General features: G+C 71.7%; 50 protein-coding genes and 1 pseudogene. 20 read left to right on the top strand and 31 right to left on the bottom strand.

What is annotated here, in order from left to right; genetic code table 11:
* Positions 1-275: 275 nt before the first annotated feature.
* Complete coding sequence (locus FH608_RS49085) at positions 276-713, bottom strand: iron chaperone (protein ID WP_139638101.1); 438 nt, start codon at positions 711-713, stop codon at positions 276-278.
* 102 nt (positions 714-815) lie between these two features.
* The gene (locus FH608_RS49080) at positions 816-1,382 is read right to left on the bottom strand and encodes a CGNR zinc finger domain-containing protein (RefSeq protein WP_139638100.1); all 567 of its coding nucleotides are present in this window, start codon (positions 1,380-1,382) and stop codon (positions 816-818) included.
* 85 nt (positions 1,383-1,467) lie between these two features.
* Between FH608_RS49080 and FH608_RS49075 the strand changes: the two genes are divergently transcribed.
* Positions 1,468-2,340 (top strand): alpha/beta fold hydrolase, encoded by an 873-nt coding sequence (locus FH608_RS49075; protein WP_139638099.1) that lies wholly within the window; start codon positions 1,468-1,470, stop codon positions 2,338-2,340.
* Position 2,341: 1 nt separating this feature from the next.
* Here FH608_RS49075 and FH608_RS49070 read toward each other — a convergent pair whose 3' ends face one another.
* Positions 2,342-3,013, bottom strand: a complete 672-nt coding sequence (locus FH608_RS49070; RefSeq protein ID WP_139638098.1) for a metal-dependent transcriptional regulator — start codon at positions 3,011-3,013, stop codon at positions 2,342-2,344.
* Positions 3,014-3,213: 200 nt separating this feature from the next.
* Between FH608_RS49070 and FH608_RS49065 the strand changes: the two genes are divergently transcribed.
* Positions 3,214-3,429, top strand: a complete 216-nt coding sequence (locus FH608_RS49065) for a helix-turn-helix domain-containing protein (RefSeq protein ID WP_139638097.1) — start codon at positions 3,214-3,216, stop codon at positions 3,427-3,429.
* Positions 3,430-3,433: 4 nt separating this feature from the next.
* Complete coding sequence (locus FH608_RS49060; protein ID WP_139638096.1) at positions 3,434-3,967, top strand: Clp protease N-terminal domain-containing protein; 534 nt, start codon at positions 3,434-3,436, stop codon at positions 3,965-3,967.
* A gap of 29 nt (positions 3,968-3,996) precedes the next feature.
* On the opposite strand, the gene FH608_RS49055 is transcribed toward FH608_RS49060, so the two are convergent.
* The 8 genes from FH608_RS49055 to thrC form a co-directional block, all read right to left on the bottom strand.
* Positions 3,997-4,611 carry an SRPBCC family protein gene (locus FH608_RS49055; protein ID WP_226900588.1) on the bottom strand — a complete coding sequence of 205 codons (615 nt, stop codon included), beginning with the start codon at positions 4,609-4,611 and terminating at the stop codon, positions 3,997-3,999.
* On the bottom strand, positions 4,611-4,955 hold the full coding sequence (locus FH608_RS49050) for an ArsR/SmtB family transcription factor (protein ID WP_139638095.1): 345 nt from the start codon (positions 4,953-4,955) through the stop codon (positions 4,611-4,613). The genes FH608_RS49055 and FH608_RS49050 overlap by 1 nt, the downstream gene beginning before the upstream one ends.
* 53 nt (positions 4,956-5,008) lie before the next feature.
* Complete coding sequence (locus tag FH608_RS49045) at positions 5,009-5,623, bottom strand: energy-coupling factor transporter transmembrane component T family protein (RefSeq protein WP_226900587.1); 615 nt, start codon at positions 5,621-5,623, stop codon at positions 5,009-5,011.
* Positions 5,620-6,294 carry an energy-coupling factor ABC transporter ATP-binding protein gene (locus tag FH608_RS49040; protein WP_139638094.1) on the bottom strand — a complete coding sequence of 225 codons (675 nt, stop codon included), beginning with the start codon at positions 6,292-6,294 and terminating at the stop codon, positions 5,620-5,622. Before FH608_RS49040 ends, FH608_RS49045 begins: the two co-directional genes overlap by 4 nt.
* Positions 6,291-7,448 (bottom strand): thiolase family protein, encoded by a 1,158-nt coding sequence (locus FH608_RS49035; RefSeq protein ID WP_139638093.1) that lies wholly within the window; start codon positions 7,446-7,448, stop codon positions 6,291-6,293. Before FH608_RS49035 ends, FH608_RS49040 begins: the two co-directional genes overlap by 4 nt.
* Before the next feature lies 1 nt (position 7,449).
* On the bottom strand, positions 7,450-8,904 hold the full coding sequence (locus tag FH608_RS49030; RefSeq protein WP_139638092.1) for an AMP-binding protein: 1,455 nt from the start codon (positions 8,902-8,904) through the stop codon (positions 7,450-7,452).
* A gap of 7 nt (positions 8,905-8,911) precedes the next feature.
* Positions 8,912-9,520 carry a biotin transporter BioY gene (locus FH608_RS49025; RefSeq protein WP_226900586.1) on the bottom strand — a complete coding sequence of 203 codons (609 nt, stop codon included), beginning with the start codon at positions 9,518-9,520 and terminating at the stop codon, positions 8,912-8,914.
* Between the two features lie 95 nt (positions 9,521-9,615).
* The gene (gene thrC / locus FH608_RS49020) at positions 9,616-10,680 is read right to left on the bottom strand and encodes a threonine synthase (RefSeq protein ID WP_139638090.1); all 1,065 of its coding nucleotides are present in this window, start codon (positions 10,678-10,680) and stop codon (positions 9,616-9,618) included.
* 64 nt (positions 10,681-10,744) lie between these two features.
* Here thrC and FH608_RS49015 point away from each other — a divergent pair, with 64 nt between their 5' ends.
* Entirely contained in the window at positions 10,745-11,674 is a 930-nt protein-coding gene (locus FH608_RS49015; RefSeq protein ID WP_139638089.1) for a MurR/RpiR family transcriptional regulator, read from the top strand.
* Between the two features lie 480 nt (positions 11,675-12,154).
* Complete coding sequence (locus tag FH608_RS49010; RefSeq protein ID WP_193319068.1) at positions 12,155-12,931, top strand: neutral zinc metallopeptidase; 777 nt, start codon at positions 12,155-12,157, stop codon at positions 12,929-12,931.
* 270 nt (positions 12,932-13,201) lie between these two features.
* On the opposite strand, the gene FH608_RS49005 is transcribed toward FH608_RS49010, so the two are convergent.
* From FH608_RS49005 to FH608_RS48985, 5 genes are all read right to left on the bottom strand, one after another.
* Complete coding sequence (locus FH608_RS49005) at positions 13,202-13,354, bottom strand: hypothetical protein (RefSeq protein ID WP_193319067.1); 153 nt, start codon at positions 13,352-13,354, stop codon at positions 13,202-13,204.
* An 88-nt stretch (positions 13,355-13,442) separates the two neighbouring features.
* Positions 13,443-13,973, bottom strand: a complete 531-nt coding sequence (locus FH608_RS49000; RefSeq protein WP_139638087.1) for a GNAT family N-acetyltransferase — start codon at positions 13,971-13,973, stop codon at positions 13,443-13,445.
* Complete coding sequence (locus FH608_RS48995) at positions 13,970-14,539, bottom strand: helix-turn-helix domain-containing protein (RefSeq protein ID WP_226900585.1); 570 nt, start codon at positions 14,537-14,539, stop codon at positions 13,970-13,972. The genes FH608_RS49000 and FH608_RS48995 overlap by 4 nt, the downstream gene beginning before the upstream one ends.
* A 27-nt stretch (positions 14,540-14,566) precedes the next feature.
* Positions 14,567-14,857: a DUF6204 family protein gene (locus FH608_RS48990; protein ID WP_226900583.1), complete on the bottom strand. Its 291-nt coding sequence runs from the start codon at positions 14,855-14,857 to the stop codon at positions 14,567-14,569.
* 1 nt (position 14,858) lies between these two features.
* A complete protein-coding gene (locus tag FH608_RS48985; RefSeq protein ID WP_139638085.1) occupies positions 14,859-15,497 on the bottom strand; it encodes a TetR/AcrR family transcriptional regulator in 639 nt (212 codons plus the stop codon).
* 153 nt (positions 15,498-15,650) lie between these two features.
* Here FH608_RS48985 and fdhA point away from each other — a divergent pair, with 153 nt between their 5' ends.
* Complete coding sequence (gene fdhA, locus FH608_RS48980; RefSeq protein WP_139638084.1) at positions 15,651-16,874, top strand: formaldehyde dehydrogenase, glutathione-independent; 1,224 nt, start codon at positions 15,651-15,653, stop codon at positions 16,872-16,874.
* 110 nt (positions 16,875-16,984) lie between these two features.
* Here fdhA and FH608_RS52285 read toward each other — a convergent pair whose 3' ends face one another.
* Entirely contained in the window at positions 16,985-17,125 is a 141-nt protein-coding gene (locus FH608_RS52285; RefSeq protein ID WP_193319066.1) for a hypothetical protein, read from the bottom strand.
* A gap of 249 nt (positions 17,126-17,374) precedes the next feature.
* Between FH608_RS52285 and FH608_RS48970 the strand changes: the two genes are divergently transcribed.
* A complete protein-coding gene (locus FH608_RS48970) occupies positions 17,375-18,910 on the top strand; it encodes an OmpA family protein (RefSeq protein ID WP_139638083.1) in 1,536 nt (511 codons plus the stop codon).
* Between the two features lie 76 nt (positions 18,911-18,986).
* On the opposite strand, the gene FH608_RS48965 is transcribed toward FH608_RS48970, so the two are convergent.
* From FH608_RS48965 to FH608_RS48955, 3 genes are all read right to left on the bottom strand, one after another.
* Positions 18,987-20,183, bottom strand: coding sequence for an MFS transporter (locus FH608_RS48965; protein WP_139638082.1), 1,197 nt, complete (start codon positions 20,181-20,183; stop codon positions 18,987-18,989).
* A 54-nt stretch (positions 20,184-20,237) separates the two neighbouring features.
* Positions 20,238-20,831 carry a TetR/AcrR family transcriptional regulator gene (locus FH608_RS48960; RefSeq protein WP_139638081.1) on the bottom strand — a complete coding sequence of 198 codons (594 nt, stop codon included), beginning with the start codon at positions 20,829-20,831 and terminating at the stop codon, positions 20,238-20,240.
* A 240-nt stretch (positions 20,832-21,071) separates the two neighbouring features.
* Positions 21,072-21,434 (bottom strand): YybH family protein, encoded by a 363-nt coding sequence (locus FH608_RS48955; protein ID WP_139638080.1) that lies wholly within the window; start codon positions 21,432-21,434, stop codon positions 21,072-21,074.
* A gap of 93 nt (positions 21,435-21,527) precedes the next feature.
* Here FH608_RS48955 and FH608_RS48950 point away from each other — a divergent pair, with 93 nt between their 5' ends.
* On the top strand, positions 21,528-22,409 hold the full coding sequence (locus FH608_RS48950) for a LysR family transcriptional regulator (RefSeq protein ID WP_139638079.1): 882 nt from the start codon (positions 21,528-21,530) through the stop codon (positions 22,407-22,409).
* A gap of 283 nt (positions 22,410-22,692) precedes the next feature.
* On the opposite strand, the gene FH608_RS48940 is transcribed toward FH608_RS48950, so the two are convergent.
* The 5 genes from FH608_RS48940 to FH608_RS48920 form a co-directional block, all read right to left on the bottom strand.
* Positions 22,693-23,985 carry a glycosyltransferase gene (locus FH608_RS48940; RefSeq protein WP_139638078.1) on the bottom strand — a complete coding sequence of 431 codons (1,293 nt, stop codon included), beginning with the start codon at positions 23,983-23,985 and terminating at the stop codon, positions 22,693-22,695.
* Complete coding sequence (locus tag FH608_RS48935) at positions 23,978-24,529, bottom strand: TetR/AcrR family transcriptional regulator (RefSeq protein ID WP_193319065.1); 552 nt, start codon at positions 24,527-24,529, stop codon at positions 23,978-23,980. Before FH608_RS48935 ends, FH608_RS48940 begins: the two co-directional genes overlap by 8 nt.
* A gap of 144 nt (positions 24,530-24,673) precedes the next feature.
* Positions 24,674-25,435 carry a hypothetical protein gene (locus FH608_RS48930; protein WP_139638076.1) on the bottom strand — a complete coding sequence of 254 codons (762 nt, stop codon included), beginning with the start codon at positions 25,433-25,435 and terminating at the stop codon, positions 24,674-24,676.
* A 3-nt stretch (positions 25,436-25,438) separates the two neighbouring features.
* The gene (locus FH608_RS48925) at positions 25,439-26,710 is read right to left on the bottom strand and encodes a hypothetical protein (protein WP_139638075.1); all 1,272 of its coding nucleotides are present in this window, start codon (positions 26,708-26,710) and stop codon (positions 25,439-25,441) included.
* Positions 26,711-26,713: 3 nt separating this feature from the next.
* Positions 26,714-26,992 (bottom strand): hypothetical protein, encoded by a 279-nt coding sequence (locus tag FH608_RS48920; RefSeq protein WP_139638074.1) that lies wholly within the window; start codon positions 26,990-26,992, stop codon positions 26,714-26,716.
* 130 nt (positions 26,993-27,122) lie between these two features.
* Here FH608_RS48920 and FH608_RS48915 point away from each other — a divergent pair, with 130 nt between their 5' ends.
* The gene (locus FH608_RS48915) at positions 27,123-31,535 is read left to right on the top strand and encodes an FtsK/SpoIIIE domain-containing protein (RefSeq protein ID WP_139638073.1); all 4,413 of its coding nucleotides are present in this window, start codon (positions 27,123-27,125) and stop codon (positions 31,533-31,535) included.
* A 53-nt stretch (positions 31,536-31,588) separates the two neighbouring features.
* On the opposite strand, the gene FH608_RS48910 is transcribed toward FH608_RS48915, so the two are convergent.
* Complete coding sequence (locus FH608_RS48910) at positions 31,589-31,867, bottom strand: WXG100 family type VII secretion target (protein ID WP_139638072.1); 279 nt, start codon at positions 31,865-31,867, stop codon at positions 31,589-31,591.
* A gap of 140 nt (positions 31,868-32,007) precedes the next feature.
* Here FH608_RS48910 and FH608_RS48905 point away from each other — a divergent pair, with 140 nt between their 5' ends.
* A complete protein-coding gene (locus tag FH608_RS48905; RefSeq protein ID WP_139638071.1) occupies positions 32,008-33,558 on the top strand; it encodes a ricin-type beta-trefoil lectin domain protein in 1,551 nt (516 codons plus the stop codon).
* Between the two features lie 176 nt (positions 33,559-33,734).
* Here the strand turns inward: FH608_RS48905 and FH608_RS48900 are convergent, their stop codons facing one another.
* Complete coding sequence (locus FH608_RS48900) at positions 33,735-35,204, bottom strand: ketol-acid reductoisomerase (RefSeq protein ID WP_139638070.1); 1,470 nt, start codon at positions 35,202-35,204, stop codon at positions 33,735-33,737.
* Between the two features lie 87 nt (positions 35,205-35,291).
* On the opposite strand from FH608_RS48900, the gene ilvY reads away from it, so the two are divergent.
* Positions 35,292-36,167: an HTH-type transcriptional activator IlvY gene (ilvY, locus tag FH608_RS48895; RefSeq protein ID WP_139638069.1), complete on the top strand. Its 876-nt coding sequence runs from the start codon at positions 35,292-35,294 to the stop codon at positions 36,165-36,167.
* Between the two features lie 142 nt (positions 36,168-36,309).
* Here ilvY and FH608_RS48890 read toward each other — a convergent pair whose 3' ends face one another.
* From FH608_RS48890 to FH608_RS48880, 3 genes are read right to left on the bottom strand one after another with little or no spacing between them, the layout of a single operon-like run.
* Entirely contained in the window at positions 36,310-37,410 is a 1,101-nt protein-coding gene (locus tag FH608_RS48890) for a LacI family DNA-binding transcriptional regulator (RefSeq protein WP_139638068.1), read from the bottom strand.
* A 47-nt stretch (positions 37,411-37,457) separates the two neighbouring features.
* Positions 37,458-37,793, bottom strand: coding sequence for a hypothetical protein (locus tag FH608_RS48885; protein ID WP_139638067.1), 336 nt, complete (start codon positions 37,791-37,793; stop codon positions 37,458-37,460).
* Between the two features lie 4 nt (positions 37,794-37,797).
* On the bottom strand, positions 37,798-38,760 hold the full coding sequence (locus FH608_RS48880; protein ID WP_226900581.1) for a DUF6772 family protein: 963 nt from the start codon (positions 38,758-38,760) through the stop codon (positions 37,798-37,800).
* Between the two features lie 526 nt (positions 38,761-39,286).
* On the opposite strand from FH608_RS48880, the gene nikB reads away from it, so the two are divergent.
* Genes nikB through FH608_RS48840 form a run of 8 tightly spaced genes read left to right on the top strand, consistent with a single transcriptional unit; the run spans position 39,287 to position 47,436 of the window.
* The gene (gene nikB / locus FH608_RS48875; protein WP_139638066.1) at positions 39,287-40,210 is read left to right on the top strand and encodes a nickel ABC transporter permease; all 924 of its coding nucleotides are present in this window, start codon (positions 39,287-39,289) and stop codon (positions 40,208-40,210) included.
* A gap of 2 nt (positions 40,211-40,212) precedes the next feature.
* Entirely contained in the window at positions 40,213-41,169 is a 957-nt protein-coding gene (locus tag FH608_RS48870; protein WP_139638065.1) for an ABC transporter permease, read from the top strand.
* Complete coding sequence (locus FH608_RS48865) at positions 41,169-42,173, top strand: ABC transporter ATP-binding protein (protein ID WP_139638064.1); 1,005 nt, start codon at positions 41,169-41,171, stop codon at positions 42,171-42,173. The genes FH608_RS48870 and FH608_RS48865 overlap by 1 nt, the downstream gene beginning before the upstream one ends.
* On the top strand, positions 42,157-43,158 hold the full coding sequence (locus FH608_RS48860) for an ABC transporter ATP-binding protein (RefSeq protein ID WP_139638063.1): 1,002 nt from the start codon (positions 42,157-42,159) through the stop codon (positions 43,156-43,158). The genes FH608_RS48865 and FH608_RS48860 overlap by 17 nt, the downstream gene beginning before the upstream one ends.
* A complete protein-coding gene (locus FH608_RS48855) occupies positions 43,155-43,817 on the top strand; it encodes a histidine phosphatase family protein (protein WP_139638062.1) in 663 nt (220 codons plus the stop codon). The genes FH608_RS48860 and FH608_RS48855 overlap by 4 nt, the downstream gene beginning before the upstream one ends.
* Before the next feature lie 15 nt (positions 43,818-43,832).
* Positions 43,833-44,627, top strand: a complete 795-nt coding sequence (locus FH608_RS48850; protein ID WP_139638061.1) for an exonuclease/endonuclease/phosphatase family protein — start codon at positions 43,833-43,835, stop codon at positions 44,625-44,627.
* 41 nt (positions 44,628-44,668) lie between these two features.
* Positions 44,669-46,180, top strand: a complete 1,512-nt coding sequence (locus FH608_RS48845; RefSeq protein ID WP_139638060.1) for an ABC transporter substrate-binding protein — start codon at positions 44,669-44,671, stop codon at positions 46,178-46,180.
* A gap of 44 nt (positions 46,181-46,224) precedes the next feature.
* Positions 46,225-47,436 carry a phospholipase D-like domain-containing protein gene (locus tag FH608_RS48840; RefSeq protein WP_139638059.1) on the top strand — a complete coding sequence of 404 codons (1,212 nt, stop codon included), beginning with the start codon at positions 46,225-46,227 and terminating at the stop codon, positions 47,434-47,436.
* Positions 47,437-47,587: 151 nt separating this feature from the next.
* On the opposite strand, the gene FH608_RS48835 is transcribed toward FH608_RS48840, so the two are convergent.
* Complete coding sequence (locus FH608_RS48835; protein WP_139638058.1) at positions 47,588-48,022, bottom strand: helix-turn-helix domain-containing protein; 435 nt, start codon at positions 48,020-48,022, stop codon at positions 47,588-47,590.
* 127 nt (positions 48,023-48,149) lie between these two features.
* Between FH608_RS48835 and FH608_RS48830 the strand changes: the two are divergent.
* Positions 48,150-48,482, top strand: a pseudogene (locus FH608_RS48830) (STAS domain-containing protein); the annotation flags it as partial.
* Between the last annotated feature and the right edge of the window lie 298 nt (positions 48,483-48,780).

The raw sequence follows: 48,780 nt of genomic DNA, 5'->3' as shown, positions 1-48,780 counted from the left end.
CGACGGATACACCGATCTCCTCGCCGTCGACGCCAACGGCACCATGAAGCTCTACAGCAACAACATCGTCCGCGACAACGGCCAGCCCTACACCGGCAGCGACCCCCGCGAAGTCGGCCACGGCTGGTCCGGCTACCCCCGCATCCTGGCCTGACCCCGTCCCCGCCGGTGTCGGCCGCCTGCGGTGGTGGGCGGCCGACACCGGCGTTTCCGCACATCGCTGCCCCGCGCCGCATCCCAGGTGCCGGCCCGCAGCAGGGCCGGCACGGGACGGGTCAGCTCAGCGCCTGCTTGACCAGCGCGCTGATCTGCGCCTCCACCTCCGGCGTCACCTCGGTCAGGGCGTAGGCGGCCGGCCACATCGTGCCCTCGTCCAGGTTCGCCCGGTCGCTGAACCCGAGGGTGGCGTAGCGGGTCTTGAACTTGGCGGCGCTCTGGAAGTGGCAGACGATCTTGCCGTCGAGCGCGTAGGCGGGCATCCCGTACCAGAGCCTGGGCGCGAGGGCCGGGGCACCGGCGGTGACGATGGCGTGGACGCGCTCGGCCAGGACGCGGTCCTTGTCCTGCATCTCGGCGATCTTGGCGAGCACGTCCCGCTCCGCCTCCGCCGCCTTGTCCGCCGGGTTGTGGCGGGCCGACTTCTTCAGCTCCTTGGCGTGGTCCTTCATCGCGGCCCGCTCCTCGGCCGTGAACCCCTCATATGTGCTGGTCATCGCGTTTCTCCTTCATCGCTTCGGTATGGGACGAGCGTATTCAGCAGGATTGATACGTCCGCTATGCGATGACAATGCGAGGGGATCCTCGGCGCATGGGGCTCAGGCGGGTTTGTGGCGCTGGTAGTGGCGGGCGACGCGGACGCGATTGCCGCAGCGAGCGGCCGAGCACCAGCGGCGGCGCGGATGGGCGGGCAGGAACAGCAGCACGCAGTCGTCGGCCTCGCACTGCCGGATCCTGGTCACCGCCGGGTCGGCCAGCAGCTCGGCCGCCGCCTCCGCGAGCCACGCCGCCAGCCGCGCTCCGGGAGGGCCGGTGCGCCGGCGGGTGGTGGTCACCGCCGCGCCGTCCCAGGCCAGCTCGGCGACGGCGGGTGCGGCCCGCTGGGCCTGGTTGAGGGCGTCGAGGTCGTCGGCCTGGGGCCGGCGGCCGTGGCGGGCGTGGTCGAGGGCGCGGGCGGTGCGGTCGCGTACGGCGTGCACGGCGGCCAGGTCGGCGGCGCCCAGTTCGGCGGCGGCGAGGTCCCGCGCCTCGGGGAAGCGCTCGGCCTGAAGCTCCAGCCAGGCCCGCAGGTCGTGGGCGGTGGCCAGCAGGTCGCCGGCGGCCGGGCGGGTGTTGAGGAGGTCCAGCGCCAGGGGCTCCCCGGTCAGCGCAACGAGGTCGCTCATGCTCCTAATGGTACATCTAGCGATTGACACATTAGGCAGGCTCTCGTTATATCTAATGCCTCTTCTCCAGTGAAAGGCGTTAGACATGCCGGTTCCTCGCGTCGCCCACCGTCACCTCGACGTCGAAGGCGTCCGCGTCTTCTACCGCGAGTCGCTGCCCGAGCGGCAGGACGCGGCGGTGCTGCTCCTCCTGCACGGCTTTCCCTCGGCCTCGCACCAGTTCCGCCGCCTCATCGACGCGCTCGGCTCGCGCTACCGGCTGATCGCCCCCGACTACCCCGGCTTCGGCCACACCGAGGCCCCGCCCGGCTTCACCTACTCCTTCGACCGGCTCGCCGACGTCACCGAGGGGTTCGTGCGGGAGCTCGGCCTGACCGGGTTCGTCATGTACGTGTTCGACTTCGGCGCGCCGGTCGGCTTCCGCCTCGCCGAGCGGCACCCGGAGTGGATCGCGGGCCTGATCGTCCAGAACGGCAACGCCTACACCGAAGGGCTGTCGGACGCCGCCCGCGACTTCGTCGCCCTGCGCCCCGGCCGGCCCGGCGCCGAGGAGACGATCCGCGACCTGCTCACCCTGGCGGGCACGCGCGGCCAGTACGAGAGCGGCGTCGCCGACCCCGCCCTGATCGCCCCGGACGGCTGGACGCTCGACCAGCACTTCCTCGACCTGCCCGGCCGCAAGGAGGCCCAGGTGGCGCTGGCCTTCGACTACCGCTCCAACGTCGAGCGCTACGGCCGGTGGCAGGCCTGGCTGCGCGAGCACACCCCGCCCGCCCTCATCATCTGGGGCGGCAACGACCCGTTCTTCCCCGAACCCGGCGCCCGCGCCTTCCTGCGCGACCTGCCGGACGCGGAGCTGCACCTGTTCGACACCGGCCACTTCGCGCTGGAGGAGCACCTGCCGGAGATGGCCCCGCTCATCGCCGGCTTCCTGGACCGGCTCGGGGACCCCCGGTAGGTCAGAGGGTGGGCGGTGTCAGGAAGATGTGGTCGCTGATGGCGTACGGGAACGTCGCGTCCTCCTCGCCCGTCACCCGGACGCCGCCGTCGGCCGCCGCGACCGTGACCTCGCGGGCGGGCCGGATCCCGGCGCGTTTGAGGCGCAGCAGGACCGCAGGGTCGTTCTGCACCTGCTCGCCGATCCTCACGACCAGGACCGTGCTCTCCCCGACACCGGCGGCGTCCGTCATCGTCAGCACCGGCTCGGGGGCGGCGCCGTCCTGCTCCAGTGACGGGATGGGACCGCCGTGCGGGCACGTGGCGGGGTGGCCGAGGACCTCCACCAGCCGGCTCTCCACCGCGTCCGACATCACGTGCTGCCAGCGGGAGGCCTCGACGTGGACCTCCTCCCACCGAAGGCCGACCACCTCCGCCAGGAAGCACTCGGCCAGGCGATGCTTGCGCATCACCCGTACGGCCCAGCGGCGGCCGGGCTCGGTCATCTCCAGGCGCCGGTCATCGCCCACCCGCACCAGGCCGTCGCGCTGCATCCGGGCCACGGTCTGCGAGACGGTCGGCCCGCTCTGCCGGAGCCGTTCGACGATCCGCGCCCGCAGGGGCACGATCCCCTCCTCCTCCAGCTCGAACAGGGTCCGGAGATACATCTCCGTCGGATGGACCAACCCGTGCATCGCCCACGTCCTTCCTCGCGTTCCCCGCCGGGCCTCCACCGCTGCCCCCGCCCCGCCATCGTCGTCCAGCCGACGCCCAGGCGGCGTCCCTCGGGCGGAGTGATCTGCCGCTACCACCCCGGGACCAAGGGCAGGTCGTACTACGACGCCAGGAGTAGTCCCCGTTGCACGGCCACGAGTGTCAGCATATGCTGACAGCCATGGAAGCTACCGAGCTCGCCGAGGCGGCCGCCGACCGCGATCCCGGCGCGGGTCTCGCGGCGGTGGCCGCGCTTCGGGCCCTGCTGGAGGAGCTGGAGGCCATGCACGTCTCGAACGCCCGCTCCCAGGGCTGGTCCTGGGAGCGCATCGCCGACGCGCTGGGCGTCCGGCGCCAGACAGTCCACCGCAAGCACGCCCGCCGGACGAAGGGATAGCCGCGTGTTCGCCAGGTTCACCGAAGAAGCCCGCAAGGCCGTGATCAGGGCCGGAATCCTCGCGCTCGACGCCGGACGGCCGACGCTGGAGACCGACCTCATGCTGCTCGCACTGGCCGAGACCCGGCCGTTCACGCTGCGGTCGTTCACCGCGACCGCCGCCGCCGTGCGCGAGCGCGTGGGCGCCGGTGACACCGGCGCGCTGCTCTCCACGCTCGGCATCGACGTCGACGTCGTCCGCCGCCGCACCCGCGCCGGCGCCGACGATCCGGCGGCCTGGCGGCTGCGCCGCTCCCGGGTGCGCCCGCTCCGCGTCATGCTGTACGGGCCGCTCGGCCAGCTCCCCCTGGCCATGCACGCCCGCAAGGTCGTCGAGGTGGCCCTGTGGCGGCCCGGCCCGGTCACCGGCGAGCACCTGATGTGGGGCCTGCTGGCCGACGGTGCCAACGGCACCGCCCGTGTCCTCTCCGACCTCGGCGTCGACCTGCGCGATCTGGTGCAGGAGCTGGGGATGCCCGTGGCTCGCCGGTCCGCGTAGCCTCCAGCCGGGTCAGCTCTCCGGCCGGGTCAGCTCTCCGGCTCGGGGGCGTAGAAGGCGGTGGTGGCGGCGACGGCGGCGGCGACCTGGTCGGCCGGGGCGCCCGCGGCCAGGTGGGCCTCGCCCCAGGCCCGGCTGCTGGTCGTGATGACGCGGCGGCCCTCGGCGGTCAGGTGGAAGGTCTCCTCGTCGACCTTCTCGCCGCCCGCCAGGTGCAGGCCGAGCCCGAGCAGCGCCAGGTCCCAGCCCACGCCGGTCGCGCCGGGGCCGTAGCCCGACCACATCTCGGGCGGCACCACGGCGCTGTGCCGCAGCTCGAACAGGGTGCCGCCGTCCTTGGCCGACAGGCGCACCTCGACCTCAGAGAAGCCGGGGTTCTCGCCGAACAGCCAGCTGACCTTCAGCAGGCGGGGCGGCTCGCACTGCAGGATCTCGCCGCCCGCGTTGCCCTGCAGCTGGTACGTCCCCCCGACCCGCAGGTCCCCGCTCACCGGCAGGAACCAGCGCGCGAGCCGGTCGGCGTCGGTGCAGGCCTGCCACACGTCCTCGATCTCGGCGTCGTAGTGGCGGCGCAGCTCCAGCGTCTTGATCTCGCCGTCCTTCAGCTCGCGCTGAGCTCGCAGGAGCTCCTCGACCATGTCCATCAGGTGTCCTTCTCGTTCATGCGGCGCTCGCGTTTGCCGCGGGCCAGCTCCGTCGCCAGCGCGTCCAGCCGTTGGGTCCAGAAGCCGCGAAAGCGTTCCAGCCAGAGATCGACCTCCTTCAGCGGCCCGGGCTCGACGGCGTACAGCCGCCGCGTGCCCTGGGCGCGTACGCTGGCGAAGCCGTTGTCGCGCAGCACCCGCAGGTGCTGGGAGACGGCGGGCTGGGAGATGCCGAACTCGCGCTGGATGACGGCGGTGAGCTCGCCCGAGCTCTGCTCGCCGCCTGCCAGCAGCTCCAGGATGCGCCTTCGGACCGGATCGCCGAGGACGTCGAATGCGTGCACCACCAGAGTATTTCAGGATAGACTTATATAAGTCAACGCTGAGGATAGCGGGGTCAGTCGTCCAGGCCGCGGGCGCTCAGCGCCTCGCCGAGCGCGTCGGCGTGCCGCAGCGAGCTGACGACCAGCGGCACCGCGAAGGCCCGCAGGCTGCGCTCGACGCCCCTGGCCCGCTGCGCCTCGCGTACGCGGGTGGCCAGCGCCGCCACCACCGGCACGCTGCGTATCGTCAGCGACAGCAGCAGCGACAGCCGGAACGGGTCCAGCCCCACGAACCTGGCCGGTGACAGCAGGCGCTCCAGCGCCGCCATCATGTCCGAGGTGCGGGTGGTCAGCGTGACCAGCCCGGCGAGCGCCACCGCCAGCACCACCCGCAAGGTGGTGGAAACCGCGCCCTCCAGGCCGACGAAGGCCCACTGCATGGCGAACAGCGCCACCGCGAACCACCGCACCGGCCTGATCTGCGCCCACGCCGCCGCCACCCCTACCCTCGACACCGCGTACAGGCCCGCCACCACGACCGCCGCCCCGGCCAGCGCCAGCGGCGAGCCCAGCAGCACCAGCCCCGTGCAGGCCAGCGCCAGCAGGCCCAGCTTGGCCGCGGGCGGCAGCCGGTGCAGCGGCGAGGAGCCGTGGACGTAGGCGCCGGTCAGGATGTCCATGCCGGTCATGCCATCATCTTGCGGTAGTGGCCGATCGCCTCATCCGGGCCGCCGTCGGCGACGATCCGCCCCTGGTCGATCACCAGCACCCGGTCGAAGTCCGTCAGCAGCGGAAGGTCATGGCTGACCACCAGCACCTGCTGCGGCATGCCGCGCAGCAGCTCGGCCACCTGCCGGGAGTGGCGCAGGTCGAGCAGCGTGGTCGGCTCGTCCATGACCAGGATGTCCGGCTCCAGCACCATCACCGAGCACAGGGCCAGCAGCTGCTTCTGGCCGCCCGACAGGTGGTGGGCGGGGTGGTCGGCGTGCCCGGTCAGGCCGTACCTGTCGAGCACCTCGCGCACCCGCCGCTCGACCTCCTCGCGCGCCAGCCCCTTGCGGCGCAGCGAGAAGGCGACGTCCTCGGCCACCGTGGGCATCACGATCTGCGCGTCCGGGTCGGTGAACAGGAACCCGACCCCGCGCCGGATCTTCGCCCCCTGGCGGCGGGTGTCGAGGCCGAGCACCGTGACGGTGCCCGAGGTCGGCAGGGCCAGGCCGTTGACCAGGCGGGCGAGCGTGCTCTTGCCCGAGCCGTTGGCGCCGATCACGCCGACGCGGTGCTCGGACAGCGTGGCCGTGACGCCGCGCAGCACTTCGCGCTCGCCGAAGCTGACGTGCACGTCGGCGAACTCGATCACGATCCACCGCCGGGAGCGACCACCTCGAACAGCGCGGCCACGCCGAGCCCGCCGCCGACCGCGGCCGCGGCCAGGCCCAGCGTCCCCGGCGGGGCGTCCGCGCGTACCAGCCGGCTGAACAGCCGCGTCACCACGACCGCGCCGCTCGCCCCCCACGGATGCCCCAGAGCCAGCGCGCCGCCGTCGGCGCACACGCGCCCGTCGAGCGCGTCGAGCCCGAGCGCGTCGGTGACGGCCAGCACCTGTGCCGCGAACGCCTCCACGATCTCCACCGCCGCCACCCGTTCCAACTCCACCCCCGCACGCGCCAGCACCCGCCGCACCGCCGGCACGGGGCCCCAGCCGGGCAGCTCGGGATCGCACCCGACGACCGCCCCGGACACCAACCGCATCCCCGGCAGCCCGGCACGCAGCCGCTCGGGCACCAGGGCCACCGCCGCCGCACCGTCGCTGACCGGGGAGGAATTACCGGCCGTCACTGTACCGCCCGGCACGAACGCCGCCGGCAGCCGGGCCAGCGACGCGGCCCGCAGCGGCCTGGGCCGCTGGTCGTCGCGGCGCCCGCCGATCGGGACGATCTCCTGCTCGAACCGGCCCGCCTCACGGGCGGCCAGCGCCCTGGCGTGGCTGAGGCGGGCGTAGTCGTCCTGGCGCTCGCGGCCGATGCCGCGCGCCGCCGCCAGCGCCTCGGCCGCCGGCCCCATGTCGGGATCGGGCCGCCCGCCGGGGGTGAACGGCGCTCTGGGGTACGGCTGGTCAGCTCCGGGGTGGGTACGCAGCGGCGCGGTCGAGGCGCTCTCCGCCCCTCCGGCGATCACCAGGTCCATCTCCCCCGCGCGTACGGCCTGGGCGGCGACCAGGATCGCGGCCAGCCCGCTGCCGCACTGCCGGTCCACCGTCAGGCCGGGCACCTCCTCGGGCAGGCCCGCCGCCAGCGCCGACACCCTGGCCACGTTGCCGCCCGGCCCCATGCAGTTGCCGAGCACCACGTCGTCGACCCGCCGGCCCGCCAGCTCGCCCGCCACCGCCGCGATCACCGGCGCGGCGAGGCGGTCGACGGTCAGGTCCTTGTACGCGTGCCCGGCGGTGCCGATGGGCGTGCGCCGCGCCGCCACGACGACCGGCTCGTCCGGCCGCGATGTGAATTCGCCCATGTCAGGCCAGCCGCCTGATGAGCGGGTCGCCGTCCGCCAGGCGGGCCGCGATCAGCGCGCGGGCCGGTTTGCCCGCCGGGGTGCGCGGCATGCTCGGCACCGCGTGCCAGCGGCGCGGGCGCTGCGCCGCGTCCAGCCCGTCCCTGGCCGCCGCCTCCAGCAGCGCGCGCGGCGGCGGCGCGGCCTGCTCCGCTTCGACGACCGCCGTCACCACCGCGCCCAGCGACGGGTGCGGCGTGCCGACCACCACGACGTCCGCCACGCCGGGCACCTTCCTGAGCACCTCCTCGACGTCCTCGGGCACGACGGTGGCGCCGCCGGTCTGGATCGCGCCGTCGCCGCGGCCGCGCACCCGCAGCGCCCCTCCGCTCCGGTACGGCTCCGCCACGTCACCCACGCTCACCCAGCCGTCGCCGTCGCGGCGCAGCGGCCCGGCCGCGTCGCCCAGGTAGCCCTCGGCCAGCCACGGCGAGCGCACCCACACCTCGCCGAGCGGCGCCCGCCGCTCCTCCGCGCCCGGGAGACGCACCTCGATCTCGACACCCGGAAAAGGGCGCAGCCCGCCCCCGTCGATGTCCGCGGCCACGAACGACAGCTCCGTCGCCCCGTAGTACGACATGACGCGCACCCCGGCGCGGGCGGCCTGCTCGCGCGGGCCGGGGCCGAGCGCCGCGCCGCCCACCACGGCCGCGCGCAGACTGCCCGCGCGCGCCAGCAGGTCGGGCAGCAGGTGCGGCACCAGGTGCACGACGGTGGCGCCGGCCGCCTGCGCGGTGGAGGGGCGGCGGCCGGGCAGCAGCGCCGTCGCGCCGGTGGCCAGGGCGTGCACGGCGGCGAAGGCGTACAGGCTGGACACCAGCGGGCCGGGCACCAGGACGACGTCGTCGCGGCCGATCCCGGCCAGCTCGCTCAGGTGCTCGAACGAGTCCGTCCAGGAGGCCCGGCTGCGGACGATGGCGCGCGGCCGGCCCGTGCTGCCGGAGGTGACGCACGCCCACGCCAGGTCCTGCGGTTTCGGCTCGTGCCACACCGGGGGGCCGGACGCGTACGGCAGCGGCACGTCCACGACGAGGCCCGCCGCGAACGGCGCCGGCACGTCGAGCACGGTGTCCGTAGCGGGCGGCGGCGCGCTCACGTCGGCGGCCGGCGTTTCCGCGTCCGCGGTCTCGGGGGTGAGCAGGCGCGACCACCGCGCGCGGCTCCAGGAGGGGTCGCCCACCAGCGGCGTCGCGCCCGCCAGGTCCGCCGCCAGCGCGGCGGTCAGCAGCGCCACCGGGTCGCGCAGCCCGATCGCGACCAGCGTGCCAGGCCCGGCCCCGCGCCCGAGCAGGTGGCGGGCGGCGCCCTGGACGCGGTCGGCGAGCTCGGCGTAGGTGAGCCGGGCCTTCGGGCCGCACACCGCCAGGCGCGAGGGGCGCTCGGCGGCGTGCCGCATCACGTGTTCGGCTGTCGGCATCGGAAGGTCAACGCCCCCAACCCGCGCGCAGCCGTTCCCGGTGCACGGCCGGGACCGCGTCCGGGTAGGCCCGCTGCGTGCCCCGGGCCACGACGGACGCCAGCACCGCCTTGATCACGTCACCGGGCAGGAACGTGGCGGTCAGCAGCGCCACCGGGCCCAGGCCCACGCCCGTGATGGCCGCCTGGACGGGCATGCCGACCAGGTAGACCACGCCGATGCCGCCCACCGAGCACGCCACGATCAGGCGTACGAGACTCGGATCTCGGCCCGCCCGCTCCACCAGCCAGCCCGTCACCGCCGCCCCGGGCAGCCACCCGATCAGGAACCCCGCCGACTGCTGGGCGAACACGGCCATCCCGCCACGCCCGCCCGCCAGCAGCGGCAACCCCGCGGCGACCAGGACGAGCACCACCGCGACGGCCAGCGCGGCCCGCCACGTGCCGAGGAGCGCTCCCGCCAGCATCACCCCGAGCGTCTGGAACGTGATGGGGACCGCGTTGCCGAAGACGTTCAGCGAGCCGGGCGCGCCGAGCACCGCGATGAGCGCCGCGAACACGGCCACCCGCGCCACGTCGCCCATGGGGAACCGCCCCTGCTTCCCTACGAACTTCATGGACTCGATCCCACACCAGAACGCCATGGTTCGGTCATGGAGGTATCCCACAACTTTCCGGTCGATGGTCTGCCAGCGTCCGATACACCGCCCGCTCAGGCGGCCAGGCGCAGGGCGCGCGCCACGTCGGCGGTGGCCGACGACGTCTCGGTGGAGGTGTAGCCGTCGCGCAGGGAGGCGTCCAGGTCCTTCAGCCCGTTGCCGCTCAGCGTGATGATGATCCGCAGGTCCGGCTCCAGAGCGCCCCGCGCGTGCCGGTCGAGCAGGCCCGCGACCCCGGCCGCCGAGGCGGGCTCGGCGAAGACGCCGTCGCGGCGGGCCAGCATCCGGTACGCGGCGAAGATCTGCTCGTCGCTCACCGCCTCGATCAGCCCGCCGGACTCGTCGCGGGCGGCGACGGCGCCGTCCCAGGTGGCCGGGTTGCCGACGCTGATCGCGGTGGCCGCCGTACGGGGCTCGGCGACGGGCGCGCCGTGGACCAGCGGGGCCGACCCGGCCGCCTGGAAGCCCCACATGCGCGGCAGCCGCCCGGCCAGGCCGGCGCCGTGGTAGGTGCGGTAGCCGCCCCAGGTGGCGGTGATGTTGCCGCCGTTGCCCACCGGCAGGCAGTGCACGTCGGGCGCCTCGCCGAGGGCGTCCACGATCTCGTAGGCGACCGTGCGCTGCCCGGCCAGGCGCAGCTCGTTGCCGACCGAGTTGACCAGCGCGATCGGGTGGTGCGCGGCCAGCTCGCGGGCCACGCGCAGGCAGTCGTCGAAGGTGCCGCCGACCTCGACGATCTCGGCGCCGTACCGTACGGCCTGGGCCAGCTTGCCGAGCGCGATCCGCCCCTTGGGCACCAGCACGGCGGCGGTCAGGCCGGCGCGGGCGGCGTAGGCGGCGGCCGAGGCGCTGGTGTTGCCGGTGGACGCGCAGATGACGGCCCGCGCGCCGGCCTCGGCGGCGCGGCTGAGCGCCACCGTCATGCCGCGGTCCTTGAACGAGCCCGTCGGGTTGGCGCCCTCCACCTTCAGCCAGACCTCGCAGCCGGTCAGCTCCGACAGGTGCGCCGAGCGCAGCAGCGGCGTGTTGCCCTCGTTGAGCGAGACGGACGGGGTGGCGTCGGTGACCGGCAGCCAGCGCCGGTAGCCGCTGTCGATCAGGCCATGCCAGGTTCTCATGCCCAGACCGTAACATCTGTTTCTCCCAAGCGGTCAAGCCAGGCTTGATGTAACATTCGTCATCATGGAGAACGACCCGGTGGCCGACCGTCTCAGCGCCGTCTATCCCGAGCTGCCGCCCGGCGAGCGGGCGATCGTGCGGGTGCTGCTCGACGACTATCCATTCGCGGCGCTCGGCTCGCTGCGCGCGCTGGCCGAGCGGGCCGGGGTCAGCCCGCCCACGGCCTCGCGGCTGTTCGACCGGCTCGGGTACGCCGGGTTCGCCGACTTCCAGGCCGCCGTGCGCGACGGGGCCCGGGACCGGTCGCGGCTGCTGGAGTTCGTCACCGGGGCGCCCGGCAGGGGCGCCCCGGATGCGAGTTCCCCGGGCCCGCCGGGCGCGAGTTCCCCGGGCGCGAGTTCCCCGGCCGCGAGTTCCCCGGGCGGGGATGGCGCGGGCGCCCCGGAGCCGTCCGGGTTGCGGCGGGCCGCCGAGGACCTGCGCGCCGGCCTGGACGGCACGCTCGCCTCCGTCACCGACCCGCTGCTCGAAGCCTCGGCCGCCCTGCTCGCCGGGGCGGACACCGTGTGGGCGCTCGGCGGGCCGCTCAGCGAGCTGGCCGCCGAATACCTGATCCGCCAGCTCGCCAGCCTGCGCCCCGGCGCGCACCGGGTGCCCGGCTCGGCCCAGGCGCGCGCCCGTACCCTGCTCGACCTGGGCGGCGGCGACGTGGTGGTGGCCTACGACTTCCGCCGCTACTCCCCCGACACCGCCCGCTTCGTGGAGGCCGCGCGCGCCCGCGGCGCACGCCTGCTGCTCGTCACCGACGCGTGGGAGTCGCCGTTGTCGGCCGCCGCCCAGGTGCTGATCAGGCTGCCGCGCGAGGCCGCCGGCCCCATCGCGCCGCTCGCCCACGAGATCGCCGTCACCGAGCTACTGCTCGTCGCCACCGCCGCCCGCCTGGCGCCCGCCGCCCGCCTGGCCGACCTGGAGGCGCTCACCCAGTCGCTGTGAGCCGCTTGTGAACTCCTCTCCGGCCTGAGGGCCGGAGGTTCTCCTGTCGCGTCGCGGTCAAGCGGCACGCGGTGGTTGACGCTTCACGGACCGGCCAGTGCCGAGGTCTCCGTCCGGCTCCGCACCAAGGTCACCAAGGGCCCGGCTCGCGGGCCGCCGGTCTGGCCATGGACTTCAAGCTCATCGAGTCCGCCAGAGCCGCTGGCGCGCTGTCTACGCACCTCCGCCATCCGGCGCCAGGTCAGAGCGCGAACTGGTCACCGATGCCGATCGGGGCTGCGCGTCCGCCCACCATCCCGGCCGAGCCCTCCTCCATCACGTCCCGTCGCCCCGGGGCTTCACCGACGGTGACTTCATAGCCCTCGATCACTGGCGACGAGCAGTCTGATCCGCCAAAGATCCACAGCTTTTGACGAGTGCTCGCGCTCGCGCCTGCCCACCGGTGTCCCCGTTGACGCGCCCAACTCTAGGATGCCGATCATGCGTCTCTTCGCCTTATGCGCCACGGTCACCGTCGGTCTGCTCTCAGCGAGCACCAGCGCCCACGCCGCCACGTACCCCATCCGCGACCACGTCTTGACCGCGAACGAGCTCTACAGCAGCGGCATATTCCACACCAGCCGATGTCCCGAGCGTAAGATCCCGCCGAACAACATCACCCTGGCCAAGCGCTATATGACCTCTGTGCTCGGCTGCCTGAACGCGTCCTGGGGCGCCCACATCAAGCGTGCCGGCCTGCCGTTCACCCCGGCGAAGATCGGATTCATCACCAAGCCGCACAAGTACTGCGGACTTCCTTGGGGTCAAATTGTGGCCAGGTACTGCGCTGCCGAGGGACGCGTGCTCGTGCTGCTGAAGGATTCCCTCCTTGGTGATCCCTCTGACCTGTTCCTGTTCCAGTTGACCGCGCACGAGTATGGCCACCACGTACAGAAAATCACTGGCATCCGAGACGCCTACGATCACCACCCGTACCGGAACAAGAGCGAACTTCAAGAGCAGAGCCGCCGCAAGGAGTTGCAAGCCGAGTGCCTGAGCGGGCTGTTCGTCGGCAGCGTATGGGCTTCCCTGGACGAACGAGGCGAAGAAGACTGGAAAGCTCTGCTGAAGGTCGCACGAAACAGCGGAGACGAGGGTTACAAGGTCCGATCCCACGGCAAGGGCCGCAATATCGCCGCCTGGCTCGACAAGGGCTTCCGCGCCTCCTCACCGGCGGCCTGCAACACCTGGACCGCACCCTCCGCCAAGGTGTCCTGAAGGGTCCTCCGCGACGCGTCGCGGCCATCCAGCCCGGCTACGCTCCGCCGCCCCGGAACGCCTCATTCGGCCCGACGACGGGACCGATGGGCACCGCCGCCGCATCTAATTCGCTTTCGTTCTCGCCGGCATCGCCGGTGGCCGGGCGGGGTTCGGGTACGTAGCCAGCCGCCGCCATCGCCTCCCACTCCCGCTCCGTCGCGCCCTTCTGCTCGGTGCGCCGCCGCGCGTCAGCCGCAGCATCACCGCATCCACCGCTTAGGTCGCCTGTCAGGACAGCCCGGTCACCATGACCAGCCGCGCGATCGTCGGCGGAGAGCCCATCGTGGACCAGCCGGCTGCCCACGCGATCGGGTTGGCGATCCACGGCAGGTTGCCGTAACCCCCGCGCCGGGGGCCGAGGGCCTCCGGGTCCTCCTTCAAAGCGTGCGGAAACGCCTGCTCCCTCGGAGGCGCCGCGCGGCTCGCCTCATGGGCCATCGCTGGCGCACAGTCGCTTACGCCCGGCCCGTCACTCCGGATCAAGTCGCTTGAAGAAGAAGCTGCAGTCCCGCAGCGTGCCGTCGGGGGATCCGGCGTAGTCGGGCACGATGCCGTAGCGGGTCCAGCCGCCCGTGAGGTAGACGTGCTCGGCGGTGCTGCCCGTCTCGGTGTCGAGCAGCAGCAGCTCGGCGCCCGCGTCCAGGGCGGCGCGTTCGGCGGTGGCCAGCAGGGCGCGCGCCAGGCCGCGGCCTCGCGCGTCGCGGTGCACCATGAGCTTGACGATCTCCGCGCGGTGCCGGGCGTTCGGCTTGCCCGCCAGGGCGAGGCTGACCGTGCCCGCCACGGCGCCGTCGTGGCGGCACGTCCACACGAGCAGGCGGCCCTCGGCCACGGCCGGCGCCTGCGCGCGCCACCACGCCGCGGCCTGCCGGTGGTCGAACGGTGCCAGGAACCCGACGGAGGCTCCGCTGTCCACGGCGTCGACCAGGAGGGCGGCCAGTCCGTCCACCGCGGCGTCGAACTTTCCGGCCGGCAGGCGCTCGATGGCGGGCGCGGTCACGGCATGACCGCCAGCACGGCGTAGCGGACAGGGTCAGGGCCGGGGCAGCGGAAGCGGGAGGCGCCCCACAGGCGGAAGCGCAGGCAGTCGCCCGCCCCTACGGTGTGCGTGTGGCCGTTCGCGGTGATCTCGACCGCGCCCTCCAGCACCCAGATGTGCTGCTCCAGCCCCGGCACCGGAGGCGTGCCGTACGCGATGTCCGCCCCGGGCCGCAGCGTGCCCTCCACCACCTCGCCGCGCAGCCCGGGGTGCGGCGGCGACACCGAGCGCCGTACGAACCCCGTCTCCTCGTCGCGGAAGATCTGCTGCGCCCCGGCGCGTACGACCTGGGGAGGCTCCGACTCCACTTCGGCCAGCAGCCGCGACATCGTCCGCTCGTAGACGGCGCACAGCCGGCCGAGCAGGGCGGCGGTCGGGCTGATCTCGCCCCGCTCCAGCCGCGACAGCGTCGAGCGGCTGATGCCGGACCGGCCCGCCAGCTCCTCCAGCGACCAGCCCCGCTCGATGCGCAGCTCCGCGAGCCGCCCGGCGAGCCGGACCTCGACCTCCTCCGCAGCCTTTCCCATATCAGGGAATATATCCCACATATGGGACTAGCGGCGACGGCGTACCTTGATGTCGCGCATGTCCGTCACCGCGAGCCGCAGCACGTCGTACGGCTGCCCGTACGCCTCCAGCGCGGCCATCGCCCCCAGCGCCGCCTCGTCCTCGCCGTCGTCAGGGCCGGCGGGCACCTGGCAGCGGAACGTGAACACCGTGACGCCCTCATCGTGCGTGAACGTGCCCGCCTCGGTGTAGGCGGCACCGCCCGCGGCCAGCACGGCGGCCCGCCCGTCCGCGTCGAGCCCCTTGAACCGGCCCCTGATCGTCACCCTGAACACCACGTCACCCCTCCCGCACGGCATAGGCCAGCACCCGCTCGCCCAGCACGCCCTCCACGACGTCCAGCAACTCCAGCACCGCGCCCGCGATCGCCTCGGGCCGCTCCCCGGCCGTGGTCCTGCGGCCGATCTCCGCGTAGATAAGGGCGTGCAGGCAGCCGATGTGCCAGGCCATCACGCGTACCAGCGGGTCGTCCGGGGCCGCGCCGCTCTCCGCGGCCAGCTCACCGGCCAGCGCCTCGGTCATCTGGCGGCCCAGATCCTCCAGCCGCGCGGCCAGCGTGGGGGCGGCCCGCATCATCTCCAGCACCGGCCCGAACCCCGGCGTCAGCCCGACCGTCCGCTCGCGCCCGCGCACCTCCTCGCGCAGGCGCGCCAGCACCGCGCCGGCCGCCGACTGGCCCGGAGCCCGGCCCCGCACGATGCCGGCCAGCCGGTCGGGCGAGGCTTCCTCGGGCGGCAGGACGAGGTCCTCCTTGGCGGGGAAGTAGTTGTAGACCGTGTTCACCGACACCTCGGCCGCCTCGGCGACCTCCGCGATCGTGACGTGGTCGAAGCCGCGCGCCACGAACAGCCCAACGGCCACCTCCGAGATGCGCTGCCTGGTCTGGCGCTTCTTCCGCTCCCGCAGCCCTTCACTCATATTTGGAGTCTACTGCAAATTTCAAGTGGATTGCAGCTTTAGAGAGGCGGCGCAGGATGCCGGGTATATGCTCGAAAACAGGGAGAAACCATCGTCGCTCGGGGGGCGTGATGGTCGTCGCCCCGGCCGTCGGCGCCCCGCAGGGGAGGATCAATGCCCGGCAACATGGGGGTCGTGTACGAAGGTCCCGGCAAGGTCGAGGTGCACGAGACCGAATACCCCGGCTTCGAGCTCAAGGACGGCCCCGGGGTGAACCCGGCCAACGTCGGCCGCAAGCTGCCGCACGCCGCGATACTCAAGACCGTCGCCACGAACATCTGCGGCAGCGACCAGCACATGGTGCGCGGCCGTACCACGGCCCCGCAGGGCCTCGTCCTCGGCCACGAGATCACCGGCGAGGTCGTCGAGACCGGCCCCGACGTGGAGTACATCAAGACCGGCGACCTGGTGTCCGTCCCGTTCAACATCGCCTGCGGGCGCTGCCGCAACTGCAAGGAAGGCAAGACCGGCATCTGCGAGAACGTCAACCCGGACCGTCCCGGCTCGGCCTACGGCTACGTCGACATGGGCGGCTGGATCGGCGGGCAGGCCCAGTACGTGCTCGTGCCGTACGCCGACTGGAACCTGCTGAAGTTCCCCGACAAGGACCGGGCGATGGAGAAGATCCTCGACCTGGCCATGCTCGCCGACATCTTCCCGACGGGTTTCCACGGCTGCGTCAGCGCGGGCGTGGGACCGGGTTCCAGCGTGTACATCGCCGGGGCCGGGCCTGTCGGGCTGGCCGCGGCCGCCTCGGCGCTGCTGCTCGGCGCCGCGGTGGTGATCGTCGCCGACCTGAACAAGGAGCGGCTCGACCAGGCGCACAGCTTCGGCTGCGAGACCGTCAACGTCGCCCTGGGCGACCCGAAGGACCAGATCGAGCACATCCTCGGCGAGCCGGAGGTCGACTGCGGCGTCGACGCGGTCGGCTTCGAGGCCCGCGGCCACGGCCGCGAGTCGGAGACGGAGCACCCGGCCACCGTGCTCAACACGCTCATGGACGTCACCAGGGCGGGCGGCGCGCTCGGCATCCCCGGCCTGTACGTGACGGGCGACCCGGGCGCGTCCGACGAGGCCGCCAGGCACGGCTCGCTCTCCATCCGCATCGGCCTCGGCTGGGCCAAGTCGCACAGCCTCGTCACCGGCCAGTGCCCCGTGATGCGCTACAACCGGCAGCTCATGCAGGCGATCCTGCACGACCGGGTGCAGATCGCCAAGGCGGTCAACGCCACGCCGATCCCGCTCGACCAGGCGCCACGCGGCTACCACGAGTTCGACGAGGGGGCCGCGCGCAAGTACGTGCTGGATCCGCACGGCATGCTGGCGTCCGCGGCCTGACGAGAGAAGCCGTACGCCGGCCCAGGAGCGGGCTTGCCCGGGGTCGGTGACGCGTGCTCCTTCGAAGGTGGCTGCGGTCGCACCCCTACCGCCGGCGGTCGACCTGACCCTCAGCGGCGCGAGCATGCGGGGCTGCCGCCCCTGCTGATCCAGCGAGCGAGCTCCTGCTGGATGACGCCGTACGGCTGACCGGACGTGCCGGGGCCGACGAGGTCGAGGTGACGTTGGAGGTGGTTCCGCGTCAACCGCATGTGTTCCAGCTCGACGACGGATCGGCCGAGGCGGCGGCGGCGCTGGAGCGAGCCGGCCGGTTCCTGGCCGCCCGGCTCGGCGGCGAGAGGAAGGACGCAGGCCGGCCGATCAGGTGACGGGGCCAGGGCTCGCCCTCCGCGACGAGGGGTACGACGGGGAACGCGCTGGGGACATATCCCCGTACATCACAGGTGATCGGCTTCCATGCCTTCCTGTGGCGATTTTTCGGACATGGCACAATCGGCGGCATGCCCAACCGGAACCAGGCGCTGGCCGCCGCCCTCATTCTGGCCGTGACGGGATGCGGCATGCTGCCTGGCACTGCGGGCACCCCGCCGCCCCCCTCCACCCCGGCGGCGTCAGGCGGGGCGACGAGCGCGCCGGCGAGTGAGGCGCCGGTCCAGGACACCCGAAAGGCCCTCGCCGAGACCCGCAGTACCCTGACCGAGGATCTCAAGGTGGAGGTCGTCGGGCTCAATCGGATCAAGGGCAAGCACCTGGTCGTGCAGCTCCGCCTGTCCAACACCGGCACGGAGGACCTGCCGTGGACCGGCGAGCTGGGCGACCACACCCGCCCGCTCGGCGAGATCAGGTGGGCCTCCGGCATCGGTGTTCTCGACGCGGCGGCCCACAGGTGGTTGCTGCCGTACCAGCCGGAGGGCTCTCCGTGCCTGTGCAGCGACCAGGAGCGCGACGGGCTTGGCTACTTCATCGACCCCGGCCGGTCCATCACCGTGTACGGCGTCCTGCCCGCCCCCTCGGGCAACCCCGCCACCGTCACGATCGTCACCCCCCTGGCGCCGCCCCTCCTGAACGTGCCCGTCAGCGACGAACCGCCGGCCGGCGACTTCCCCGACCCCGACGCCCAGCCCGTCACCGCCGTCACCCGGCGGATCCTGCTGCCCTCCGAATCCCTGGACAAGTCGGAGGAGACCGCGGACGACGGCACCGACCTGCGGGTCAACCTCTCCTCGGACGTGCTGTTCGCCGTCGACAAGGCCACCCTCACCGGCCGGGCCAGGGCAGTGCTGGCCCGTACGGCCAAGCTCGTCGACGCCTCGCCGGCCACCGTGGTGAAGGTCGAGGGGCACGCCGACTCCTCGGGCGACGACGCCATCAACGACCCGCTCTCGCGCCGCCGCGCCCTCGCGGTACAGCGCGCGCTGGCGGGGTTGCTGTCCCGCGACGGCGTGCGCTTCGAGTCCCGCGGGTACGGCTCGCGCCGTCCCCTCTACGACAACGGCACCGAGGAGGGCAGGCGCCGCAACCGCCGGGTGACCGTCACCTTCGCCAAGCCCGCCGAGCCCGCGCCCCGGCCCACCGGCGATCCCGTGCAGACGCAGTCACCGAAGACCGGCGGGCCCAGGGCGACCGCCAAGGGTCAGCCGATCGGGATGGAGGTCACCGGGCTGCGCCGGCTGCCGGGCGGCCTCGGCCTCCTGACGTACACGATCACCAACGAGGGGCCGGACAAGATCTGGTTCAACGACCTCCACCACGCCCAGGACTGGGAGAGCTACAAGTACCAGGCCGCCAGCGACATCCGGCTGACCGACGGCGCCAACCGCCGCCGGTACCTGCCCGGCCGCCTGCAGGTGCCCACCGACAGGGGCGTGGACGCCTACTGCGCCTGCACCGACGTCTCCGGCGTCCGCATCGCCACCGAGCAGTTCGCCCCAGGCCAGAGCCGCACCTTCTGGAGCCTGTTCGCCCTCCCGGACGACGCCACGAGCCTGCGGGCCCGCATCGCCGCCTTCCCCGAGCTCGAGGTGCCCGTCCGCTGAGGCGCGCGCTGCCCCGCGACGCGCGGCCGCGGCTTCGACCAGGCCGGCGCGGGTGCGGGGGTGGCCGTACGGCGCGTCAGCGGGTGGTGGCGGCTTCGACGCGTTCCTGAGCGAGGCTCCGCGTCGATGACTGCGCCCTGGTACGGCCGAGCTCGGGCAGGAGGGACACCATCCCGAGTACGGCGAGCCCGACGCCCAGCCAGAGGGGAGCTCGCAGCCCGAAGCCGTCGATGACCAGCCCGCCGACCGAGGAACCGATGATCACCCCGAGGGTGATGAAGGAGGCGTGGACGGTGTTGACCAGCGGCCCCGGGTTGCCGACGCGCTGGACGCGTACGGCCATCGCCGGGTTCATGGTCACTCCGACCAGGCCGACGCCCAGCATGGCGGTCACCGCGGGAACGCTGAGGTGGGCGAATATCGCGAACCCGGCCAGGAAGATCGCGTTGAGGACCAGCCCGGACAGCAGGACGCGGATGGTGTGTTCGTCGGCCAGGCGTCCGACGACGTAGTTCCCGATCACGGTGGCTGCGCCGTACGCGACGAGCAGGAGAGGAATGGACTCTGAGGTGAACCCGGTGACCTGGGTGAGGATCGGGCTGAGGTAGCTGAAGGCGGCAAAGGTCGCGCCGATGATGAAGGTGCTGGTCGACAGCGCCAGCCACAGCCTGCCGTTCCTGAAGACCGCGATCTCCTGCCGGAAGTCGCCGTTGGCGCCGTCACCACGCCCGAGCCCGGGAACGCCCGTCATCGTGGCGAGCGCGGCGACGACGGTCAGGGCGCCGACTGCCCAGAAGGCGGCGCGCCAGCCGAACTGCCCGCCGATCAGTGTGGACAGTGGCAGCCCGAGCAGGGTGCCGAGCATCAATCCGTTCAGGACGATGGCGAGGGCGCGCCCGCGTACCTCTGGGCGGCTCAGCTGGACCGCCACCGAGATGGCGACTCCGAAGAACGCCTGGGAGGCGACGCCGGTGATGACGCGTGCGAGCATCATGATCAGGTAGGTGGGCGCGACCGCCGCGAGCACGTTGCCCACCAGGAAGATCGCGAACAGCAGCATGAGTGCGGATCTCGGGCGTATCCGTACCAGCGCGACGGTCATCAGCGGCCCACCCGCCGACATGGCCACGGCGAAGGCGGTGATCAGATAGCCGATCTGGGAGATGGTCACGCCGAGACCGCCTGCCATCTGGGGCATCAGGCCTCCGACGGCGAACTCGCTGGTCACCATGGCGAAGATGCCTATGGCCAAGATGTAGACGGCTCTGGGCAAAGGGACTCCTTTTTGCATCAATCGGTGTAGAATTCGGGCACGAAAAAGCAGAGGTCAGGCCAGGGCGTCCAGGGCCGTGGCGGCGATGGCAGCGATGGTGGCGTCGTCGGCGCCGCCCTGCGCGGCCACCCGTATCCCGGCGATCACGGCGTTGACGAACCTGGCGAGTTCGACGGGATCGCGGGTGGAGCCGATGTCCCCATCGCGCTGCCCGCCCCTGATGGCCGCACTCAGGCCGGCAACTCGGCGCTCGGCGTCGCGGGCGAGCATCAGGGAGATCTCCGGGTCGCGGCCGGCGAGCTCCATCGTGGTGTTGACGGTCAGGCAGCCGAGGCCGTGGCCGTCGCGCCTGTTCGCCGCTTCCGTCCGGAGGATCTTGGCGAACAGGGCGCGGATCCGCTCGATCGCCGGCAGCTCGTGATCGTCGAGAATCTGCAGCTGGTCGGCAGTGGTGGCGTCCATGTAGCGGGTCAACGCGCGTTTGAACAGCTCGCGCTTGTTGGTGAAGGCGTTGTACACGCTGCTGCGGTCCAGGCCGAGCGCCTCGCACAGGTCCCTGGTCGAGGTCGACTCATAGCCGTTCGCCCAGAACGTGCGCATCGCGGTGTCCAGGACCTGTTCCTCGTCGAATGATCTCGGCCTCGCCATACGAGCACGCTACCCGTTTTGCATCAGTTGGTGCAATACGAGATCGTCCAGCGGCGGGGAGGCTCGGCCTCGGTGTCATGTCCGGCCTGGTCACCCTCGCCCGCATGGATGCCGGGCGACATCAAGCGCTACTTGCCCCGATGGCCACGCCTCCGCGTCCACGACCGTGAAGGAGGTCGCCCCTCACTGCCGAGGGCGATCGAGGCGTGGCCACCCGCCGGCGACCCCGATCCCGGAGGGTCAGGCGGGCGTGACGAACTCGGGCTGGTCGATGACGCGCAGCCAGCTCCCGTCCGGCTGGCGCCGTACGACCTGCGCCCGGGCCCCGGCCCCGTCCTTGGGCGGCGTCGAGGTGAGCGCGAGGTCCCCGACCACCAGCGTCGGCAGCGGCTCCTCCGGCTCGAAGTGCGGGCGCCCGGCCAGCACCTTCTCCCACAGCTCGCGGATCGCCTCCCGGCCCACCGTCCGGCTGCCCGGCGGGTAGGCCAGCACGGCGTCCTCCTCGTACAGCGCCGCCACCCCCGCCGCGTCCCCGGCGTTGGACCGCTCGACGAACAGGCGGGTGATGTCCTCGGGCCGCATGGCCTTGGCGTATTCGGTCATGAAATCCTCCTCGTTCTCCTTGGCGTCCAGCCTGCCCGCGACCGATGTCAGAAGTCCAACAGATGGTTCTCATAGGAACTAGAATCCACAGTCATGGATCTGAGGCAGCTGGAGTACTTCGTCGCGGTCGCGGAAGAGCGGAACTTCACGCGGGCCGCCGAGCGGGTGCACATCAGCCAGTCCGGCGTCAGCGCCCAGATCCGGCAGCTGGAGCGCGAACTGGGCGCCGAGCTGTTCGACCGGTCGGGGCGCACGGCCACCCTGACCGTCGCGGGCAAGGCGGCGCTGGAGCACGCCCGTGCCGCCCTCGCGGCGGCCGGGGCGGTCGGCGAGGCGGTGGGCGAGGTGACCGGCCTCATCCGGGGCCGGGTCACGATCGGGATGGTGATCGGGTGCACGATCACGCCGCTGTTCGACGCGCTCGCCGCCTTCCACGGCGCCCATCCCGGCGTGGAGATCACACTGTTGGAGGACACTTCCGACCGCCTGGCCGAAGGGGTCCGTACGGGCGGCCTCGACCTGGCGCTGATCGGCGCCGCCGGTTCCGCTCCCGAGGGGCTGGAATCGCTGACGATCATCAACGAGGGGCTCGTCGTGACCGTCCCGCCCGGCCATCCCCTGGCCGCGCTCCCCCAGGTCACGCTGCGCGACCTGGACCCGTACCCGATCGTGTGCATGCCGCCCGGCACCGGGCTGCGCGCCGTCCTCGATCAGGCCTGCGCCGCGCAGGGCCGGCAGCCGGTGATCGCCCTGCAGGCCAGCGCCGCCGACACCATCGCCGACCTCGCCGCCCGCGGCGTCGCCGTCGGCGTCCTCAGCGACTCGATGGCCGCCCATCACCGCGACCGCCTCGCCGTCCGGCCCCTCGCCGACGTCGACATCCCCGCCCTGCTCGCGCTGGTGTGGCGGGCCGGGCACGGCCCCGCCGCACGCGCGCTGCTCGCGCACGCCCGCCGCGCCTTCACCGGCCGTTGACAGGTCCGGCGCCGCCTTCGTACGCCCGGGCCCGCCTGATGCGGCCGGCCGGCGTGGCGCTTCCCGTTCGCCGACGCCACCGCCACTCCGGTCCTGCGGATCTTCTCCGAGGAGGAGGGCAAGGAGTTCTACGTCGACTTCCTCGGCTTCCGGCTCGGCATCGGCGGCCCCGCCCACGGCCCCGGCGCGACGGTGGACACCTGGCCGGCCGGGCTCGACGCCCACCGGCAGGGGCTGGTGGAGTTCGTCCAGGCCGGCCTGCCGCGCTGGTCCGGACGAAAGGTCAGCTCGACATCGACCGGGACGGCCCCGACGGGGCACCTTCGCCGGCGAGGGCCTCGAGTTCGGCGACCGCCCGGTCGGTGGCCGTCTCGGCGGCGATCTCGGTCGCCAGCCGCCGCGCCTCGCGACGGTAGGACGGGTCGTGCAGAACCCGCTCGATCGCGCGGGCGATCGAGCGGGGTGAGGCGCTCTTGCCGACGACGATCCCGGCCCCGGCGAGGTCGACGCGCCGTGCCACCTCGCGCTGGTCTCGTCCGGACGGCACGCAGACCAGCGGGACGCCCGCGGCCAGGGACTTGACGACCGTCCCGTGGCCGGCGTGCGTGATCGTCACCGCGGCGTGGCGCAGCGCCGTGCTGTGCGGGGCGGCCGCGGTGACCAGCACGTTGCCGGGCGCGCGGACGGCCGCCGGGTCCACGGCGGGGCCGGTGGTCAGCAGCCCGCGCACCGGCAGCGTGCCGAGGGTCTCGGCGATGCGCTGCAGCAAGGCGCGCTGGTTCATGAACGTCGAGCTCAGGCTGACCAGCACCAGCGGCGCCTCCCCTGGCGGCAGCTTCAGGTCCCCGGCCCAGGTGGGGTCGTCGAGCCGTGGCCCGACGTGCCGGACGTGGGCCGGGAAGCGCCGGCCGGGGTAGTCGAGCGCGCGCGGGGACAGCACCAGGAACCGGTCGGCGCGGCCGAACGCGTCGATGACCGAATCCACCGGCGCCAGGCCGTTGGCGAGACGGGCGGCGTTGAGCGCCGGCAGTCCCCTGGCCCACGGCCTGATGGTGAGCTCGGTCAGGATCCGATCGCGCAGGCGTCCGAGCACGCCGGTGGCGGGCCTGAGCCCCGGACCGAACGGCGGCGCTCCCGCGGTGGGGAACGGGTAGAGGGTCGTCCCCAGAGCAGCCACCGGAATCCCGGCGGCTTCGCCCGCGGTGAGCACGCCGAGCAGCGAGAAGTCGGCGACCAGCACCCCGGCCGGGCGGGCGCGCATCTCGGCCAGGGTGTCGCGGGCGAAGTCGGCCGCGGGGCCGCAGACGAGGCGGTCCCGCAGCCGTGCGAACGCGCCCATGGGCGTGCGGGCCTCGAAGTCCTTGATGAGGTCGCCGGCCGGATCGGTGGTGTCGCCCTGGGGCGCTGTCGTCCAGGCGATCGGCTCCGCGCCGCTGGCGGCGACCTCGTCGTGCAGCGACCTGTCGGCCAGGACCCGGACGCCGTGGCCGCGTTCGCGCAGCGCGCGGGCGACCGAGAGGGTGGGTGGCACGGCTCCCCCGCCGGACCAGGTGGCGAACAGGAACTCGCTAGTCATGACTCCCCCTACGCGGGTCGATCGAGGTCAACAGGTCACGCATGGCGCGTTCGGAGTCCTCGCGCGGCAGGCCGAGGTCGCGCCGCCACAGTTTCCAGAGGTAGACGTCGGTGGCGGCGTAGTGCAGGTTCAGCGCGTGCTCCCGGGCGGGGCCCGCGGCCGGGAGGCGGTCGGCGAAGACCTGCTCCAGCCACGCCCGGTGCTGGTTGCGCGCATGAGCGGCCGCCCGGCCGATCGCCGGGACGCGGTCGACCTGCGCGATCCAGAGCACGTTGGCGTCGCCGTTGCGCTCGTAGTCGTCGAACAGCGCGGCCGCGATCGCCGTCACATCACCGATCGGCGCCTGACGGGTCTGCGCCGCCTGAGACGCGATCAGGTCGGCGACGGCGTCGGCGAGCCCGTCCTTGCCGCCGAAGCGGTTGACGATCGTCTGCACCGACACGTCCGCCTCGGCGGCGATGTCCTGCAGCGTGACGTCGTCGTACCACCGCCGCATCCACAGCGCGGCCGCCGCCTCCAGCACGCGCGTGCGTGTGAGCTCCATGGCCGCGCTGCGGGCACCCATGCGGTACGGACGCCTGCTCCCACTTTCCATGGACTCATAGTTATATTCATCAGAGTCATGAGTCAAATGAAAAGCCGCGAGAGGGTGATTGACGGGCGCGTGCCCGTGAAGGAGGAGCGGCGGTCAGCCCGCCGGCGGGCGGAGCAGGTCGAGAAGGTGCTCGCGCAGCTCGCCCGGCCTTAGGTCGGCCAGCGCCAGCACACCGTCCTCGCCGTCGGACTCGGGCACGGCCAGCACCACCCGCCCCCGTGGCGCGTAGATCGTCTGCCGGGTCTCCTCGACCTCGTCCGACGCGCTGAGACGGTGGTGGCTGATCTGGGTGATGGCCAGGGCCTCGGCGAAGATCTCCTGGCCCACGCCGCGGGCGATGTCGGTGAGGGGAACCCGCCGCGGGCCGCTCGCCTGCCGCTGCCCGGCGCCGTCGTGCGGGTCGCAGAACTGCGCGAACCGCTCTGCCAGCTGCTCGATCGGGCCGACGGCCAGGCCGTGCAGCCCGCTGTCGTCGACGCTCTCCTCCACCGCCACGGGCGCGGGACCGACGTAGAAGACGCGGGTCTGGCGGCTGTCGGCCAGGATCCGCTCGGCCATCACGATGTGCCGGGGCGTGCGGCGGGCGGCGAGCAGGTCCCGCAGGTCGTCAGAGAGCAGCAGCACGACGTCGTCGTCGTCATCGCCCACCTGCTCCGGCCGGGCGATGCCGCGCGCGACGAGGCTGCGCAGGGCCACCGCGCAGGCGGTGTCCTGGGCGGCGCGGTCCTGGGAGTCGTACCAGGGGCGTGGCACGATCTGGTCGGCTTCCGGGCCGTCGAGCACGGTGAGCTCTTCGTCGGTCAGGGCGATGACGGGCACGTACGCGGTACGCGCGCGCTCGAGCAGAACTTCCATGGGCTATCCCGCGGGGTGTGTCATGGACCAGGTGAACTTGCGCCAGGCGTCGACGGCCTTGTCGGTGGTGTGCTTCTTCAGCCAGCTGCCGACTCCCCTGGCGTGCTCGTTCTTCTTGCCCTGCTGGACGGCGAACTTGCCGAAGGTCCAGCCGGCCGAGATGGTCCCGAGGGCGAGGCCGACGATGACGACCGTCTCCGTCGCTCCGGTGAACGAGCCGATGACCCCGGCGAACAGGACGAGCAGGCCGCCCGCGACCCCCGAGCCGTCGGCGATGTAGTTCCCCGTCCTGACCCAGCCGGTGTCCTGGTTGTTGAGGAGGCCGTCGACCCCGGCGACGATGCCCAGGATCGCGGAGCCCTTGGCGAGCCCCTTGGCGACCCTGGCGTACCTGCCGGCGGCCAGGCCCTCGCCCAGGTCGGCGGCGAGCTTGGGCTGCGCCTCCCGCATGATGCGCTCGGCGGTCTCCACCCGCCGGTTCGCCGAGGCGATCTGGTCGGCGAGCTGGCGGGCCTGCGCCTTCAGCGCGTCGTGTGACAGGCCACGGCCGCCCTCTCTCCAGAGCCTGCTGAGCAACGCCCGCTCCAGCTCGGCCCTGGACATCTTGCGCTGGGCCATCTTGCCGAGCACGCCCTGCTTCATGAACTGGTAGACGGTGCCGGCCTTGGTGCCCGCCTCCATGAGGGAATAGACGGCGAGCACGGGGTCGGTGGCGTTCTTGATGTCCGTGTACACGTGGTAGGGGGAGGAGTGCAGGAAGCGTTCCCACAGGCCCTTCGGGTCGGGGTCGGCCTTTTTCTCCAGTTTGAGCTGGCCTAACAAGGCCAAGGGAGCGCTGGCCTGCTTGTTGTCACCGAGCTCTTCCTTGGCCCGCCTGGCGAAATACGGGTATCTGTCGCGGAGGTTGTATTCGAGATTGTGTTTCTTCTCCGCGGACAGGCCCGGTTGGGCGAGTTCCCTCTCGTCCTTGTCATATTCCCGTATCCAGAAGCGGACGTCGTGCTGGGCCTTCTCCAGGGCGCCCGCGTATTTCTTGAGGCCCTGGCTGACCGCCTTGAGCGCGTCTCCCTGAACGCCCAATGCCGTGAACGTGCCACCGGCGGTGACGGCGAACATCGCGGCGTGGATGCCGTTCCAGCCCTTCAGCGCGGTGACCGCGTGCGTCTCGACCTGCTTGGACGCTCGCGCCATGTCCGCGCCCGCCCGGCCGATGCGACCGGCCTCGCGGCGGATCGCGTCGGGGTCGCCCTTGGGGACCTCGAAGGGGGCGGTCACCGGTCATTCACCCCCCATCGTCTTGCGCACGTTCGCCGACATGGCCTTCAATGCCCGGCCGAGGTAGTCGACGTCGGCCGTGAGGTGCCCGGCCGTGCGCTGGAATCCGGTGACGGCCTGGTTCGCCATCAAGATGACGAACCCTTCGGTGGCGGCGGCCGAGGCGACTCCCCGCAGCGCGCTCGTCACCTCCGGGATCAACGCGGTCAGGTCCGAGTGAACGCTCGCCATCCCGTCGGCGCCCGCGTCCATGTTGGCCGGCACCCCGCCCAGAAAGCCCATGCGCAGCAGCCTTTCGAATGATCATTTTCACTCTGAAGCGTCATGATAGCCGAATGATCATGACAAATTCTGAGAAAGCCGGTCGCTATGCTGCGTCAGTGCCGAAAGCGAACCATGGGTGGTGTTGCTGATGCGCCTCTCCCTCAGCGCGCTGACCAGCCAGGGGCTCCAGAACGTGGTGATCAGCGGCGACGAGAGCACCACCGTGGGCCAGCTCGTCCTCGCCCTGCGGAGCAACCTGCGCGTCCCCGCGCAGGGCCTGTGGGCCGGAGGCGTGCCGCTGCGCCCGGACGCCCCCGTGGCCGCGGCACTGCGCGACGGCGACGTCGTCGCCTTCACCGCCACGGCGGCCACCGCCACCAGGAAGGGCGACCAGCCCGCCGGCGTCGCCGAGGTGCGCGTCAGCGGCGGCCCGTCCGCCGGCGGCGTGCACCGCCTGCCCTACGGGACGGCCACGGTCGGCTCCGGCCGATGGTGCACGATCACGGTCGACGACCCGAGCGCTCCCGACTGCGTGGCGGACTTACGGGTCGAGGCCGGGGGCGTCGTGGTGGCCCCGATGGCCGAGAGCGTCACGCTGGACGGCGAGCGGCTCTACGAACCCGTCCCGTGGCCGGTCGGCGGCGTCCTCAAGGCCGGGGCGACACTCCTCACACTGGCCCTGCCCGCTCCCCCCGACGCCCACGTGAGCGTCATGCCGGAGGGAAACCTGGCCTACAACCGGCCGCCGCGGCTCAACAAGCCGGCCCTCGTGCACACGATCGAGGTGCCCAGCCACCCGGCCCGGCAGGACTATCACCGCCTCCAGCTGCTGGCCAGCGTGATCTTCGGGGCGGGCGGCGTGGTCATGGCCGTGGCCCTGTCCACCCCCTGGTTCCTGCTCATGGCGCTCCTGACGCCGCTCACCATGCTCGCGCAGTGGTGGAGCGACCGGCGCTACGGGCGCAGGCAGTACCGCCAGGCCATGAAGGAGTACCAGGCCCGCATGGCCGCCTTCGAGCAGCGGCTGGAGGAGCTGCGCAGGACCGACCAGCGCGACCGGCGGGCCGAGTTCCCCGACCCCGGCGAGGTGTTCCTGCACGCCGTCGGCCCCCGCCAGCGCCTGTGGGAGCGCCGCCTGCACGATCCGGACACCCTGCACCTGCGGGTCGGGCTCGCCGACCTGCCGTCCAAGATCGAGCTCGTCCCCGAGCCGGGCGTCCCGTCCACCGTGAAGGAGCACCCCGCCGTCCCGGTGTCACACGCGGTGCCGCTGGTGGTGCCGCTGCCGCGGGCCGGGGTCGTGGGTCTCACCGGCCGACCGGCGGCCTCCCGCTCGCTCGCCCGCTGGCTCGTCGCCCAGGCCGCGGCCCTGCACAGCCCGCGCGACCTCGCCATCGTGGTCCTCAGCGCCGACCCGTACGGCGCGGCGCACTGGGACTGGGTCCGCTGGCTGCCGCACTGCGTGCCCCGCGAGGGCGAGGAGTGCGTGGCGCTGGTGGGCAACGATCCCGACTCGGCCGCGCGGCGCGTCGGCGAGCTGATCGGCAAGATCAACGCCCGCAGGGAACGCCACGCGAGCCCGGACGCCGGTCAGCCGTTCGCCTTCGACCCGGCGGCCTCCGCCGGGTACGCCAGCGCGCGACCGTACAACGTGCTCGTGGTCCTGGATGGCGCCCGCGCGCTGCGCGGGCTGCCCGGAGTCCCGCAGATCCTGCAGCTCGGGCCGACGGTCGGCGTGTACGCCGTGTGCGTGGACGACGACCAGCGGCTGCTGCCCGAGGAGTGCACGGTCGTGGCCGTCTGCGAGCACGAGCGCCCCGGCCTGGTACGGCTGCGCGGCGCCGCCCAGCACGACGTGCCGCCCGAGGCCATCGGCGACCTGGTGAGCGCGGAGTGGTGCGACCGGCTGGCCCGCGCCATCGCGCCCCTGCGCGATCTGGGCCGCGAGGACGCCGACTCGGTCATCCCGCCGGCCGTCCGGCTGCTCGACCTGCTCGGCCTGCCCAACCCGCGCCCCGAGCAGATCCACACCCTCTGGGGCAGGGGCCGCACGACGCGGGTGCCGATCGGTGTGGGCGCGGAGGGCCTGTACAGCGTGGACCTGCGGCTGGACGGGCCGCACGGGCTGATCGCCGGCACGACGGGCGCGGGCAAGTCGGAGCTGCTGCAGTCCCTGATCGCCTCGCTGGCGGTGCACAACCGGCCCGACGAGATGAACTTCGTGCTCATCGACTACAAGGGCGGCAGCGCGTTCAAGGACTGCGCCAAGCTGCCGCACACCGTCGGCATGGTCTCCGACCTGGACGGCCACCTGACCGAGCGGGCCCTGGAATCCCTGGCCGCCGAGCTGAAGCGGCGCGAGCACCTCCTGCTCAGGGCCGACGCCAAGGACATCGAGGACTACAACGACTACCGCGACGCGGGCCGGCCCCTGGAGCCGATGCCCCGCCTCCTCCTGGTCATCGACGAGTTCGCGGCGATGGTGTCCGAGCTGCCCGACTTCATCCTCGGCCTGGTGGACATCGCCCGCCGGGGCCGCTCGCTGGGCGTGCATCTGATCCTGGCCACGCAGCGCCCCGGCGGCGTGGTGACGCCGGACATCGCGGCCAACACGAACCTGCGGATCGCGCTGCGCGTGACGAGCAACGAGGAGTCGATGGACGTCATCAACTCCCGCAACGCCGCCGCGATCTCGAAGACCACCCCGGGACGCTGCTTCATCAGGTCGGGAGCCTCCTCGCTGCACGCGGTGCAGTCGGCGCGGATCGGCGGGCGGCGTCCCGGCCAGGGGACGGCCACGGCCCGGGAGGTGCGCGTCGATCCGGTCGCCTGGCGGGACCTGGGCGTCGCGCTGCCGGCCGCGGCGGACGACGACGAGGACGACGCGACCATGCTGACCGACCTGTCGGTGCTGGTGGAGGCGGTCAGCGCGGCGGCGGCGCGGCTCGGCCTGGAGCGTACGCGCAGCCCGTGGCTGCCCCCGCTGCCGGAGCTCGTCACGATGTCCGAGCTGCCGCCCGGCCTGCCCTCCGAGCAGCCGGCTCGGGGGCGGGCACTGCGGCTGCCGTTCGCCCTGGCCGACCTGCCCTCGCAGCAGCGGCGCCGGACCGAGTACTACGACCTGGCCGGGGCCGGTCATCTGCTCGTGGTGGGCGGCGGGCGTACGGGGCGCTCTACCGTGCTGCGCGCGATCGCCGCGTCGGCCGGGCTGCTGTGCGGGCCCGAGGACGTCCACCTGTACGGCGTGGACTGCGGCAACAACGCCCTGCTGCCCCTGGCAGGGATGCCGCACTGCGGCGCGGTCGTCGGCCGCGACTCGCCCGACCGCCTGGGACGCCTCACCAAGCGCCTGTTGGAGATCATCTTCGAGCGGCAGCAGGCGCTGGCGGCGCAGGGCTTCGCCGACGTCACCGAGCAGCGCGCCGCGGTGGGGCCGCAGGAGCGGCTGCCGTACGTGCTCGTGCTCTTCGACCGCTGGGAGGGCTTCCACGCGGCGTTCGAGTCCGTCGACCACGGGGTGCTGATCGACCAGTGGATGCAGATCTTCCAGGAGGGGCCGGGCGCCGGGGTGAAGGTGGTCCTCTCGGGCGATCGCAGCACGCTGATCGGCCGGATCGCCACGCTCTTCGACGACCGGCTGGTGCTCAAGCTCACCGACCCCACCGACTACACCTACGTCGGCATGAAGACCAGGGACGTGCCCGAGCACATGCCTCCCGGCCGGGCGTTCCGCTCGGCGGCGGACCTGCGGGAGGTGCAGGTGGTGCTGCTCGACCCCGATCCGGCCGGCACCGCCCAGGTCGCTGCGCTGCACCAGGTGGCGCGGACCGCCAAGAGCCGGCACGCGAGCCTGCCGCCGCACCGGCGCCCCTTCCGGGTGGACGCGCTGCCGTCGGGCATCACGCTGGCCGAGACGCTGGCGCTGGCCGACCCCGCGCCGCCGCCGGACGCGGTGGTCGTGGGGGTGGGCGGCGACGCGCTGGGCGCGCGGTTCCTGCGTACGGCCGAGGACGGCCCCGGGCTGGTGGTGGCCGGGACGCCGAAGTCCGGCAGGAGCACCACGCTGTGCACCATGCTCACGTACCTGCTGGCGCACGGATGGGAGGCGGTGCTCCTCACCCCGCGCCTGAGCCCGCTGCGCGACCTCGCCGGCCGCGCCGGGGTGCGGGGGTGTTTCGGCGGTGACGCCGACGCCGAGCGGGTACGGCAGGCCGCCTCCGCGCCGGGCCGCTGCGCGGTGCTGATCGACGACCTGGAGCTGCTCGGGAACTCCGGCCCGCTCGCGGACTGGATCGTGGACCACGTCGGCGAGTCGCGAGACAGCGGGAACCTGGTGATCGGCGCCGGCAACGTCGATGACCTCGACGGCATGTACACGGGCCCGATCGTGGCCATGAAGCGCACCCGGTCGGGGCTGCTGCTGCGGCCCAACCAGGCGGGCCAGGGCGACCTGTTCGGCGTGCAGCTGCCGCGCAGCCTCGCCACCGGGACGGGCCCGCCCGGCCGGGGCCTGCTGTTCCGCGGCGGCGCGTGGGAGCGCGTCCAGGTGGCCAAGCCCTGAACGGAAGAAGGCGGCGGACTGCGTCCGCCGCCTTCTTTTCCTGAATGCGCTGGTCAGCCGCCTCCGCCCATGGTGGCGATGAGCGCCGCCTTCTGCTTCTGGATGCCCTGCTGGGCTTCCTGGAGGTCGCGCTGGAGATTGTCGAACGACTTCTTGTAGGTCTCCCACGACGCCTTGAACTTCTCCGCGTTGCCGCCGGACCAGACGTCGGGGATCTGCTGGACCTGGGCGTCGAGCGCCGACTTCATCGCCTGCGCCGCCTCGCCTTGCTGGGCGAACGTCTTGCCCATCGTCTCGAGCGCCTCGGGAGTCGCGCCAAGCCTGGGTGGCATATTTGTCCCTTCCAAACCATGGGTCGTGATCCGCAGGGCCCAACAATAAAGGCATCACGCTCACATTTGACGGCGTTTGTCAACATTGGCCACTTGGACCGCATTTGTTGCTAATCTTTGGCGCTCCGGAGGTGCTGGCGATGATGCAGGCATTACGCGGCAGCGACCCTGCCGTGATGGGGGCGTACCGGCTCGAAGGGCGGCTGGGCGAACGCGTCTTCTACGGGCGGCGGGGCGACGGGCTGCCGGTGGCGATCCACGCGTTCCTGCCGGTCGGCGGATACGACCTGCTGGCCCGGCTGCCGCCCCTCTGCACCGCCCGGGTGGTCGAGGTCGGCCGCACGGTGGACGCCGCGGGGGAATGGGCGTTCGTGGCCAGCGAGTTCGTGCCCGGCCCGTCCGTCGCCGAGCTGGTCTCGGTCGAGGGACCGCGCGGCGGGCACGAGCTGGACCAGCTCGCGGTCAGGACGCTGACAGCGCTCGGCGCGCTGCACGGCGCCGCGATCGTCCACGGGGACCTGCATCCCGGTAACGTGATCCACGGCGCGGAGGGCCCGGTCGTGACGGGGTTCGGCCTCGCGCGCGGCGGAGCGCCGGCCTATGCCGCGCCCGAGCAGGTGGCCGCCGACGAGTTCACCATGGCGGGCGACATGTTCGCCTGGGCCTGCACGATCGTCCACGCCGCGACGGGACGGCCGCCGTTCGGCGACGGCGAACCCGCCGCGGTGTTCGACCGCATCCTGCGCGCCCAGCCCGACCTGGGCGCGCTGTCCGGCGCGCTGCGCGACGTCGTGGCCGCCTGCCTGGCCAAGGACCCGGCCGCCCGCCCGACCGCGCAGTACGCGCAGCAACTGCTGATCAGCGGCACGCCGTCCCCGCCCGCGCGGGGCGCGCTGAAGCAGCCCCAGGTACGGCCGCCCGCGCCCAGGAAGAAGCACGACCTGCGGGTGCCCGTCATCTCCGGGATCGCGGTGGTGACGGTGATCGGCGTGGTCGCCGGATGGCTGCTGCTGGGCCAGGAGGAGCCGGCGCCCAAGACCGCGCTGCTGGCCGCCAACAACGCGCGCCCGCCCGCCACGCCGACCCCCACACCGACTCCCACGCCGACGCCGAGCCCCACGAAGAAGAAGCGCAAGCGTCCCGTCGCCAACCCCACCGTGACAGTCCAGGTCCCGGTCTACCCGCAGCCACAGCCCACGCAGACCAGGAGGAAGCGCACCCCCAAGCCGAGGCCCACGGTGACCAGGACCGTCCGGCCCACCCCGGCGCAGTCCAAGGAGAGCGACCGGCCCACGCCCACGCCGGAGCAGCAGACCGTCACGGTCAGGAACCGCGCGACCGGCCTGTGCCTGGCCGTCGGGCACGGCCAGGCCGTCGCGGGCCAGAACGCGATCCAGTGGACCTGCACCAACGGCCCCGAGCAGCAGTGGATCCGCAAGGGCGGCCAGCTCGTCAACAAGGCGACCGGGATGTGCCTGGGCAAGGGCTACGGCACGCCGGGCAGCGCGGCCGTGCAGAACCCGTGCAACGGCGGCGCCGTGCAGTACTGGACCCACCAGGGCGGGCGCTTGGTGAACGCCTCCACGGGCCTGTGCCTGGTCATCGCGCACAGCGAGGCCAAGGCGGGCAAGTCGGCGACCTTGTGGAAGTGCAACCCCAGCTGGCGCGACCAGCAGTGGATCATTCAGTAGGGACGTCGCCGCGCTCGCACCCCGGGGCGCGCTCACGAGGCGGGGCCGCTGACCTCCTCGACCGTCAGCGCTGGAACACCCGCATAGCGGATCGGGTATCGACGGCGGGTGTGGCCTGCCGCGTGTGGCCTGAACCTCCCGCGCGAGGCCAGGCCCGGGGTACAGGCCGTGAGGGGTCAGGTCACGTGGATGTCCACCGACGGCCGCAGTTTCGCGGCGGCGGCCAGCGCCTGGTGGACCGGATGGCCGGTGAAGGCCGCCAGGAGCTCGCCGTCGGCGGGGCCGGCCGCTGCGGGGAAAGCGATCTGCTCGTAGGCGGCCTGGAAGCGCGGCCCCCACCGGCGCGCCCCGAGCCGGGCGGTGCGCGAGCAGTTGTCCACCATGTACGCCACATCGCGGGCGTGCATGTACGGCAGCAGCGAGTCGACGGCCTCGATGATCGACTCGTTGACGATCTCCGACCAGGGGTGCCCGCGCTCGGCGAACTCGTCCACCTGCGCCATCATCGTCGCCACGAACAGTCCGGCCGTGAACGGCTCGGCCGCCGCCTGCCGCCCGGCGCGCCGGGCCCGTACCGCGTCCCCCGCCGCCCACATGGGTGAGCCGCTGATCCGGCTCATCGGCCGGTCGGCCAGGCGCCGCTCGGCGAGGATGACGCTGCGCAGCTCGGTGCCGTCGGCGACCTCGTCGTAGATTTCGGCGATCAGCTCTCTGGACGGGCCGTAGGCGGCGGTGTAGGCGCGGTCGAAGGTGTCGCGGCCGGGGCCGTCGAGCTGCTCGCGGACGGCGGTGAGGCCGGAGCGGGAGATGGTGGCGCGGATGGGGCCGGTGATGGCCTCGCAGGAGTGTTCGTAGGCGGCTAGGGGATCGTCGCCGGCCAGCCGGTAGTGGCCGTAGAGGGACTCGACGAGGCCGTGGACGGCGCCGAGGAGGATGGCGCGTTCGCCGGCGATGTCGGACCGGTATTCGCTGTCCAGGGTGGTGCGGAAGGTGTAGGGAGAGCCGAGGGCGACCGACCAGCCGAGCGCGAGGTCGACGGCGCGGCCGCTGTGGTCGGCGTGCACGGCGAAGCTGGCGTTGATGCCGGCGCCGTTGACGGAGGCGCCCTGCTGGTACAGGCGGCGTACGGAGTCGCCCATGCCTTTGGGACAGACGGCGATGACGTCGTGCCCGGCGGGGAAGCCACCGCCGGTGGTGCGCAGGTGGCCGAGCAGGAACCCGTGGGACAGTCCGATGGCCGCGCCGGGGCGCAGCGCGCCGAAGATCTTCTCGTGGTGGGCGGCGAGCGCGGCGTCGGCGATGAGGAGGATGACCAGGTCCGCCTCGGCGGTGATGGCGAGCCAGTCGCCGAGCGTGCCGTCGTCTTCGGTGAACCCGTGCGCGCGGGCGTCGGCGGCGGACGCGGAGCCGGGGCGCAGGCCGACGGCGACGGTGATGCCGGTGCCGGCGAGAGAGTCGCGCAGGTTGCACGCCTGGGCGCGGCCCTGCGGGCCCCAGCCGATCACGCCGATGCGGCGGACGCCGGCGAACGCGGCGGGCAGCAGGCCGAACAGATGGCGTCCGCCGGGCAGGACCGTTTCCGCGCCGCCGGGCACGTCCATGGTCTGGAGGGGGAAGACGGCGGAGGTGAACACGTTGGTGGACATGCCTGTAGTTGTAGGATCCGCTCCTGTCCAGCGGCAAGCGCAACATGTGCAGCGGGTCGTTGCAGGAAGCGGAACACCCTTGGGGGCGTGGTGGAGGATCATCGTGAGCTGCGGGTGTTCCTGCACCTGGCGCAGACGCTGAGCTTCGGCAGGACGAGCCAGGACTGTCACGTGAGCCCGGCGACGCTGACGAGGCTGGTGCAGCGGCTGGAGGCGCGCTTGGGGCAGCGGTTGTTCGACCGAGGGCCGCGCGGAGTCGCGCTGACGGCCGAGGGCCGACGCTTTCGCGAGTACGCGGTGGCGGCGCTGGACCTGTGGCACGCCTACCGGCAGGGGGACGTCGATCCGGGGGAGCTGTCGGGGCGGCTGGGGGTGTTCGCGACGGTGACGGCCTGCCAGGCGCTGCTGCCGGACCTGCTGGCGCCGTTCCGGGCGGCGCATCCGCGCATCCGGGTCGATCTGCGGACGGGGGACGCGGCGGCGGCGCTGGCGCGGCTGGACGAGGGGGAGGTGGACGCGGCGGTGGCGGCGATCCCGGCCCGGCTGCCGGCGTCACTGGTGAGCCGGACGGTCGCGGTCACCGAGCTCGTGTTCGTCACCGGCCCGCATGGAGCCCTGGAGGGTCGCGGGCTGGAGGGGCCGTTCGTGCTGCCGCGGCGCGGGCTGGTGCGGGAGGCGGCCGACCGGTGGTTGCGGGCGCGGCTGCCGTGGCGGCCTGAGGTGGTGGCCGAGCCGGAGGGGCATGAGGCGCTGCTGGCCCTGGTCGCGCTCGGTTACGGGACGGGAGTGGTACCGCGCATGGTGCTGGAGAACAGTGGGGTGCGCGACCGGGTGCGGGTGGTGGCGGCGGATCCGGCGCCGGCACCGCTGAAGGTGGGATTGTGCGTGCGGCGGGCGGATCTGCGGCGGCCGGTGGTGGCGGCGCTGTGGAGCCTGACCGCCGGCCCGGGAAGAACCGGGTGAGGTTCCGGAGGCGCTCGTGCAGCCGCAGTCGAGCACGCGACGAAACCGGGGCGGGATTGCCTCGCGGAAGGCCTCGCGCGGCCGCCGCGACGCAATGTTCACCGGGGCGGCTTCGCTCGCTGATCGCCACCTGGCGGGCCGCCTATCGCGAGGTCATGCCGGAGTCGTTCTTCGCAGCGCTGGAGGTACGGCCGGAGGTGGTGCGATCGGTCGACTCCCGCTCCACCAGCGTGGGTGCGATCAGCTGCTTCAACGGGCGGGCGCTCCGGCCGCCGGCTATCTCCTCGAGGAGCAGGTCGACCGCGATGTTGCCGACTTCCTCCGCGGGCAGCCGGACCGTGGTCAGCGGTGGCGACAGGAACGCGGAGTAGGGGTGGTCGCCGTAACCGATCACCATCATGTCGTCCGGCACCTTGAGGCCGCGCACTTCCAGCGCGCGGTACAGGCCGAGCGCGAAGTAGTCGTTGCCGACCACGACCGCGTCAGGCAGCCTGGCCCGGCGCAACATCCGGCGCGCCACCTGGTAGGCCTGCTGCGGCTGCCACGGCAGGGCGGCCTGCTCGTGCCGGCGGGTGGGGACCCGCATGATGCTGCCGCGCGGCACGGACAGGCCGGCCTCGGCCATGGCCCGGCGGAAGCCGGCGATCCGGTCGGCGATGGTGGTGATCGGCAGGTCCTCCTCAAGCACCACGATCGAGCGGGCGCCACGGGAGATCGCGTGCTCGGTGGCGCGGTAGCCGCCGAGCTCGTTGTCGGTGCCGACGAAGCGGTAGCCCAGATCGGGCAGGTCCCGGTTGAGCAGCACGGTGGGCACGCCGACCGTGCTGAGCCGCCGCCACGGATCGGCGCTCGCTTGCACCGGGACGACGATCGATCCGCCCACCGAGGATCGCAGCAGCGACTCCACGGCGCGCGTCTCGTTCTCCTCCGATTCGTCGGTCACCATCAGCAGCAGCGAATATCCGTGCGTCCGGGCGCGCAACTCGATGCTGGAGATCAGCTGGGCGTAGAACGGGTTGGACGGGTTGGTGATGACGAGGCCGAAGGTCATCGCCGAGCCCAGGACGAGCGACCTGGCCACGGAGTTCGGCACGTAACCGACCCGCTCCGCCTCGGCGCGTACCCGTGCCCTGGTCTTCTCCCCTATGCCGTCTTTTCCGGAAAGGGCACGCGAAACGGTGTTGACCGACAGGTTCAACGCCGCGGCGATGTCCCGCAGGGTGTGACGCCGAGCCCCAGCCATCCGCGTGCCCTTCTCTCGCTCGCCCCCGGTGACTCCGTGGCCGCTGCTCAGCTCTTGACGGTGAGATAGATGCGCATGGTCGTCGACGGGCTCTGGCCCGCCACGGTGCCACGCAACCGCAGCCATTGGCCGAACTGGCCGACCGGCCAGGTCACCAGACCGGGACCGGTCACGACATGCTCGTGGCCGTCGAGGTCGCACCAGGTCAGGCCGTCCGGCGAGATCTGGGTGACCAGCCGTACCTCGGTGTCGTCGCCGGACGCCGCAAGGGTGTGGACGAACCACCGCGCCTCACCGGCCCACGCCACTTCGTACGGTTCCGTCGCGAAGTCGGAGACGAACGTCGTGTCCCGTTCGAGGACCGCCGTCTGTACCTGCCGCATAACGTCACCACTCCGTGGAAATGAGTACCGAATCGAGGAACAGGAAGTTGCGGACCGTCGAGTGGGTCCGCACTGAGAAGTAGAAATTCAGCAGGTTCTCCAGCGAGTCGTAGCGCTCCTTGTACGGCGGGACCGGCACAGCGGACATATCCATGGTTCGATCGTTGACCTGCAGCTCGACGTTACGTCTTGCGGCGGTGTCGATGACCCAGCGCAGGTAGTGCCAGTTGACCTTCGTGGGCACCTCGTTGTAGCAGAGCTCCTGGGGCTCGCCGAACGGATGCCAGTCCTTCGGGTCGGGTGCGGTGAAGTCGGCTCCGTAGGCCAGCTTGACCTTGCCCTCGAGGTGCTCACGCGGCGTCGGTTCCGGCACGATCGGGTACACCCACTGCCGGGACAGATTGTTGTCCAGCGTGGTGTTCAGGTAGCGGGCCACCGTGTGATAGCGCAGACCGCCGTCGCCGCACAGGTCGGTCGCCACGGTGAAGCAGCCGAACTGCGCTTCCGACGGGTGCAGGTTGCCGTCCCAGGTGATGTCTCCGAACTGGTCACCCGCGCTGCCGTCGATGGTCGCCTCGGCCTTGAAGGTGAAGTACGCCTCGATCTGCAGCAGGCCGCGCCCGCTCATGGTGAGCCGCCGGATGGCGGTGGCGGTGTGCCCCTGGTAGGCCCGGGTGGCCAGCTTGAGCGCATACGACCCGGTCATCGCGCCATGGCTGCCGATATCGAAGAAGGTGCAGTTCGAGAGCTGCGGCGGGCGGAAGTCTCGCATGTGGTCATCGACCGTGGAGAGATCGCCGTTGCCGTTGTAATTGCCCAGTAGTTCGGTCCAGCCGTGGGCGCCGGAGTTGAAGTCGTCGTAGGTCAGAATGCGCCGAAGCGGCGAGAACTTCGACAATCTCGGGTCGGCCGACAAAATGGCGGCGCGAAGTTCTGCGGCCAAATCGGGCCGCTCCATCGTGGTCATGCCGGATTCTCCTGAAAAGGGTTTAGGCAATGCCGAGTGGCGAATGTCTACGCCAGATGATCGACCGGAGTAAGTCATACGGTTGCGTTCGGGACATTAACGTTAATGTTCCGTGACTGTCAACCGTCCCGGTAGCCGCCGCCGCCGGTCCCCGCCCCTGGCCGAACGTCGTGCCGCACTGTTCCGACGCGCTGTCTTCACTGGTCAAGCGCATTGTGGTCGGCCTGTCCGGTATGCCTGCCGGGCAGGAGATGCCGGCCAGACCCTTGACGGCCAAGGCCCGCCGACCTAGCATCAGCGGGCAATCGCATTAACGTTAATGTTTCAGACAGTCAACCTGTCGCTCCAACGCGGCTGATAGCTCGCCTCCCCTGCGGATCGCCCCCTTCAAGACCGGCTGGCTCGGATATCGGCCCACCCCCAACACCAAAGCCGTCACCGCCAGACGCCAACGGCGTCATGGCTCTACCTGGAGTTGCCCGTCGATGCTGAAACGGGATGCCGACCGACAGCGATCGGACCGGCCATGACCGCGTACCTCATCCGGCGCACACTGTTCGCCGTCTTCGTGTTGTGGGGCGCCGTGACCATCGTGTTCCTGGTGCTCCGCCTGGTCCCCGGTGATCCGGCCCAGCTCATCCTCGGCTCCGATGCCACCCGGGACGAGATCGCGCAGCTGCGCGAGCGGATGGGCCTGAACCGCCCGCTGGTGGTGCAGTACGGGATCTATCTCAGCGATGTGGTCCGGCTCGACTTCGGCGACTCCTACCGCTACCACGGTGACGCCATGGGCCTGGTGATGGGGAAGTTCCCGCTCACCCTCCAGCTGGCCGCCGTGGCGATGGTGATCGGCCTGGTGCTCGGGATCTCACTCGGCGTCGTCGGCGCGCTACGGGTGAACCGCCTGGCAGACCGCGTGGTCTCGGTGTTCGCGCTGCTCTCGCAGTCCATGCCGTCGTTCTGGATCGGGATCATGTTCATCCTGGTGTTCGCCAGACAGCTGCACGTGTTCGCCAGCGGCGGTCACGGTGGATTCGACCGGCTGGTCCTGCCCGGGGTCACCCTCGCCCTGCCGGTCGTCGCGATCCTGATCCGGCTGACCCGTAGCGGCCTGCTCGACGTCGTGCACGAGAACTACATCCAGACCGCGCGGGCCAAGGGCCTGTCCGAGCGGTTAGTGATCTTCCTGCACGCCATCCGCAACGCGCTCATCCCGATCGTGACGGTGGCCGGTCTGGAGTTCGGCAAGATGTTCGGCGGCGCGGTCATCGTCGAGACGGTCTTCTCCTGGCCCGGAGTCGGGCGGTTGCTCATCGATTCCATCTCGGCCCGCGACTACAACGTGGTGCAGGCCGCGATCCTGCTGATCGCCGGCGGTTTCGTCCTGATCAATCTGGTCGTGGACGTCATGTACGGCTACCTCGACCCGCGCATACGGCTGGGACGGTGACGATGGACAGGCCAACCGAGCAAGTGCTGCCGCAGAGCGCCGGCGAGGCGGCCGACGACCCGATCGGGCCGGCCGGTGATCTGCCGCCCGATGACGCCGGCCGCCCGACGGCAGGCAGGACACGGGGCAAGATCGGACAGGTGCGCATCATCGCCTCGTTGTCGGTGATCGCGCTGTACGTGGTTGCCGCGGTGGTGGGGCCGATTCTGCTGAAGTACGACCCGGTCGCCACCGACCTCGGCTCCCGGCTGAAGCCGCCCGGCACCTTGCTGCCGGGCGGGCACACCGCCGTCTTCGGCACCGACCAGGTCGGTCAGGACGTGCTCGCCCAGATGATGCAGGGCGCTCGGGTGTCGATAACCGTCGGGGTGGCGACCCTGGTGCTGGCCGGTGTCATCGGCGTCACCACAGGCATCGCCGCCGGGTACTTCGGCGGCTGGCTGGACGCGGTGCTCATGCGGCTGGCGGACGTTCAGCTCACCTTCCCGTCGATCCTGCTGGCGATCTTCGTCGCGTCGATCCTCGGGCCCAGCGTGGGGAACGTCGTCATCGTCCTTGCCATCTCCAACTGGGTGACGTTCGCCCGGGTCACCCGCAGCCAGGTGCTCGGGCTCAAGAACCGGGACTTCGTCGACGCCACCCGTACCCTCGGCGCGCGGACCTGGCACCTGGTGACCCGCAGCATCCTGCCGTCCATGATGGCGCCGATCCTGGTGGTCGCGACCGTGGAGCTGGGGCACGTGGTCCTGGCCGAGGCCTCCCTGAGCTTCCTCGGCCTCGGCACCCCGGCCAGCACGCCGAGCTGGGGAATGACCATCGCCAACGGCCGGAACTACCTGTCCAACGCGTGGTGGATCTCAACGATCCCCGGCATCGGCCTGGCCATCCTGGTGATCAGCTTCGGCGTGCTGGGTGACGCGCTGCGCGACCGGTTCGATCCGCGGCTGAGGAGCATGTGATGGACAACCCGCTGTTGTCGGTGCAGGACCTGACGGTGCGCTTCCGCACCCGGGCAGGGACCGTCACCGCCGTCGACCAGGTGAGCTTCGACCTGGCCGAAGGGGAGACCCTGGCCATCCTGGGCGAGACCGGCAGCGGCAAGAGCGTCACCGCCCAGGCCCTGATGGGGCTGGTTCCGCGACCGGCGGGACAGGTGAGCGGCGGCCGGATCCTCTATGACGGCACGGATCTGCTGGCCCGCCCGCGATCCGAGACCCGCCGGCTCAACGGGACCGAACTGGCCATGGTGTTCCAGGACCCGCTCAGCTCCCTCAACCCGGTGTTCCGGGTCGGCGCGCAGATCGGCGAACTGTTCCGGCGCCGTCGTGGCGCCTCCCGTTCCGAGGCGCGACGCAAGGCGATCGAGCTGATGGACCGGGTGGGCATCCCGGCGGCCGCCCGCAGGGTCGACGACTATCCGCACCAGTTCTCCGGCGGCATGCGGCAGCGGGTGATGATCGCGATGGCGATCGCCCTGCAGCCCCGTGTGCTCATCGCCGACGAACCCACCACTGCCCTGGACGTCACGGTCCAGGCACAGGTCATGGCGTTGCTCGCCGAGCTCAAGGCGGAACACCGCATGGCGATGATCCTCATCAGCCACGACCTCGGCGTGGTGGCCGGCGTCGCCGACCGGGTCATGCTCATGTATGCCGGCCGGGTGGCGGAGACCGGAGGGCTGCGCGAGGTCTACGAAACGACCGGGCATCCGTACACCCGCGGCCTGATGGCCTCGATCCCGGCGCTGGACGGCCCCCGCGAACGGCTGGCGCCCATCAAGGGTTCGCCGCCGGACCTCATGCGGCCGCCCGCGGGCTGCGCGTTCCGGCCCCGGTGCGAGTTCGCCACCGGCATCTGTGGCACCGAGCGGCCGGAGCTGATGCCGGTACCCGCGCGGCCCGAGTCGCATCGAGCCGCCTGCCACCACGCGAAGGAGGTCGTCGCCGATGTCGTCCCCGGCTGACCCGCTGCTGTCGGTAAGAGACCTGCACACCGGCTTCCCGATCCGCTCCGCCCTGCTGCGGCGCAAGGTGGGCACCGTCCAGGCCGTCTCGGGCGTCTCGTTCGACCTGCCCGCGGGCCGGACGCTGGGCCTGGTCGGCGAGTCGGGCTCGGGCAAGACGACGCTGGCGCGAACCGTCATCGGCCTGGCGCCGCCGGAGTCCGGCCAGGTGCTCTTCGACGGCCGGGACCTGCTGACCCTGCCAGGGGCCGACCTGCGGCAGGCGCGCCGGCAGATGCAGATGGTCTTCCAGGATCCGTACGCGTCGCTGAATCCCCGGCTCACCGTCGAACAGATCATCAGCGAGGCATGGCTCGTCAACCCCGGCGTGGTGCCCCGCAACCGGTGGGCCACCGAGGTGAAGGACCTGCTGGCCAGGGTCGGGCTGAACCCGGACCACGCCGACCGCTACCCGCACCAGTTCTCCGGCGGGCAGCGCCAGCGCGTCGGTATCGCCCGCGCCCTGGCGCTACGACCGCGGCTGGTGATCTGCGACGAGGCGGTGTCGGCACTGGACGTCTCGGTGCAGGCGCAGGTCCTGAACCTGCTCGTCGACCTGCAGGCCGAACTGGGCCTCAGCTTCCTGTTCATCGCCCACGACCTGTCCGTGGTGCGGCACATCAGTGACGAGGTGGCCGTCATGTATCTCGGGAAGGTCGTGGAGACAGGGACGACGGAGCAGATCTTCACCGCTCCGGTGCACCCGTACACGCAGGCGTTGTTGTCCGCGGTGCCGGTCCCCCGCCCCTGGGCCGCGCCACAGCGCAAGCAGATCCTGCTCACCGGGGACATCCCCTCGCCAGTGTCGCCGCCGTCCGGCTGCCGGTTCAGGACCCGGTGCTGGAAGGCGCAGGAGCGGTGCGCCACGGAGGAGCCCGCGCTCGCCGATCGGCTGGGCGGCCACTCGTCCGCGTGCCACTTCCCCGAGATGACGGTGCCGGCATGAGCGGGCGGGTCCGCCTGATCCTCGTCCGCCACGGCGAGTCGGTGTGGAACGTCGAGGAGCGCTACCAGGGACAGGCCGACTCAGGGCTCACCGCCGCCGGTGTGGAGCAGGCCGAGGTGGCCGCGGCCGAACTCCTGGCCCGCTTCGGAACGCCCGATCTGGTCGTCTCGAGCGATCTGCCGCGGGCCTGGGACACGGCGAAGGCGTACCTGCGCCACCTCGACCTCGATGCCAAGCAGGACGTCCGGCTGCGCGAGGCCGACATCGGCAGCTGGGCCGGCCGTACCTTCACCGAGATCGCCGAGGAGTACCCCGATGATCTCGCGGAGATCGGCCGGGGGGCCGACCTGCGGCGCGGCGGCGGCGAGACGTTCGCCGACTTGCGCCGGCGGGTGTGGCAGGCGCTCGTCGACGTCGCGACCATGGCGGCCGGCGGCGCAGACGGGGGCGCGACCGTCGTCGTGTTCACCCACGGCGGTCCGATCCGGGTGGCAGCCGCCGCCGCGCTTGGCCTGCCGATGCCCGGCCACCTCTCCTTCGCCCCGCCGGTGAACGCCTCGTTGACGGTCATCGGCTACGCGGGCGAACAGAAGAACAACTCGGTGGTCGAGTACAACTCGCCGACCGCCCGCGCCGCGCGCGCCACGCGCGCCGACTGAATCGAGAGGATCACCATGCTGACCGGATCGTTCACCTTCGTTGTGATGACCTACAACCTGTGGGGTGACGCGCATCTGGAGCAGCGGGAGCCGGCGATCCGCGACCTGTTCTCCATCCGGCCGCCCGATCTCCTGGCCACCCAGGAGCTTCGTCCTCGCTCGCGCGCGGTGGTGGACGAGGCGCTGCCCGGACACGCACGGGTGCACGACGACTTCCCCGGATGGGGCACGCAGAGCAATCTGTGGTGGCGCCAGGAACTGTTCGACCTCGTGGAGTACGGGACACGGGACGTCGGCATCCTCGACACCGACGCCAGACTGTTCTGGGTGCGGCTGCGGCCCCGGGCCGGCGACGCACGGCCGCTGGTGTTCTCCACCGCACACCTGACCTGGCCTGGCCACGCACAGGAGCGGGCGGATCGCCGCAATCTGCGAACCGGACAGGCGGAGCAGGTGGTCACGGCCCTGGATGAGATCGCCGGCGACGAGGCCTGCCTGTTCACGGTGGACATCAACGACATCGGGCAGCCGTTGTGGGTGCTCGGCAACGGCGGCTTTCTCGATTCGTTCAGCGCGTTGGGACGCACGTCGCCGGTCACCCACCCCGTGGCACCGCTGCCGTTCGTCACCGACCGCGGAACGCGCCTCTCCCCACTGGGGTCCCCGTCCAAGGCCATCGACTGGATCTTCTCCCGAGGCCCGATCGCCACCCGGGCCAGCGAGGTCGTCGAGTTCTTCTCGGCAGGGAACGCCCCGTCGGACCACAAGCCCGTCGCGGCGACCTTCACCCTGCCGTCCACGACGGCGTGAGCGGCCGCGGCACCAGCTGGAACCAACCAAGGAGAGAGGCAATGATTGCACGATCCCGGGCCAAGGGCTGCCTCGTCGCAGTGGCCCTTGTTATGGGCCTCGCGGCCTGTGGCGGCTCCGGCGACGCCGGCAGCTCCGACAGCGAGAACCAGGTGCTGCGCTACGCGCCACAACTGTTCCCCGTATCGCTCGATGTCCAGCAGTACCCCGCGGAAGAGGCGGTCCAGACCACCGTCCAGCAGGGGCTTGAGACGCTGACCGTCATGAAGGACGGACAGCCGAGCCCGAAGCTGGCCACGTCATGGGAGAGCCCCGACGAGGAAACGTGGGTGTTCCACCTTCGCGACGGGGTGACCTTCAGTGATGGGAGCGCCTTCACCGCCAAGGACGTCAAGGCGTCCGTGGAGCGGCTGATCAGCCTCAAGGCGTCGCTGACCCCGTTGCTCGCCTCCATCACCGAGATCGACGCCACCGACGACCACACGGTGACGTTCCACACCTCGGCACCGCTGGGCACCCTGCCCAGCACCCTGTCCCTGGTGTTCATCGGCCAGGGTGACAAGGTCAACAGCGACGCGTACTGGCAGAAGCCGATCGGCACCGGACCGTTCACGTTCGACTCGTTCAGCCCCGACGACAAAGTGGTGCTCAGCCGCAACGACACGTACTGGGGCGCCAAGGCCAAGGTGGCGAAGCTGGAGATCCTCAACATGCCGGAAATCTCGGCCCGGATCACCGCGCTGAACAACGACGAGGTGGACGTTCTCGCGTCGATCCCGCCGGACCAGGTGGCCGAGGTGTCCGGCGTGGACGGAATCAAGTACGGGACCGGCCCGAGCTACAACTACTACTTCATCTGGTTCAACCAGAACAACAAGCCGTTCGACAACGTCAAGGTGCGCCAGGCCATGTTGCACGCCATCGACATCAAGAGCGTCGTCGGAGACCTGTTCGGAGACCTCGGCACCGTGGCCCGGTCGCCGATCACCCAGTCGGTCTTCGGATCGACCCAGCTGGAGCCGTACTCCTACGACCCGGATCTGGCCAAGAAACTGCTCGCCGAGGCCGGCTATCCCAACGGCATCAACACCACGATCCAGTGGCCGCTGGCGGGCGGGCCGAACATCCGGGCCATGGCCCAGGCGTTCATCTCGTCCTGGGAAAAGGTCGGCATCAAGGTGCAGCCGCAGGAAAAGGAGCGGGCGACCTGGCTCAAGGACTTCGGCGCGTTGAAGTGGGACATGAACCTGCAGACCAACACCACCGGTACCGGCGACGCCGACTTCACCCTGAACCGGCTCTACACCTGTGACGCGAAGCGGATGGGCTACTGCAACAAGGATCTGGACTCGATCCTGGCCAAGGCGCGCGCATCGCTGGACCAGGACGAGCGCAAGGCGCTGTACGCGCAGGCCGACAAGATCATCTGGGATGACGCGGTCGGCATCTTCCCGGTGGATCTGAAGAACAACTACGCCGTCCGCGACAACGTCAAGGGAATGGAGATGCCGGTCAGCGGGCGGCCGGACTTCTCGCAGGTGTCCGTCGGATAGCTGCTGGAGCCGTCCGTCCAACCCCCCCATCGCTGGAGACCTCCATGCCTCGAATCCGTTCACTCCGCCCTGCCGTACTCGCCGGCCTCACCGCCCTGACCGCCATGTACGGGCCGATGATCGCCGTCCCCACCGCTCAGGCCTCCCTCACCGAGCCCGCCCGCAGCGCCTGCCGCAACGCCGCCGAGGTGCCGGTCGAGACCGGCGCCGCCTTCAACGACCCCGTCGCCGGCGCCGCGACCGCGGTCGTGGAACGGATCTGCTCGCTGATCAAGCAGGCCCCGGCCGGGTCCTCGATCGAGATCGCCGAGTTCGTCGTCTCGGGCGATGCCGGCGACGATTACGCAGCGGTGCTGCTCGACGCCTACCGCCGCGGCGTCGAGGTACGCATCGTCATCGACGGCTGGCAGATCGACAAACCTGCCGCCGCGGAGTTGATCCGAACCCTCGGCACCGACGAGTCGGCCACCTCATGGGTGCACGTTTGCAGCCACGTGAGCCCGGAAGGCAACACCACCTCCTGCCAGGGCACCAAAGGCATGCACAACAAGTTCTCGCTCTTCTCGGAGACCGGCGGACGACATGACGTCGTCGTACAGGCCTCGAACAACATCACCGACGTCAACTCCACCAGCTACTGGAACAACCTGGTCGTGCTGCCAGGCAACCACAAACTCTTCAAGGGATACGGAAAGTACTTCGACGACCTCGCCGCCGAGGTGCAGAACCCCGACTACGACACCACCGTCACCACGGGCATGCGGGGCGGCCAGGTCACCGCCCAGTTCTACCCGGTCGCCGACCGCGACCCGATCGCCCAGCGACTCGCCCAGGTCGGCTGCAAGACCGAGGGCCGCACCCGGGTCGAGATCGGCCAGTCCGAGTGGGACGCCACCCGGCTCGCGATCGTCGACGAACTCGCGGCGCTGGTGACCGCGGGATGCCAGGTACGCGTCGTGCACGGCCCGGCCGACGACGCGGTCACCGCGGCGCTGGACGCCGCCGGTGTGCAGCGGCGGGTGCTCGACGGCTCGACCCCTGCCGGCCGCGTCCACTCCAAGTACATCGTGGTCACCGACCCGACCGGCCGCGGTTCCGGGCGGGGCTGGGTGATGACCGGCAGTCACAACTTCAACGCCACCTCGCTGCGACGCAACGACGAGGCGATGGTCGAAGTCTCCGAGCACAACATCGTCGAGGCGTACGCCGCCAACTTCGCACGGTTGTGGGAGGTCGGCGTGGTCGCTGGAAAGTAGTCGCTGGAAAGTAGTCGCTGGAAAGCAGGAGAACCGAGGAGGAGGGTGAGGTCGCCTCACCCTCCTCTCACACCACCGGACATGCGGGCCCGCACCTCCACGGGCCGGCTCGTCGACAGGGACGTCGCCGCGAACGCCCCCCGGAGTGCGCTCACGAGGCGGGGCCGCTGACCTCCTCGGCCGCCGCCCCGATCCGTGCCAGCCGGGCCAGCGCGGGCCGGGACAGGACGGCCTCGATGTCGTGCAGCGCGACGATCAGCTCCTCCACCCCGTCCAGGGGCGACTCGCGTTCCCTGTTCAGCAGCACGCCCCGGTAGTCCTCGCGCGTGACGGGACCGCCGGGCAGCTCCACCCCGCCCTCCTCCACCCGGAACAGCGCCGGGATGGACGTGTCCAGAGCCAGGGCGAGACCGGTCAGCTCGGCGGCCGTGAACGAACGCTGCCCTCGCTCGGCCTGGTGGACGGCCTGCCTGCTCCACGGCCGGTCGAGATAGCGCCCCAGGGCCTCCCCCAGCTCCGTCAGTGACAGCCGCCGCTCCGCGCGCAGCCGCGCGATCTGCCGGCCGATGGCCTCTTCCACCCGCATCCATCCCCCAGTGTCATCGTAGGCAATGACAGAGATTCATACCCATTGACAGCGGTCCTCGCCAACCGCTACTGTACCGCTACAGAGTTACATGTCACGCTCGACAATGACAAGTGGGTGTCGCTTCATGCGAGACTTCCAAACAGCGGTGATCGGCCCCATCGGCGACTGCGCCGTGCTCAAGGTCGCGGGCGAGATCGACGTGGAGACCGCTCCGCAGCTGCGCCAGCGGCTGGTGGACCTGGCGGGCAAGGGCGTCCGCCACGTCATCGCCGACCTCGGCCAGGTCGAGTTCCTCGACTCGACGGGGCTGGGCGTCCTGGTGGGCGGCCTCAAGCGGCAGCGCACCCAGGGCGGCTCGCTCACCCTCGTCACCGACGCCGAGCGCATCCTGCGGATCTTCCGGATCACGGGGCTCGTCACCGTGCTGCCGCCCCACCCCTCGGTCTCCGAGGCGATCGCCGCCGACCCGCACTGGCGTCAGGCGGTCGAGGCCGGCGCGGAGAGCGTCCCGGAGTGGTGCCGGGAGCACGGCCTGGCCTCCTGAGCGGGATCACCACGCGGCGTCCAGGCACGGCGCCATCGACTGGCGTCCGCGCCACGGAGGGAGGCCCGGCCTCTCCCCCGGATGCTGATCCGAAAATCGGTGGTTCAGTGGGCAAGCGGCAGCGAACGCCAGCAGGGTCGGGCGTTTCGGGGTGATGCGTGGTCAGTTGGCGGGTTCGACAGTGACGCTGTAGCCAAGGGCTTGGAGTCGG

It is taken from the genome of Nonomuraea phyllanthi, from assembly GCF_006334985.2.
Taxonomy (GTDB): Bacteria; Actinomycetota; Actinomycetes; order Streptosporangiales; family Streptosporangiaceae; genus Nonomuraea; species Nonomuraea phyllanthi.
The sequence above is the reverse complement of the archived record's forward strand: the minus strand, read 5'-3'. Positions and strand labels throughout refer to the sequence as shown.

Coding starts and splice junctions, on each gene's coding strand:
- FH608_RS49010 (WP_193319068.1), top strand. CDS start 12,155: ATGCGTCTCTTCGCCTTATGCGCCACGGTCACCGTCGGTCTGCTCTCA.
- FH608_RS49070 (WP_139638098.1), bottom strand. CDS start 3,013: ATGCACGGGTTGGTCCATCCGACGGAGATGTATCTCCGGACCCTGTTC.
- FH608_RS48930 (WP_139638076.1), bottom strand. CDS start 25,435: ATGGAAGTTCTGCTCGAGCGCGCGCGTACCGCGTACGTGCCCGTCATC.
- FH608_RS49025 (WP_226900586.1), bottom strand. CDS start 9,520: ATGAAGTTCGTAGGGAAGCAGGGGCGGTTCCCCATGGGCGACGTGGCG.
- FH608_RS52285 (WP_193319066.1), bottom strand. CDS start 17,125: ATGCGGTTGACGCGGAACCACCTCCAACGTCACCTCGACCTCGTCGGC.
- FH608_RS48940 (WP_139638078.1), bottom strand. CDS start 23,985: ATGACTAGCGAGTTCCTGTTCGCCACCTGGTCCGGCGGGGGAGCCGTG.
- fdhA (WP_139638084.1), top strand. CDS start 15,651: ATGCCCGGCAACATGGGGGTCGTGTACGAAGGTCCCGGCAAGGTCGAG.
- FH608_RS48935 (WP_193319065.1), bottom strand. CDS start 24,529: ATGGAGCTCACACGCACGCGCGTGCTGGAGGCGGCGGCCGCGCTGTGG.
- FH608_RS48835 (WP_139638058.1), bottom strand. CDS start 48,022: ATGCGGGTGGAAGAGGCCATCGGCCGGCAGATCGCGCGGCTGCGCGCG.
- FH608_RS48850 (WP_139638061.1), top strand. CDS start 43,833: ATGCTGACCGGATCGTTCACCTTCGTTGTGATGACCTACAACCTGTGG.
- FH608_RS49030 (WP_139638092.1), bottom strand. CDS start 8,904: ATGCCGACAGCCGAACACGTGATGCGGCACGCCGCCGAGCGCCCCTCG.
- nikB (WP_139638066.1), top strand. CDS start 39,287: ATGACCGCGTACCTCATCCGGCGCACACTGTTCGCCGTCTTCGTGTTG.
- FH608_RS48920 (WP_139638074.1), bottom strand. CDS start 26,992: ATGGGCTTTCTGGGCGGGGTGCCGGCCAACATGGACGCGGGCGCCGAC.
- FH608_RS48840 (WP_139638059.1), top strand. CDS start 46,225: ATGCCTCGAATCCGTTCACTCCGCCCTGCCGTACTCGCCGGCCTCACC.
- FH608_RS48870 (WP_139638065.1), top strand. CDS start 40,213: ATGGACAGGCCAACCGAGCAAGTGCTGCCGCAGAGCGCCGGCGAGGCG.
- FH608_RS48915 (WP_139638073.1), top strand. CDS start 27,123: ATGCGCCTCTCCCTCAGCGCGCTGACCAGCCAGGGGCTCCAGAACGTG.
- FH608_RS48970 (WP_139638083.1), top strand. CDS start 17,375: ATGCCCAACCGGAACCAGGCGCTGGCCGCCGCCCTCATTCTGGCCGTG.
- FH608_RS49065 (WP_139638097.1), top strand. CDS start 3,214: ATGGAAGCTACCGAGCTCGCCGAGGCGGCCGCCGACCGCGATCCCGGC.
- FH608_RS48855 (WP_139638062.1), top strand. CDS start 43,155: ATGAGCGGGCGGGTCCGCCTGATCCTCGTCCGCCACGGCGAGTCGGTG.
- FH608_RS48995 (WP_226900585.1), bottom strand. CDS start 14,539: ATGGGAAAGGCTGCGGAGGAGGTCGAGGTCCGGCTCGCCGGGCGGCTC.
- FH608_RS48985 (WP_139638085.1), bottom strand. CDS start 15,497: ATGAGTGAAGGGCTGCGGGAGCGGAAGAAGCGCCAGACCAGGCAGCGC.
- FH608_RS49080 (WP_139638100.1), bottom strand. CDS start 1,382: ATGAGCGACCTCGTTGCGCTGACCGGGGAGCCCCTGGCGCTGGACCTC.
- FH608_RS49055 (WP_226900588.1), bottom strand. CDS start 4,611: ATGGACATGGTCGAGGAGCTCCTGCGAGCTCAGCGCGAGCTGAAGGAC.
- FH608_RS48865 (WP_139638064.1), top strand. CDS start 41,169: ATGGACAACCCGCTGTTGTCGGTGCAGGACCTGACGGTGCGCTTCCGC.
- FH608_RS48900 (WP_139638070.1), bottom strand. CDS start 35,204: ATGTCCACCAACGTGTTCACCTCCGCCGTCTTCCCCCTCCAGACCATG.
- FH608_RS49045 (WP_226900587.1), bottom strand. CDS start 5,623: ATGACCGGCATGGACATCCTGACCGGCGCCTACGTCCACGGCTCCTCG.
- FH608_RS48955 (WP_139638080.1), bottom strand. CDS start 21,434: ATGACCGAATACGCCAAGGCCATGCGGCCCGAGGACATCACCCGCCTG.
- FH608_RS49085 (WP_139638101.1), bottom strand. CDS start 713: ATGACCAGCACATATGAGGGGTTCACGGCCGAGGAGCGGGCCGCGATG.
- FH608_RS48890 (WP_139638068.1), bottom strand. CDS start 37,410: ATGGCTGGGGCTCGGCGTCACACCCTGCGGGACATCGCCGCGGCGTTG.
- thrC (WP_139638090.1), bottom strand. CDS start 10,680: ATGAGAACCTGGCATGGCCTGATCGACAGCGGCTACCGGCGCTGGCTG.
- FH608_RS48950 (WP_139638079.1), top strand. CDS start 21,528: ATGGATCTGAGGCAGCTGGAGTACTTCGTCGCGGTCGCGGAAGAGCGG.
- FH608_RS49035 (WP_139638093.1), bottom strand. CDS start 7,448: ATGGGCGAATTCACATCGCGGCCGGACGAGCCGGTCGTCGTGGCGGCG.
- FH608_RS48880 (WP_226900581.1), bottom strand. CDS start 38,760: ATGACCACGATGGAGCGGCCCGATTTGGCCGCAGAACTTCGCGCCGCC.
- FH608_RS48845 (WP_139638060.1), top strand. CDS start 44,669: ATGATTGCACGATCCCGGGCCAAGGGCTGCCTCGTCGCAGTGGCCCTT.
- FH608_RS48910 (WP_139638072.1), bottom strand. CDS start 31,867: ATGCCACCCAGGCTTGGCGCGACTCCCGAGGCGCTCGAGACGATGGGC.
- FH608_RS48885 (WP_139638067.1), bottom strand. CDS start 37,793: ATGCGGCAGGTACAGACGGCGGTCCTCGAACGGGACACGACGTTCGTC.
- FH608_RS48860 (WP_139638063.1), top strand. CDS start 42,157: ATGTCGTCCCCGGCTGACCCGCTGCTGTCGGTAAGAGACCTGCACACC.
- FH608_RS49015 (WP_139638089.1), top strand. CDS start 10,745: ATGGAGAACGACCCGGTGGCCGACCGTCTCAGCGCCGTCTATCCCGAG.
- FH608_RS48905 (WP_139638071.1), top strand. CDS start 32,008: ATGATGCAGGCATTACGCGGCAGCGACCCTGCCGTGATGGGGGCGTAC.
- FH608_RS48960 (WP_139638081.1), bottom strand. CDS start 20,831: ATGGCGAGGCCGAGATCATTCGACGAGGAACAGGTCCTGGACACCGCG.
- FH608_RS49075 (WP_139638099.1), top strand. CDS start 1,468: ATGCCGGTTCCTCGCGTCGCCCACCGTCACCTCGACGTCGAAGGCGTC.